Annotated in this window: 55 protein-coding genes (2 of these 55 only partly in view); 32 read left to right on the plus strand and 23 right to left on the minus strand. The window is 67.6% G+C overall.

Annotation, left to right across the window (positions count from 1 at the left end; translation table 11 throughout):
- A protein-coding gene (locus tag L540_RS11010; protein ID WP_043213311.1) for an ABC transporter substrate-binding protein crosses the window boundary here: on the minus strand, positions 1-113 show its beginning. The gene continues 1,459 nt to the left of window position 1, outside the view; only the first 113 of its 1,572 coding nucleotides appear in the window; the start codon lies at positions 111-113; its stop codon lies beyond the left edge, outside the window.
- A 160-nt stretch (positions 114-273) separates the two neighbouring features.
- Entirely contained in the window at positions 274-750 is a 477-nt protein-coding gene (locus tag L540_RS11015) for a MarR family winged helix-turn-helix transcriptional regulator (RefSeq protein WP_043213310.1), read from the minus strand.
- Between the two features lie 356 nt (positions 751-1,106).
- Here L540_RS11015 and L540_RS11020 point away from each other — a divergent pair, with 356 nt between their 5' ends.
- The 14 genes from L540_RS11020 (at position 1,107) to L540_RS11085 (ending at position 18,024) form a co-directional block, all read left to right on the plus strand.
- Positions 1,107-3,290 (plus strand): indolepyruvate ferredoxin oxidoreductase subunit alpha, encoded by a 2,184-nt coding sequence (locus L540_RS11020; protein WP_043213309.1) that lies wholly within the window; start codon positions 1,107-1,109, stop codon positions 3,288-3,290.
- Position 3,291: 1 nt separating this feature from the next.
- The gene (locus L540_RS11025) at positions 3,292-4,800 is read left to right on the plus strand and encodes an indolepyruvate oxidoreductase subunit beta family protein (protein ID WP_231584774.1); all 1,509 of its coding nucleotides are present in this window, start codon (positions 3,292-3,294) and stop codon (positions 4,798-4,800) included.
- Positions 4,801-4,813: 13 nt separating this feature from the next.
- Positions 4,814-5,767 (plus strand): PDR/VanB family oxidoreductase, encoded by a 954-nt coding sequence (locus L540_RS11030; protein WP_043213306.1) that lies wholly within the window; start codon positions 4,814-4,816, stop codon positions 5,765-5,767.
- An 11-nt stretch (positions 5,768-5,778) separates the two neighbouring features.
- Positions 5,779-7,104, plus strand: a complete 1,326-nt coding sequence (locus tag L540_RS11035) for an aromatic ring-hydroxylating dioxygenase subunit alpha (protein ID WP_043213304.1) — start codon at positions 5,779-5,781, stop codon at positions 7,102-7,104.
- Positions 7,101-7,595 carry an aromatic-ring-hydroxylating dioxygenase subunit beta gene (locus tag L540_RS11040; RefSeq protein WP_043213302.1) on the plus strand — a complete coding sequence of 165 codons (495 nt, stop codon included), beginning with the start codon at positions 7,101-7,103 and terminating at the stop codon, positions 7,593-7,595. Before L540_RS11035 ends, L540_RS11040 begins: the two co-directional genes overlap by 4 nt.
- Positions 7,561-9,213: an AMP-binding protein gene (locus L540_RS11045; protein WP_048026282.1), complete on the plus strand. Its 1,653-nt coding sequence runs from the start codon at positions 7,561-7,563 to the stop codon at positions 9,211-9,213. Before L540_RS11040 ends, L540_RS11045 begins: the two co-directional genes overlap by 35 nt.
- On the plus strand, positions 9,210-10,379 hold the full coding sequence (locus L540_RS11050; RefSeq protein ID WP_043213298.1) for a thiolase family protein: 1,170 nt from the start codon (positions 9,210-9,212) through the stop codon (positions 10,377-10,379). The genes L540_RS11045 and L540_RS11050 overlap by 4 nt, the downstream gene beginning before the upstream one ends.
- Positions 10,376-11,617 (plus strand): SDR family NAD(P)-dependent oxidoreductase, encoded by a 1,242-nt coding sequence (locus L540_RS11055; protein ID WP_043213297.1) that lies wholly within the window; start codon positions 10,376-10,378, stop codon positions 11,615-11,617. The genes L540_RS11050 and L540_RS11055 overlap by 4 nt, the downstream gene beginning before the upstream one ends.
- 48 nt (positions 11,618-11,665) lie before the next feature.
- Entirely contained in the window at positions 11,666-12,424 is a 759-nt protein-coding gene (locus tag L540_RS11060) for a cyclase family protein (protein WP_109842502.1), read from the plus strand.
- A gap of 4 nt (positions 12,425-12,428) precedes the next feature.
- Positions 12,429-13,151 carry an SDR family NAD(P)-dependent oxidoreductase gene (locus L540_RS11065; protein WP_043213295.1) on the plus strand — a complete coding sequence of 241 codons (723 nt, stop codon included), beginning with the start codon at positions 12,429-12,431 and terminating at the stop codon, positions 13,149-13,151.
- Positions 13,152-13,246: 95 nt separating this feature from the next.
- Positions 13,247-14,395 (plus strand): ABC transporter substrate-binding protein, encoded by a 1,149-nt coding sequence (locus tag L540_RS11070; RefSeq protein ID WP_043213292.1) that lies wholly within the window; start codon positions 13,247-13,249, stop codon positions 14,393-14,395.
- Between the two features lie 4 nt (positions 14,396-14,399).
- Positions 14,400-15,446 (plus strand): branched-chain amino acid ABC transporter permease, encoded by a 1,047-nt coding sequence (locus L540_RS11075; RefSeq protein WP_043213290.1) that lies wholly within the window; start codon positions 14,400-14,402, stop codon positions 15,444-15,446.
- Entirely contained in the window at positions 15,443-17,242 is a 1,800-nt protein-coding gene (locus L540_RS11080) for a branched-chain amino acid ABC transporter ATP-binding protein/permease (RefSeq protein ID WP_043213289.1), read from the plus strand. The genes L540_RS11075 and L540_RS11080 overlap by 4 nt, the downstream gene beginning before the upstream one ends.
- Complete coding sequence (locus tag L540_RS11085) at positions 17,239-18,024, plus strand: ABC transporter ATP-binding protein (RefSeq protein WP_048026286.1); 786 nt, start codon at positions 17,239-17,241, stop codon at positions 18,022-18,024. Before L540_RS11080 ends, L540_RS11085 begins: the two co-directional genes overlap by 4 nt.
- Here the strand turns inward: L540_RS11085 and L540_RS11090 are convergent.
- The gene (locus L540_RS11090; RefSeq protein WP_043213288.1) at positions 17,966-18,901 is read right to left on the minus strand and encodes a glycosyltransferase family 2 protein; all 936 of its coding nucleotides are present in this window, start codon (positions 18,899-18,901) and stop codon (positions 17,966-17,968) included. The two genes, L540_RS11085 and L540_RS11090, sit on opposite strands and share 59 nt — an antisense overlap.
- 193 nt (positions 18,902-19,094) lie before the next feature.
- Here L540_RS11090 and L540_RS11095 point away from each other — a divergent pair, with 193 nt between their 5' ends.
- Entirely contained in the window at positions 19,095-20,162 is a 1,068-nt protein-coding gene (locus tag L540_RS11095; protein WP_082149604.1) for a LysR family transcriptional regulator, read from the plus strand.
- Positions 20,163-20,175: 13 nt separating this feature from the next.
- On the opposite strand, the gene L540_RS11100 is transcribed toward L540_RS11095, so the two are convergent.
- Positions 20,176-22,083 carry an LTA synthase family protein gene (locus tag L540_RS11100; RefSeq protein ID WP_043213284.1) on the minus strand — a complete coding sequence of 636 codons (1,908 nt, stop codon included), beginning with the start codon at positions 22,081-22,083 and terminating at the stop codon, positions 20,176-20,178.
- A 293-nt stretch (positions 22,084-22,376) separates the two neighbouring features.
- A complete protein-coding gene (locus L540_RS11105; RefSeq protein ID WP_043213282.1) occupies positions 22,377-23,009 on the minus strand; it encodes a LysE family translocator in 633 nt (210 codons plus the stop codon).
- A gap of 76 nt (positions 23,010-23,085) precedes the next feature.
- Here L540_RS11105 and L540_RS11110 point away from each other — a divergent pair, with 76 nt between their 5' ends.
- On the plus strand, positions 23,086-23,475 hold the full coding sequence (locus L540_RS11110; protein ID WP_268902902.1) for a YbaN family protein: 390 nt from the start codon (positions 23,086-23,088) through the stop codon (positions 23,473-23,475).
- A 16-nt stretch (positions 23,476-23,491) separates the two neighbouring features.
- On the opposite strand, the gene L540_RS11115 is transcribed toward L540_RS11110, so the two are convergent.
- From L540_RS11115 to L540_RS11140, 6 genes are read right to left on the minus strand one after another with little or no spacing between them, the layout of a single operon-like run.
- Complete coding sequence (locus L540_RS11115; protein WP_043213732.1) at positions 23,492-24,298, minus strand: HpcH/HpaI aldolase family protein; 807 nt, start codon at positions 24,296-24,298, stop codon at positions 23,492-23,494.
- Between the two features lie 8 nt (positions 24,299-24,306).
- Positions 24,307-24,624 carry an NIPSNAP family protein gene (locus tag L540_RS11120; protein ID WP_043213278.1) on the minus strand — a complete coding sequence of 106 codons (318 nt, stop codon included), beginning with the start codon at positions 24,622-24,624 and terminating at the stop codon, positions 24,307-24,309.
- An 11-nt stretch (positions 24,625-24,635) separates the two neighbouring features.
- On the minus strand, positions 24,636-25,583 hold the full coding sequence (locus L540_RS11125) for a 2-hydroxyacid dehydrogenase (protein ID WP_109842489.1): 948 nt from the start codon (positions 25,581-25,583) through the stop codon (positions 24,636-24,638).
- Positions 25,584-25,595: 12 nt separating this feature from the next.
- Entirely contained in the window at positions 25,596-26,552 is a 957-nt protein-coding gene (locus L540_RS11130; RefSeq protein WP_053073193.1) for a Bug family tripartite tricarboxylate transporter substrate binding protein, read from the minus strand.
- A gap of 52 nt (positions 26,553-26,604) precedes the next feature.
- A complete protein-coding gene (locus L540_RS11135) occupies positions 26,605-27,492 on the minus strand; it encodes an SMP-30/gluconolactonase/LRE family protein (protein ID WP_231584775.1) in 888 nt (295 codons plus the stop codon).
- Positions 27,493-27,513: 21 nt separating this feature from the next.
- Complete coding sequence (locus L540_RS11140; protein ID WP_043213276.1) at positions 27,514-28,245, minus strand: RraA family protein; 732 nt, start codon at positions 28,243-28,245, stop codon at positions 27,514-27,516.
- Between the two features lie 126 nt (positions 28,246-28,371).
- Here L540_RS11140 and L540_RS11145 point away from each other — a divergent pair, with 126 nt between their 5' ends.
- Positions 28,372-29,172: an IclR family transcriptional regulator gene (locus L540_RS11145; RefSeq protein ID WP_043213274.1), complete on the plus strand. Its 801-nt coding sequence runs from the start codon at positions 28,372-28,374 to the stop codon at positions 29,170-29,172.
- Positions 29,173-29,174: 2 nt separating this feature from the next.
- Here L540_RS11145 and L540_RS11150 read toward each other — a convergent pair whose 3' ends face one another.
- Positions 29,175-30,224 carry a serine hydrolase domain-containing protein gene (locus L540_RS11150; RefSeq protein WP_043213273.1) on the minus strand — a complete coding sequence of 350 codons (1,050 nt, stop codon included), beginning with the start codon at positions 30,222-30,224 and terminating at the stop codon, positions 29,175-29,177.
- A gap of 20 nt (positions 30,225-30,244) precedes the next feature.
- Positions 30,245-31,417, minus strand: coding sequence for a pyridoxal-phosphate-dependent aminotransferase family protein (locus L540_RS11155; protein WP_043213271.1), 1,173 nt, complete (start codon positions 31,415-31,417; stop codon positions 30,245-30,247).
- A 219-nt stretch (positions 31,418-31,636) separates the two neighbouring features.
- On the opposite strand from L540_RS11155, the gene L540_RS11160 reads away from it, so the two are divergent.
- The 7 genes from L540_RS11160 to L540_RS11190 all read left to right on the plus strand — a co-directional run bounded on the left by L540_RS11160 (position 31,637) and on the right by L540_RS11190 (position 39,188).
- Entirely contained in the window at positions 31,637-32,341 is a 705-nt protein-coding gene (locus tag L540_RS11160) for a GntR family transcriptional regulator (protein WP_043213269.1), read from the plus strand.
- A gap of 137 nt (positions 32,342-32,478) precedes the next feature.
- The gene (locus L540_RS11165) at positions 32,479-34,020 is read left to right on the plus strand and encodes an ABC transporter substrate-binding protein (protein ID WP_043213266.1); all 1,542 of its coding nucleotides are present in this window, start codon (positions 32,479-32,481) and stop codon (positions 34,018-34,020) included.
- Between the two features lie 24 nt (positions 34,021-34,044).
- Positions 34,045-34,962 carry an ABC transporter permease gene (locus tag L540_RS11170; protein WP_043213264.1) on the plus strand — a complete coding sequence of 306 codons (918 nt, stop codon included), beginning with the start codon at positions 34,045-34,047 and terminating at the stop codon, positions 34,960-34,962.
- 9 nt (positions 34,963-34,971) lie between these two features.
- On the plus strand, positions 34,972-35,868 hold the full coding sequence (locus L540_RS11175) for an ABC transporter permease (protein ID WP_043213262.1): 897 nt from the start codon (positions 34,972-34,974) through the stop codon (positions 35,866-35,868).
- A 1-nt stretch (position 35,869) separates the two neighbouring features.
- Positions 35,870-36,853: an ABC transporter ATP-binding protein gene (locus L540_RS11180; RefSeq protein ID WP_043213259.1), complete on the plus strand. Its 984-nt coding sequence runs from the start codon at positions 35,870-35,872 to the stop codon at positions 36,851-36,853.
- The gene (locus L540_RS11185; protein ID WP_043213257.1) at positions 36,850-37,812 is read left to right on the plus strand and encodes an ABC transporter ATP-binding protein; all 963 of its coding nucleotides are present in this window, start codon (positions 36,850-36,852) and stop codon (positions 37,810-37,812) included. The genes L540_RS11180 and L540_RS11185 overlap by 4 nt, the downstream gene beginning before the upstream one ends.
- Positions 37,809-39,188, plus strand: coding sequence for a M20 family metallopeptidase (locus L540_RS11190; RefSeq protein ID WP_043213255.1), 1,380 nt, complete (start codon positions 37,809-37,811; stop codon positions 39,186-39,188). Before L540_RS11185 ends, L540_RS11190 begins: the two co-directional genes overlap by 4 nt.
- Positions 39,189-39,231: 43 nt before the next feature.
- Here L540_RS11190 and L540_RS11195 read toward each other — a convergent pair whose 3' ends face one another.
- From L540_RS11195 to L540_RS11215, 5 genes are all read right to left on the minus strand, one after another.
- A complete protein-coding gene (locus L540_RS11195) occupies positions 39,232-40,071 on the minus strand; it encodes an IclR family transcriptional regulator (protein ID WP_048026288.1) in 840 nt (279 codons plus the stop codon).
- Between the two features lie 77 nt (positions 40,072-40,148).
- On the minus strand, positions 40,149-40,910 hold the full coding sequence (locus L540_RS11200; RefSeq protein WP_043213254.1) for a maleate cis-trans isomerase family protein: 762 nt from the start codon (positions 40,908-40,910) through the stop codon (positions 40,149-40,151).
- On the minus strand, positions 40,907-41,935 hold the full coding sequence (locus L540_RS11205) for a carbon-nitrogen hydrolase family protein (RefSeq protein WP_043213251.1): 1,029 nt from the start codon (positions 41,933-41,935) through the stop codon (positions 40,907-40,909). The genes L540_RS11200 and L540_RS11205 overlap by 4 nt, the downstream gene beginning before the upstream one ends.
- Before the next feature lie 84 nt (positions 41,936-42,019).
- Positions 42,020-43,642 carry an MFS transporter gene (locus tag L540_RS11210; RefSeq protein ID WP_043213250.1) on the minus strand — a complete coding sequence of 541 codons (1,623 nt, stop codon included), beginning with the start codon at positions 43,640-43,642 and terminating at the stop codon, positions 42,020-42,022.
- 220 nt (positions 43,643-43,862) lie between these two features.
- Positions 43,863-44,675: an IclR family transcriptional regulator gene (locus tag L540_RS11215; RefSeq protein ID WP_048026291.1), complete on the minus strand. Its 813-nt coding sequence runs from the start codon at positions 44,673-44,675 to the stop codon at positions 43,863-43,865.
- Positions 44,676-44,778: 103 nt separating this feature from the next.
- Between L540_RS11215 and L540_RS11220 the strand changes: the two genes are divergently transcribed.
- Genes L540_RS11220 through L540_RS11235 form a run of 4 tightly spaced genes read left to right on the plus strand, consistent with a single transcriptional unit; the run spans position 44,779 to position 48,115 of the window.
- The gene (locus L540_RS11220; RefSeq protein WP_043213247.1) at positions 44,779-45,783 is read left to right on the plus strand and encodes a TRAP transporter substrate-binding protein; all 1,005 of its coding nucleotides are present in this window, start codon (positions 44,779-44,781) and stop codon (positions 45,781-45,783) included.
- Positions 45,784-45,801: 18 nt separating this feature from the next.
- Entirely contained in the window at positions 45,802-46,239 is a 438-nt protein-coding gene (locus tag L540_RS11225; RefSeq protein WP_043213245.1) for a type II 3-dehydroquinate dehydratase, read from the plus strand.
- A gap of 32 nt (positions 46,240-46,271) precedes the next feature.
- Complete coding sequence (locus L540_RS11230; protein WP_414734124.1) at positions 46,272-46,838, plus strand: TRAP transporter small permease; 567 nt, start codon at positions 46,272-46,274, stop codon at positions 46,836-46,838.
- Positions 46,835-48,115, plus strand: a complete 1,281-nt coding sequence (locus L540_RS11235; RefSeq protein ID WP_043213241.1) for a TRAP transporter large permease — start codon at positions 46,835-46,837, stop codon at positions 48,113-48,115. The genes L540_RS11230 and L540_RS11235 overlap by 4 nt, the downstream gene beginning before the upstream one ends.
- 3 nt (positions 48,116-48,118) lie before the next feature.
- Here L540_RS11235 and pcaQ read toward each other — a convergent pair whose 3' ends face one another.
- Entirely contained in the window at positions 48,119-49,045 is a 927-nt protein-coding gene (gene pcaQ, locus L540_RS11240; RefSeq protein ID WP_043213240.1) for a pca operon transcription factor PcaQ, read from the minus strand.
- Between the two features lie 93 nt (positions 49,046-49,138).
- Here pcaQ and pcaH point away from each other — a divergent pair, with 93 nt between their 5' ends.
- Genes pcaH through pcaC form a run of 4 tightly spaced genes read left to right on the plus strand, consistent with a single transcriptional unit; the run spans position 49,139 to position 52,174 of the window.
- Positions 49,139-49,855 (plus strand): protocatechuate 3,4-dioxygenase subunit beta, encoded by a 717-nt coding sequence (gene pcaH / locus L540_RS11245; protein WP_043213238.1) that lies wholly within the window; start codon positions 49,139-49,141, stop codon positions 49,853-49,855.
- A 4-nt stretch (positions 49,856-49,859) separates the two neighbouring features.
- A complete protein-coding gene (pcaG, locus tag L540_RS11250; RefSeq protein ID WP_043213237.1) occupies positions 49,860-50,435 on the plus strand; it encodes a protocatechuate 3,4-dioxygenase subunit alpha in 576 nt (191 codons plus the stop codon).
- 10 nt (positions 50,436-50,445) lie between these two features.
- Positions 50,446-51,801, plus strand: coding sequence for a 3-carboxy-cis,cis-muconate cycloisomerase (locus L540_RS11255; protein ID WP_109842490.1), 1,356 nt, complete (start codon positions 50,446-50,448; stop codon positions 51,799-51,801).
- Positions 51,794-52,174, plus strand: coding sequence for a 4-carboxymuconolactone decarboxylase (gene pcaC, locus L540_RS11260; protein WP_043213234.1), 381 nt, complete (start codon positions 51,794-51,796; stop codon positions 52,172-52,174). Before L540_RS11255 ends, pcaC begins: the two co-directional genes overlap by 8 nt.
- A gap of 25 nt (positions 52,175-52,199) precedes the next feature.
- On the opposite strand, the gene L540_RS11265 is transcribed toward pcaC, so the two are convergent.
- The 4 genes in view from L540_RS11265 to L540_RS11280 are tightly spaced (at most 29 nt apart) and all read right to left on the minus strand, a layout consistent with a single transcriptional unit that may run on beyond the window.
- Positions 52,200-53,264: a phosphotransferase gene (locus L540_RS11265; RefSeq protein WP_043213232.1), complete on the minus strand. Its 1,065-nt coding sequence runs from the start codon at positions 53,262-53,264 to the stop codon at positions 52,200-52,202.
- Positions 53,248-54,453 (minus strand): acyl-CoA dehydrogenase family protein, encoded by a 1,206-nt coding sequence (locus tag L540_RS11270; protein ID WP_043213230.1) that lies wholly within the window; start codon positions 54,451-54,453, stop codon positions 53,248-53,250. The genes L540_RS11265 and L540_RS11270 overlap by 17 nt, the downstream gene beginning before the upstream one ends.
- Before the next feature lie 12 nt (positions 54,454-54,465).
- Positions 54,466-55,209 (minus strand): SDR family NAD(P)-dependent oxidoreductase, encoded by a 744-nt coding sequence (locus L540_RS11275; protein WP_043213227.1) that lies wholly within the window; start codon positions 55,207-55,209, stop codon positions 54,466-54,468.
- 29 nt (positions 55,210-55,238) lie between these two features.
- Positions 55,239-55,944: the 3' portion of a Bug family tripartite tricarboxylate transporter substrate binding protein gene (locus tag L540_RS11280; protein ID WP_043213225.1), read on the minus strand. Its footprint extends 245 nt past the window's final position; only the last 706 of its 951 coding nucleotides appear in the window; its start codon lies beyond the right edge, outside the window; it ends in the stop codon at positions 55,239-55,241.

Consider the following 55,944-nt stretch of genomic DNA (forward strand, 5'->3'; position numbering starts at 1 on the left):
GGATCGAAGGTGAGGATGTCGCCCTGGGCGGCCCAACGGAAGGTCTTGGCGTGGGCGGCGGCGGGCAATGCGACAGCGGAGGCGATAGCCAGCGCGATCAGGGTGCGGCGCATAGGAACTCCTGACATTAGTCTGAATGACGGGCGGATATTGCCGTAGCGCGGAATGCCGCGTCAATTAAGGGTTTGCGCGCATGGCCGCGAGTATCGAGCATTCCGCCAACATTAGGGGACATATAGATATCGGGCAGAGAAATATGGCGCCGCCGCCCGCCTATGCTTCCGTCGGGTCGTCTCCGGCGGCCTGGGTCACCAGGACACGCAGCATGTCCATCAGCTCGGCCGCCCGGGCCTGGCCGAAAGGCTCCAGGACGGCGGCCTGGTGCTCCAGCGCGCGCCGGCAAAAATCGGCCACCAGGCCATGCCCTTTGGCGGTGATGCGCACGCGGGTCTGGCGCCGGTCGGCGCGCACGCCGGCGCGCGCCACCAGGCCCTGGGCCTCCATGCGTTGCACCACCTTGCTCAGGGTCGGCTGCTTGGTCAGCGCCAGGGCCGCCAGCGAACCGATGGTCTCGCCGTCGCTGCCCTCCAGGCTGGCCAACACCCGCCACTCCGTCACGGACAGGCCGGCCGCGCTCACCTGCCGGTGGAACTCGGCCGAGATCCGGTGGCTGGCTTGCGCCAGCAGATAGGCCAGATAGCCATCGACGAAACGCGGCGTGGACGGAGACGCGGGCTGACCATGCTTCATGAACACCTTCCTGTACGTATCTGGCCGCGGCCGCGGCACCCGTATGGTGCCAGCCGCGGGCCGCTGGCACCAGAACGCATCCATCTGCTGTGATGCAGCATGGGGTTAGCCCTTATGCCCGCAGGTTTTCGCACCATGACAAGGCCTGCGAGACGCCCGCCTTGTCCGTGGCAACGAGTATATACATCCTTGTTTTTGAGTGATATTTTTTTGCTTCCATGAAAATTCATCTTTTTTATTGACAGCTAAAAAGTTGACTTCTAAAGTATTTCGCAGGACTTAAAAAAAGCAGGGTGCTCGTGTTGCCACGCAGCATCCGCGGGCGGGTCAAAGACCCGCGCTCAAGGGGTTTCTCGATGGCGGAAAGGTCTTTCAAGAAAGAAGTCCAGCAGTTGCGCATCGGCGCGGGCGAAGAGTTCCGCGGCGAAGGCATACTCGCCGTGACCAAGGCGCTGCTGCAGTCCGGCGTGGGCTATGTGGCCGGCTATCAAGGCTCGCCCATTTCGCACCTCATGGATGTATTGGCCGACGCCAAGGACATCCTCGAGGAACTGGACGTGCACTTCGAGGCCAGCGCCTCGGAGGCCACCGCCGCCGCGACCCTCGCCGCCTCGGTCATGTACCCCATACGCGGCGCCGTCACCTGGAAATCCACCGTGGGCACCAATGTCGCCTCGGACGCCCTGGCCAATCTGGCCTCCGGCGGCGTGACTGGCGGGGCGCTCATCATCGTGGGCGAAGACTACGGCGAAGGCTCCTCCATCATGCAGGAGCGCTCGCATGCCTTCGCCATGAAGTCGCAGATATGGCTGCTCGATCCGCGCCCCAACCTCGAAAGCATGGTCAAGGCGGTGGAAGACGGGTTTGCCCTGTCGGAGGCCAGCAAGACGCCGGTGATGCTGCAATTGCGCATCCGCGGCTGCCATGTCCATGGCCGCTTCATCGCCAGCGATAACCGCCGCCCGGCGTTCACGCTGGCGCAGGCGCTGGAGGCGCCGCGGCGCGACACCAGCCGCATCGTGCTGCCGCCCGCGTCCTTTCTGCACGAACAGGAAAAAATCCGCGACCGCTGGCCCGCCGCCATCGAATTCATCAAGTCCCGCAAGCTCAACGAGCACTTCCCCGGCGAACTCGGCGATGTGGGCATCATCCTGCAGGGCGGCCTGTACAACGGCGTCATCCGCGCCCTGCAATTGCTTGGCCTGGCCGATCATTTCGGCAACAGCCGCATCCCGCTCTACGTGATGAACGTCACCTATCCTGTCATCGAGGACGAGGTGATCGCCTTCTGCCAGGGCAAGCGCGCGGTGCTCATGATGGAAGAAGGCCAGCCCGATTACCTGGAGCAGAACCTGCATGCCATCCTGCGCCGCGCGGGCGTGCAGACCCGGCTGGCGGGCAAGGATGTGCTGCCCATGGCGGGCGAGTACACCACCCAGGTCATGCGCGAAGGCCTGCGCGCTTTTCTCGCGTCGCATCGCCCGGACGCGCTGCCCGCCGAACCGGCGGCGGCCCAGCCCGACATCACTGAAATCAAGCGGCCCAAGCCGCAACCCATCGTCTTTCACAAGACGGCCGCCGACCTGGCGCAGGTCGTGCCGGCCCGCCCGGCCGGCTTCTGCACCGGCTGTCCGGAACGCCCCATCTTCTCGGCCCTGACCCTGGCCCAGGAAAAGCTGGGCCAGCATCATATTTCCTGTGATATCGGCTGCCATCTGTTTTCCATCCTGCCGCCCTTCAACCTGGGCGCGACCACCATGGGCTACGGCCTGGGGGCCTCCAGCGCTGCGGCCTTCAATGTGCCGGCCGCCAAGCGGCCGATCTCCATCATGGGCGACGGCGGCTTCTGGCATAACGGCCTGGCCTCGGGCATCGGCAACGCGGTCTTCAACAAATACGACGGCGTCATCGTCATCGTCGATAACTACTACTCCTCGGCCACGGGCGGCCAGGACATCCTGTCTTCGCGCGCGGACAATCCCGACCGCTCGACCAACAACCCCATCGAGGCCGCCGTGCGCGGCGTGGGCGTACGCTGGCTGCGCGTCATCGACCGCACCTATGACGTGGCCCGGGTGCGCGCGGTGATCGAAGACGCGCTGACCACCGATGAAAAAGGCCCCAAGGTCATCATCGCGCAATCCGAATGCATGCTGAACAAACAGCGCCGGATCAAACCCTTGTTCAACCAGGCGGTCAAGGCCGGCCGGCGCGCCATCAAGGAACGCTTTGGCGTGGACCCCGACGTCTGCACGGGCGACCACGCCTGTATCCGCCTGTCGGGCTGTCCCTCGCTCAGCATCAAGGATAGCGGCGACCCGCTCAAGGAAGACCCGGTCGCGCATGTCGAGAGCAGCTGCGTGGGCTGCGGCAATTGCGGCGAGGTCGCCCATGCCGCCGTGCTCTGCCCTTCGTTCTACCGCGCCGACATCGTCCACAATCCCGGCCGCGCCGAACGCCTGATGGCGCGGCTGCGCGGCGCCGTCATCGGCTATCTGCAACGCCGCCGCGCCACGCGCCTGACCCGCTATGCACTCTGACATGACACATCCCCTGAAGATCGCCATCCTGGCCATGGGCGGCCAGGGCGGCGGCGTATTGGCCGATTGGCTGGTCGACATGGCCGAGCACGCCGGCTGGTGGGCCCAGACCACCTCGGTGCCGGGCGTGGCGCAGCGCACGGGCGCGACGATCTACTACGTGGAGCTGCTGCCGGAGGCGGAAGTCCAGCGCGCCGGCCGCGCGCCGGCCCTGGCCCTCATGCCGACTCCCGGCGACGTGGACCTGGTGGTGGCGGCCGAACTGATGGAAGGCGGCCGCGCCATCCAGCGTGGCCTGGTCACGCCGGAGCGCACCGTGCTGATCAGTTCCTCGCACCGCAGCTACGCGGTCAGCGAAAAATCGGCCCCGGGCAATGGCATCGCCGATCCCAACAAAGTCCTGGCGGCGGGACGCGAGGCGGCCCGGCGTTTTCTATGCTTTGATCTCCAGGCCCTGGCCGACCAGGCCGGCAGCGTCATCAGCGCCAGCCTGTTCGGCGCCATGGCGGGCAGCGGCGTGCTGCCTTTCTCACGCGAGGCCTTCGAGGCCACCATCGGCCGGGCCGGGGTCGGCGTGCAAGCCAGCCTGCGCGCCTTCGGCCTGGGTTTTGACGCGGCCGCGCAAGCGCCGGCCCAGCCCGCCGCCATCGACACCGCCCGCCCCCTGCCCGAGGTGCCGGCACAGGCAGCCCACCCCGAATCTCAGGCCTTGCTGGACCGCGCGCGCCGGGACTTCCCGGCCCCGGCGCTGCCCCTGGTGGTGGCCGGCCTGCGCCGCCTGATCGACTACCAGGATCCGGCATACGCGGCCGAATACCTGGACCGCCTGGACGCGCTGCGCGCCCTGGACGACGCCGCGCGCGGCTGGGCCTTGACGCAGGCCGCCGCCCGCTATGTGGCGCTGGCCATGAGCTATGACGACGTCATCCGCGTGGCCGATCTCAAGACGCGCGGCAGCCGCTTTGGCCGCGTGCGCGGCGAAGTCGGGGCCACCGCCGGCCAACTGGTCCACACCACCGAGTTCATGCATCCCCGCCTGGAGGAAATCTGCGGCACCCTGCCGGCGCGCCTGGGCCGATGGCTGGAGCAGTCGCCCGCCTTCGGCAGCTTCGTGAGCCGCCGCCTGGCGCGTGGCCGCCGCCTGCGCAGCAGCACGCTGGGCGGCTTCCTGGCGCTGTATGGCCTGGCCGGCATGCGCCGCTTCCGCCGCGCCACCCTGCGCCACCGCCATGAGCGGGCCGACCTGGAGCAATGGCTGGACCTGGTGGCCGAGCTGGCGCGCGCCGACTACGCGCTTGCCGTCGAGGCCGTGCTCTGCCGCCGGCTGGTCAAGGGCTATAGCGACACCCATGTCCGCGGCGGCGGCAAATACCGCAGCCTGCTGGCCGCCGCGCGCGCGCTGGCCGGCCGGCCCGATGCCGCCAGCCGCCTGAAGCAGCTGCGCGAAACGGCCCTGGCCGACGCCTCCTGCGCTCCCCTGGAACGACAAATGGCCGAGCTGGCCGCCTGATCCGAAAAGCCCCATGCTGAAACTCATTGTGCGCCAGACGCGCCAGGCTTCTCCGCTGATACGCTCCCTGCGGCTGGCGCCTGCCGAAGGCGCGCCGCTGCCCTCCTTCGGCCCTGGCGCGCATCTGAAGATACACGTGCCCGGCCTGGCCGAGCCGCGCTGCTATTCCTTGATGGGCTTCGCGGCGGCGGACTTCGAGCAGCCCGGCCACTACCAATTGGGCGTGCGCCTGGAAGACAACAGCCAGGGCGGCTCGCGCCATATGCATGCGCTGGCCGAGGGCGATGTCATCGAGGCCGAGCCGCCGCGCAATGACTTCCCCCTGCACGCCGCCGAAGCTGGCGAGGCGCCGGTGGTGCTGATCGCCGGCGGCATCGGCATCACGCCCATCGCGGCCATGGCCGCCACGCTGGCGCATGCCGCGCGCCCCTACCGCCTGCACTACTGCGGCCGCTCGCGCGCTCAACTGGCCTTTCTGGACGAACTGCGCGCCCTGGCGGGCGACGCCCTCGCCGTCCACGCCGATGATGAAAACCCGCTGGACCTGGCCGGCCTGCTGGCCCAGGCCGGGCCGGCCTCGCACGTCTATGTCTGCGGCCCCAAGGGCCTGATCGACGCGGTCATCGCCGCCACCGGCGACTGGCCCGAGGGACGGGTGCATTTCGAGCTTTTCACGCCGGCCGCCGCCCAGGAGGGCGACCAGGCTTTCGAGGTCGAGCTGCGGCAATCCGGCAAGGTGCTGACCGTGCCGGCCGACAAGACCATCCTCGACGTGCTCGAGGCCGCCGGCTGCGATCCCCTCTATGACTGCAAGCGCGGCGAATGCGGGGTCTGCCAGGCCACCGTGCTCGAAGGCCTGCCGGATCACCGCGACTACTACCTGTCCGAAGCCGAAAAGGCCGGCGGCCAGGTCATACAAGTGTGCATCTCGCGCAGCAAGACGCCGCGCCTGGTGCTGGACCTGTAACGAGAGAAGCCATGGCGCGTTACCGAGACAATCCCCAAGCCGTGCGCGCCTTGATGCGCGAGACCGAAGTCCACAAGGACATGTTCATCGATCCGGAGATCTTCGAGCTGGAGATGGAACATCTGTTCGCCAATACCTGGGTCTATGTCGGCCACGACAGCCAGGTGCCCAGGCCGGGCGACTACATCACCACGACGGTGGGCAATCAGCCCGTGGTCATGGTGCGGCATAGCGACCAGAGCGTGCGCGTGCTCTACAACCGCTGCCCTCACAAGGGCACCATGGTGGCCGGTGATGCCTGCGGCAACACCGGCAAGTTCTTCCGCTGCCCCTATCACGCCTGGACCTTCAAGACCGATGGCGCGCTGCTGTCCATACCCTTGAAGAAAGGCTATGACCCGGCCGTGCTGTCGCAGTGCGAGGCCAACCAGGGCATGAAGCCGGTGGCCGCCGTGCGCAACCACCGCGGCTTTGTGTTCTGCCGCCTGAATGAGCAAGGGGAAAGCTTCGAGGACTTCTTCGGCGACGCGCTCACGACCCTGGACAATATGGTCGACCGCTCGCCGGAAGGCCGCCTGGAAGTCGCCGGCGGCGTGTTCCGCTATATGCATCGCTGCAACTGGAAGATGCTGGTCGACAACCAGACCGACACCTGCCACCCCATGGTGGCGCACGAATCCTCGGCCGGCACGGCGGTCAAGGTCTGGGAGCAGGCGCCCGAAGGCACGCCCAAGCCCATGGCGGTGGAATTGTTCGCGCCGTTCATCTCGCCCTATGAGTTCTTCGAGAACATGGGCATCCGCGTCTGGCAGAACGGCCACGGCCATACCGGCGTATCCGACTCCATCCACGCGGCCTATTCCGGCATCCCTGGCTACTGGGACGCCATGGTGGCCGCCTATGGCGAGGATCGCGCCCACGCCATCCTGGGCGATGTGCGCCACAACACGGTCTATTTCCCCAACATCATGGTCAAGGGGCCGATCCAGACGCTGCGCATCTTCAAGCCGCTGGCGGCCGACCGCACCCTGGTCGAATCCTGGACCTTCCGCCTGGTCGGCGCGCCCGACCTGCTGCTGGAGCGCACCCTCATGTACAACCGCCTCATCAATGCGCCCACGTCGGTGGTCGGCCACGACGATCTCGAAATGTATGAACGCGCGCAGCAAGGCCTGGCCTCGCGCGGCCATGACTGGGTCAATGTGGCGCGCCTGTACGCGGACGGCGAAGACGGGCAGCGCAATGTCGTGACCAATGGCACCAATGAATGGCAGATGCGCAATCAGTACCGCGCCTGGGCGCGCTATATGACCGACAGCATGGAGGCACGCCCGTGAGCGCCGATATCCGCCAGGCCCTGTGCGATTTCGTCTATGCCGAGGCGCGCCTGCTCGACGAGGGCCGCTATGAAGAGTGGCTGGAGCTGTTCACCGAGGACGGCCGCTACTGGATGCCGCTGGCTCCCGGCCAGGACGACCCCCGCCTGCATGCTTCGCTGATGTACGAGGACCGCTTGCTGCTGCGCGTGCGCGTCGAACGCCTGGCCGGCCAGCGCACATTTTCGCAGCAGCCCAAGAGCCGCTGCCACCACCTGCTGCAAGCGCCCTATGTCGACCTGGACCACCCCGAGGCCGATGCGGCGGCGGGCCGCCATGTCGTGCGCACGGCTTTTCATTATGTCGAGACCCGCCAGGACGAAAAAACGCTGTACGCGGGCTGGGCCACCCATCATCTGCTGGCCGGCCCCGATGGCCTGCGGCTGCGCCTGAAACGGGTCGACCTGGTCAACAGCGATGCCGCCTTCGGCAACATTCAACTTTTCATGTGAGGACCGCGGCGTGACCGTCCATCAGGCATTCCAGGCGTCGGCCCGCCGTTGGCCCGGCCAACCTTTTCTCTGCGTGTTGCCCGAAACCGCGGCGATCTACGGCATCGACGCGGGCGAACTGCGCTATGAGCAGGCCGCGCAGGCCGTCGACACCCTGCGCGCGGCCTATGCGCGCGCCGGCTACGGCCACGGCCACCGGGCCGGCCTGCTGCTGGAAAACCGGCCCGCCTTCTTCCTGCATTGGTTCGCGCTCAATGCGCTGGGCGTATCGGTCGTGCCCATCAACCCCGACCTGCGCGCCGCCGAGCTGGAATACCTGGCCGGGCATTCCGAGATCGCGCTGGCGGTGGCCTTGCCAGGCCGCCATGCCGATCTGCTGGCCGCGGCCGAGCGCGCCGGGCGCACCCTGCGCGTGATGGGTCCGGACGAAGCGCCGCCTCCCGCCCCGTTCGCGCCGCCGCTGGCCGGCGAACCGGATGAGCACAGCGAATGCGCCCTGCTCTACACCTCCGGCACCACCGGACGGCCCAAGGGCTGCATCCTGCCCAACCGGTATTTCCTGCATGCCGGCAACTGGTATGCCCGCATCGGCGGGATGGCGGCGCTGGCCCCGGGACGCGAACGCATGCTCACGCCCCTGCCCCTGGTCCACATGAACGCCATGGCGTACTCGGCCATGGCCATGATGCTGACCGGCGGCTGCCTGATCGTGCTGGACCGCTTCCATCCCCGTTCCTGGTGGGACAGCGTGCGCGCCTCGCGCGCCACCGTCCTGCATTATCTGGGCGTGATGCCGGCCATGCTGATGAAGGCCGAGGCCGGCCCCGCCGACCTGGATCACGAAGTGCGCTTTGGCTTCGGCGCGGGCGTCGAGCGCGACCTGCACGCGCCCTTCGAGGCGCGCTTCGGCTTTCCGCTGCTGGAAGCCTGGGCCATGACCGAGACAGGGGCTGGCGCGGTCATCATCGCCAACCGCGAGCCGCGCCATATCGGCTCGAACTGCTTCGGCCGCGAAGAATCGGATGTCGAGGTGCGCCTGGTCGGCGACGACGGCCAGCCGGCGGCCGCCGGCCAGCCCGGCGAACTCCAGGTCCGCCACGCCGGGCCCGATCCGCGCTATGGCTTTTTTGCCGGCTATCTCAAGGACGAAGCCGCCACCTCGGCCGCCTGGGAGGGCGGCTGGTTCCACACCGGCGATATTGTGCGCCGCGACGCCGACGGCGCGCTGCGCTTTGTCGATCGCAAGAAAAACGTCATCCGACGCAGCGGCGAGAATATCTCGGCCGTGGAAGTGGAAAGCGTGCTGCTGCACCACCCGGCCGTGAAATCGGCCGCCGTGGCGGCCGTGCCGGACGCGGTGCGCGGCGACGAGGTGCTGGCCTGCATCGTCTCCGAGGCCGCCGGCGAGGACGCCGCGCGCGACATCGTGCAGTGGTGCCTGGAACAGCTGGCCTATTACAAGGCGCCCGGCTATGTCGCCTTTGTCGACAGCCTGCCGCTGACCACCACCAACAAGATCCAGCGCGGCGAGATGAAGACCTGGGCGCCGACCCTGCCGGGCACGCCCCGCTGCTTCGACACCCGCGCCCTGAAAAAACGCCCGGAGAGCCACGCATGAAGCGGCGAGCCTATGACGGCGTGGCCGTGGCGGTGCCGGTCTCGCTGCCCTATGTGCGTTACAGCACGCACGCCGCCCATTATTGGCTTGGACGGGCGCTGGCCGAACTGCTGCGCCGCTCGGGCCTGGCCAAGCACGATATCGACGGCCTGTGCGTCTCCAGCTTCACCCTGGCGCCCGACACCGCCGTGGGCCTGACCCAACACCTGGGCATGCAGCCGCGCTGGCTGGACCACATCCCCATGGGCGGCGCCAGCGGCGTGGTGGCCCTGCGCCGGGCCGCGCGCGCGGTCCAGGCGGGCGATGCCGGCATCGTGGCCTGCCTGGCGGGCGACACCAACCATGTCGACTCCTTCCGCCATACCGTCAGCCAGTTCTCGCGCTTCGCGCAGGATGCCGTCTACCCCTATGGCGCCGGCGGCCCCAATGCCAGCTTCGCGCTGCTCACGCGGCACTATATGCAGACCACCGGCGCCACGCGGGAGGATTTCGGCAAGCTTTGCGTGGCCCAGCGCGACAATGCGCTGCGCTTTCCGCAGGCGCTCATGAAAAAGCCGCTGACCCTGCGGCAGTACCTCGACGCCCGCGTCATCACCGACCCCATCCATCTGTTCGATTGCGTCATGCCTTGCGCGGGCGCCGATGCCTTCCTGGTCATGGACGAGGACCGCGCGCGCCGCCTGCAACTGCCCCACGCCCGCGTGCTTTCCACTATTGAACGCCACAACGCCTGGGCCGATGATGCCATCCAGACGCGCGGCGGCTGGACGCTGGACCTGGACGAGTTCTATGGCCTGGCGGGCCGGGGCCCCGAAGACGTGGACCTGATGCAGGCCTATGACGACTATCCCGTCATCAATATGATGCAGATCGAGAACCTGGGTTTCTGCGCGCCCGGCGCCGCGCCCGAATTCGTGCGCCGCCACGGCTTCACGGTGGACGGCAGCTTCCCCTTCAATACCAACGGCGGCCAGTTGTCGGTGGGCCAGGCCGGCGCGGCCGGCGGCTACCTGGGCCTGGTCGAGGCGCTGCGCCAGCTGACCGGCCAGGCCGGCGCCACCGCGGTGGCCGGGGCGCGCACCGCCCTGGTCAGCGGCTTTGGCATGATCAACTATGACCGCGGCCTGTGCACCGGCGCGGCCCTGCTCGCCCGGAGCGAAGCATGACCGACGCCCTGACGCCGCCGCCGCGCAAGAACCCCATCGCGCGCACCCGCCGCCCGACCCTGCCGCCGGGGGCCCGCAGCCGCGGCGCGCTGGGCCTGACGGCCGCCGCCGCCCTGGGCCGCTTCCGCCTGCAGGCCTGCGCGGCCTGCGGCGCCGTGCAATATCCGCCGCGCGAGGTCTGCGGCAGCTGCCTGCATCACGAGCTGCCCTGGCGCGACACCGACCCGGCCGGCGTGCTGCTGGCCACCACGGTCCTGCATCACAGCAATGACCTCTACTTCCGCGAGCGCCTGCCCTGGCGCGTGGGCACGGTGCGCATGCAGGCCGGCCCCGTGGTGGTGGCCCATCTGCACCAGGATTGCGCCGAAGGCCAGCCGGTGCGCCTGGCGCTCAAACTGGACCGCGCCGGCCAGGCGGTCATGATCGCTCTGCCCGCCAAGGACACCCCCAACATGCAAGATGACAAGACGCTGCGCGAAACCGCCTGCGATCCCAAGTTCCGCCGCGCCCTGGTCACCGATGGCAAGTCGGCCGCCGGCCAAGCCATCGCCCGCGCCCTGCTGGAAGCCGGCTCGCCCCTGGTATTCATCGGCGACCCGCAAGTCTGGCGGCGCGACGCCGCCTTCGACGCGCTGGCCGCCGACCCCCGGGTGCAGACGCTGGAACTCAATGTCAGCGACACCGATTCGGTGGACCGCGCCGCCGCCTCGATCGGCGGCAAGGTCGAGATCCTGGTCAATTGCGCCGATCATGAACGCGAGGGCGGCTTGCTGCACAGCCGCGACGTCAACCTGGCGCGCGATACGCTGGACGTCAACTGCCTGGGCCTGATGCGCCTGGCGCGGGCCTTCGGGCCGGCGCTGTGCGGGCGCGCCGCCGACGGCGTGAACAACGCCAGCGCCTGGGTCAACGTGCTGAGCATCTACGCGCAGATGAATCTGCCCTCGCGCGGCATCTGGGCGGCCTCCAAGGCGGCCGCGCTGTCCATGGCCCAATGCCTGCGCGCCGAGATGCGGCCGGCCGGGGTGCGTGTAATCAATGTCTTCCCCGGGCCGCTGGACCACGAATGGGAGCAGCTGACGCCCCCGCCGCGCGTGGCGCCGGCCGCCCTGGCCTCGGCCATCGTCCGAGCCTTGCGCGATGGCGTGGAGGATGTCTATGTGGGCGACGTCGCCCTGGAATTCCAGGAACGCCTCACCGAAAACCCCAAGGGCCTGGAACGGGAACTGGGCGCCTGAGCCGGCAACAAGGAGATCAAATTGAGCACCGATACGCTGACCCGCTTCATGGCCGACCTGGCCACGGGCGCCCTACGCATCATCGACCTGACCGAGACGCTGACGCCGGAGTTTCCGACCATCGTGCTGCCGCCGGAATTCGGCCAGGCCTGGCCCTTCCGGATCGAGGAGATCTCGCGCTATGACGAGCGCGGCCCGGCCTGGTACTGGAACAACTTTTCCTGCTCCGAGCATACCGGCACGCACTTCGATGCGCCGGCGCACTGGATCAGCGGCCGCGACCAGCCCGACAACACGGTGGACACCATTCCGGTCGAGGCCTTCGTGGCCGGCGCCTGCGTCATCGATTGTTCGGCCGAATCGCGCGATAACGCGGATTTCCTGCTGACCATCGACCATGTCCTGGCCTGGGAAGAACGCCATGGCCGCATCTCGGCCGGCCACTGGGTGCTGATGCGCACCGACTGGTCCAAGCGCGGCAAACCCACCGACTACCTCAACCTGCGCGAAGACGGCGCGCACTCGCCCGGTCCCGATGCCGAGGTCGTGCCCTGGCTGATCCGCGAGCGCGACGTGCATGGTTTTGGCACCGAATCGGTCGGCACCGACGCCGGCCAGGCCCAGCACCTGGATCCCCCCTACCCCTGCCATTACTACATGCATGGCAATAATCGCTATGGCCTGCAATGCCTGACCAATCTCGATCAGCTGCCGCCCACGGGCGCCGTCATCTTTTCGGCACCCCTGAAGATACGCAATGGCTCGGGCAGCCCCTTGCGCGTGCTCGCCATGGCTCCGGGACGCTGACGCCATGACGCCCATCGCCATTGTCACCGGCGGCAGCGCCGGCATCGGCGCCGAGATCTGCCGCGACATGCTGGCCGCCGGCTACGAAGTGATTTCGCTGGCGCGCCGCGCCGGGACGCTGACGCATCCGCGCCTGTCGCATGTGCAGGTCGACCTGCTGGACGAGGCCGCCACCCGGCAGGCCGCCCAGGAAATCGCCGCCCGCCACGCGGTAAGCCATGTGATCCACAATGCCGGCGTGATCTGGCCCAACCTGCTGCCCGATGTCCGCTCCGAGGAGCTGCACGGGCTGACCCAGATCCACCTGGGCGCGGCCCTGGCCCTGGTGCAGGCGGTCCTGCCCGGGATGCAGGCCCGCCGCCACGGCCGCATCGTGCTGATGTCTTCGCGCGGCGCCCTGGGCCTGCCCACCCGCACCGCCTACTCGGCCACCAAGGCCGGCATGATAGGCATGGCCCGCACCTGGGCCCTGGAGCTGGCCCCGCATGGCATCACGGTCAACGTCGTGGCGCCCGGCCCCATCAAGACGGATATGTTCCATGATGTCATCGAACCCGGCAGCGAGCGGGAAAAACAGATCGCCAACGGCATCCCGGTCAAGCGGCTGGGACAGGCCGACGATGTCTCGCGCGCCGTCATGTTTTTCTGCGACCCCGCCAATAGCTTCATCACCGGCCAGACTCTGTATGTCTGCGGCGGCGCGAGCGTAAGCTCCATCACCATCTGAAGCAGGCAAGGCCCTTATCACCCCAGCACGGCGGCCAGCGCGAGCGCCGAATTTTCACAGCATTACCGTCTCCCGCCCTATACGGAGGAATTGCCATGTTGTCGAACAAACTCTCTCTCGCGGCCGCGGCGCTCGCCACGCTGCTCGCCATGCCGGCCCTGGCCCAGGTCAAGGTCGGCGTGGTCACCTCCTCGACCGGGCCGACGGCCTTGGTCGGCATCCCCCAGAAGAACTCCATCCCGCTGCTGCCCAAGGAGATCGGCGGCCTGAGCGTGGAATACATCTCGCTGGACGACGCCAGCGACACCACCGCATCGGTCACGGCCTTCAAGCGCCTGATCACGGAACAGAAAGTGGACGCGCTCATCGGCCCCTCGGGCTCGCCCAATGCCATGGGCGTGCTGCAGTTCGCCGCCGAGGCCGGGGTGCCCATGCTGGCGCCGGTCGGCACGGCCGCCGTGGTGCTGCCCATGAACGACCAGAAGAAATGGGTGTTCAAGACCACGCAGAACGATGACATCATCGCCCGCGCCCTGGTCGACCACATGGCCAAGAGCGGCATCAAGACCGTGGGCTTCATCGGCCTGAACGATCCCTATGGCGAGAACTGGTACAAGGTCTTCTCGGCCATGGCCGCCGAAAAAGGCATCAAGATCACGGCCAACGAGCGCTATGTGCGCTTTGACACCTCGGTCACCGGCCAGGCGCTGAAGATCCTGGCGGCCAAGCCGGAAGCCGTGCTGATCGCCGCCCCGGGCGCGGCCAGCGTGCTGCCGCAGGCCACGCTCTTCGACCAGGGCTACAAGGGCAAGTTCTACCAGACGCACGGCGCGGCCCTGCCCGACTTCCTGAAACTGGGCGGCAAAAAGGTCGAGGGCACCATCCTGGCCGCCAGCCTGATGCTGGTGCTGCCCGAAATCGCGGACAGCAATCCGTCCAAGAAAGTCGCCAGCGACTATATCGCCGCCTACGAAAAGCTCAACGGCTCCAAGCCCGCCACTTTCGGCGCCAATGTGTTTGACGCCGGATTGCTGCTGCAACAGGCCATCCCTGAAGCCGCCAAGGCGGGCAAGCCGGGCACGCCGGAGTTCCGCTCGGCGCTGCGCGACGCGCTGGAACGCACCAAGGAGCTGGTCGGCACCCAGGGCGTCTACAACATGAGCCCGGCCGACCACAGCGGCTTTGACGAGCGCGGCCGCGAACTCATCACCGTCAAGGACGGCACCTGGACGCTGGTGAAGTAAACGCATGAACGCACAGATCGCCCTGATCCTCGGGCAGGATGGCATCACCAACGGCGCGATCTACGCGCTGCTGGCCCTGGCCATCCTGCTGGTCTTCGCCGTCACGCGGGTGCTTTTCATTCCTCAAGGCGAGTTCGTGGCCTTCGGCGCCCTGACGATGGCCGCCATCCAGGACGGCAAGCCCGTCGCCCTGGTATGGCTGGTCGTGGCCTTCGCCCTGATCGAAGCCGCGGTCGATCTGCGCGCGCAATACCGGCGCCGGGGCCGCCTGTTCTGGCAGTGGCGGCTGGCCGCCAAGGCGGTCTATCCGCTGGCCGTGGCGGCGCTGTTCTATACCCTGCCGCTGGCGGCCCTGCCGGCCGGCGCGCAGGCGCTGTTGACGCTGGCCCTGCTCGTGCCGCTGGGCCCGCAGCTCTACCGTCTGTTCTACCAGCCCATCGCCTCGGCGTCGACGCTGGTGCTGCTCATCGTCTCCATCGCGGTGCACCTGGCCCTGGTCGGCCTGGGACTGCTGGCTTTCGGCGCCGAGGGCGCGCGCACCCGGCCCTTCATCGACGCCAGCTTCGCGCTGGGGCCGGTCAATATCAACGGCCAGGCGATCTGGGTGGTGGCCGCCTCCGCCGTGCTGATCGTGGCGCTGTATCTGTTCTTCGAGCGCAGCATGTACGGCAAGGCCTTGCGGGCGGCGGCCTTCAACCGCCTCGGCGCCCGCTTGATGGGGATCTCGCCGGTGTTCGCGGGCAAGATCACCTTCTTTGTCGCCGCCCTGATCGGCACGGTATCGGGCATCCTGATCGCTCCCATCACCACGCTGTACTTCGATTCAGGCTTCCTGGTCAGCCTCAAGGGCTTCGTCGGCGCCATCATCGGCGGCCTGGTGAGCTACCCGCTGGCCGCCGCCGGCGCGCTGCTGGTCGGCCTGATCGAAGCCTTCTCCGCCTTCTGGGCCAGCGCCTACAAAGAAATCATCGTCTTCACCCTGATCATCCCGGTGCTGCTATGGCGCTCGCTCAAGAGCCACACGGTCGAAGAAGAGGAGGACGAGGCATGACGCCGCGCCATCTCCTCATCGCCTTCCTGGCGCTGCTGGCCATCGGGCCGCTGGTGCTGCCTCCCTTCTACATCACGCTGCTGAACTATATCGGCCTGTATGCCCTGGTCGCGCTGGGTCTGGTGCTGCTGACCGGCGTGGGCGGGCTCACCAGCTTCGGCCAGGCCGCCTTCGTCGGGCTGGGCGCCTATACGACAGCCATCCTGACCACGCGCGCCGACGTGCTGCCGGCCTGGCTGGCCTGGCTGGGCAGCTCGCCCTGGCTGACGCTGCCCGCCGGGCTGGCCCTCACCCTGGTGGTGGCCTATCTGCTGGGCGCGCTGACCCTCAGGCTCTCGGGGCACTTCCTGCCGCTGGGCACCATTGCCTGGGGCCTGAGCCTGTACTTTGTCTTCGGCTCGGTGGAGGGGCTGGGCGGTCATAGCGGCATCACGGAGGTGCCGCCGATCTCGCTGTTCGGCAAGGCGCTGACCCAGGGCGACACCATCTACTACCTGATATGGTGCTTCACCCTGCTGGGCTTGTGGTCGACCCGCAACCTGCTGGACTCGCGCGAAGGGCGCGCCATCCGCGCGCTCAAGGGCGGTCGCGTGATGGCCGAATCCATGGGCGTGGACACGGCCCGCTCGCGCATGGTGATTTTCGTCATCGCGGCGCTGCAGGCCTGCGCCTCGGGCTGGCTTTATGCGCATATGCAGCGCTTCGTCAATCCGCATCCCTTCGGGCTGCAGATGGGCATCGAATACCTCTTCATGACGGTGATCGGCGGCGCGGGGCAGGTCTGGGGCGCGCTGGTGGGCGCAGGGGTCTTCACCGTGCTCAAGCAATGGCTGCAGGACCTGCTGCCCCGGCTGCTGGACCAGACCGGCAATTTCGAGGTCATCGTGTTCGGCTTCGGCATGGTGCTGTTGCTGCACCGCTGGCGCGGCGGAATCTGGCCGGCGCTGGCGCGGCGGGTGCCGCTGCGCAAGACCGAGCGCCAGATCGACCCGCGCGCCGAAGCCCTGCCGCGCCGGTCCATGCCGCCGCGCGGCGAGGTGGTGCTCAAGGCCACTGGCATCACGCGCAAATTCGGCGGCCTGGTCGCCAACAACAACATGGACCTGGAGATCCGCGCCGGAGAGATTCTCGCCCTCATCGGTCCGAACGGGGCGGGCAAGAGCACCATGTTCAACCAGATTTCCGGCGTGGACACGCCCACCTCGGGCAGCGTGGTGTTCCGGGGCCGCGAGGTGGCCGGCGCCGGCGCGCGGGCCATCGCCCGGCTGGGCCTGTCGCGCACCTTCCAGCATGTGCGCCTGCAAAAACGCATGAGCGCGCTGGAGAACGTGGCCATCGGCGCGCACTTGCGCGGCCATGCCGGCGTGCTGCGCTCGGCCTGGCGCCTGGACCGCGCCGAAGAGGCCCGTCTGCTGGCCGAGGCCGCCCGCCAGCTTGACCGGGTGGGGCTGGGCGCGCACGGCTGGGATGAGGCCGGCTCGCTCGCCCTGGGCCAGCAGCGCATCCTGGAGATCGCCCGCGCCCTGGCCGCCGACCCTTGCCTGCTGCTGCTGGACGAACCGGCCGCCGGCCTGCGCTACCAGGAAAAGCGGGTGCTTGCCGACCTGCTCGAACGCCTGCGCGCCGAGGGCATGGCCATCCTGCTGGTGGAGCACGACATGGAATTCGTAATGGGCCTGGTGGACCGGGTCGTGGTCATGGACTTCGGCCAGAAGATCGCCGAAGGCCTGCCGGCCGAGGTGCAGCAGCACCCGGCCGTGCTGGAAGCCTATCTGGGCGGGGTGGACGAAGCATGAGCCAGATGCTGCTGGAAGTCGACGGGCTGCGCGTGGCCTACGACAAGATCGAGGCCGTATGCGGCGTGGACCTCGCCGTCGGCCAAGGACAGATCGTGACCGTGATCGGGCCCAATGGCGCGGGCAAGACCACCCTGCTGTCGGCCATCATGGGGGTCCTGCCTTCCCAGGGCGGCATCCGCTTTGCCGGCCAGCCCTGCGTGCACGCCGAAGTCGAGGAAATGGTCGCCGCCGGCCTGAACCTCGTGCCCGAGAAGCGCGAGCTTTTCGCCGAGATGAGCGTCGAGGACAACCTGATGCTTGGCGCCTTTCATCGCTACCGGCTGGGCCTGCGCGACCATGGCCAGACCATGGACGAAGTGTATGAACTCTTCCCCAGGCTGCGCGAACGCCGCGCCCAGCTGGCCGGCACGCTGTCGGGCGGCGAGCGCCAGATGCTGGCGGTGGGCCGCGCCCTGATGGCCAAGCCCAGACTGCTGATGCTCGACGAGCCCAGCCTGGGCCTGGCGCCGCGCATCGTGCGCGAAGTCTTCCGCATCGTGTCGGAACTGCGCCGCCGGGGCGTGTCCATCCTGCTTATCGAGCAGAACGCGCGCGCCGCGCTGCAGGTGGCCGACTATGCCTATGTCCTGGAAATGGGCCGCGTGACGGTCCAGGGGCCGGCCGCCGAGATTGCGCGGGACCCGCGCGTCATCGAGGTCTACCTGGGCCTGGGCCAGGCCGCTACAACAGGCCGCGGCGCCGGTCCCGCAGATACAGCAGATAGCCCAGCGGCCACATGAGCCAGGTCAGCAGGCGGCCCAGGGGCTGGGTCAGGCGGTGGCTGCCGACCGCCGTTTCCCGGCCCGAATGGGCCAGCAGCAGCCGGAAACGTGTGTAACGCGCCGCCGCCATCAAGAAACCCTTGGGCCGGAAGCGGAACATCCCCGTGTGATGCTGCAGCATGTCCCAGGCCAGCAGGTACAGGCCCTGGGCATTGCCGCGCAGCGATACCGCGCTCTGGCTCAAGCCATCGGACGAATCATGGTAGATGCGGACCACGCGGTTGATGAAGCGGCTGCGGTAGCCCCGCCGCGCGATCTCCCACCACACCAAGCTTTCGGGCACGAAACCCGGCACGTCTTCCGGGAACGGGAAGCGCCTGAGCACATCGCCGCGCATGCAGCCGAATTTCTCGCCCCGGACTTTTTCGCGGAAATACATGTCCACGGCATTGCTGTCGAAGACGTCCGCGGGGAAACGGTCGCCCACGATGCTGCCGTCGGGACGCGCGCATAGGCCGGTCACGGCGACAAAGCCGTCGCGCTCGGCCTCGGGAATGCCGCGCCAGGCCTCGTCGAGTATCGCCAGGGCGTCCGGGGTCATTTCGTCGTCGCTGTCCAGGGCCACGATGAGTTCGCCGCGCGCCTCGCGCACGCCGCGATTGAAAGCGGTTTTCTTGTGCTGGTTTTTCTGCCAGACGTAGCGGATGGGAAAGGCGGCGCGCGCCTGCCATTCGCCGATGATCTGGTGGGTGTTGTCGGTCGAGCCGTCGTCGACGACCAGCCATTCGAAATCGCGGAAGGTCTGCCCCGCCAGGGACTGGTAAACACGATGCAGCGTGGCCGCCCTGTTATAGGTCGGCGTGAGCACCGTAAATCGGTAATTAGGTTTATTCATGCGTTCTGGCCTGTCGCCAAACTATGCCGCGCTCCGCCTGCAATAGTCATCAACGCCGCAGTTTAGGAGAGAAAAACCCTAAATTCGTGCCAAAAAACCCATAATTGAAATCGAATATATCAGCGTGCAACGGCTGCGCGCGGCCTCCGCGGGGTACACTTTGCCGTCGCGGACCTCTGCAAGCGCCCACTCCATGGAACCGAACACCGTCCAGCTCAACGACATCGCCCTGTTCGTCGAGGTCGCCAAGCGCAAGAGCTTCAGCCTGGCGGCCAGGGCCCTGCACATGCCGACCTCGACCCTGTCGCGGCGCATCGGCCAGCTGGAGCGCGCCATCGGGCTGCGCCTGATCAACCGCAATACCCGGCGGCTGGAGCTCACCGACGCGGGCTCTATCTATCTGCGCCGCTGCCAGGGCCTGATCGACGAAGCCCGCCTGGCGCAGGAGCAGCTGCTGTCGCTGTCCAGCAAACCCAAGGGGCGCTTGAGCATCTCCATGCCCTACAGTCTCGCGATCTGGCTGCTGCCGACCTCGCTGCGCGCCTTCATGGACGCCTATCCCGACCTGGAATGCGAGTTCGACCTCAACATGAAATCGACCGCTGATTCGCAGGGCGAGCCCTTCGACATCATGCTGCGCTTCGGACGCCTGGGCAGCGATTTCCATGACGACAACGCCGCCGTGGTCGATGAGATCATCCGGCTGGAGAATTATCTCTACGCCTCGGACGAATATCTGGCCCAGCATGGCGAGCCGCGCACGCCGGCCGACCTGGTCGATCACCAGTGCCTGCGCACCGCCATCGACGAAGCGCATTCTTTCTGGATCCTCACCAACGGCAAGCACACCGAGCGGGTCGAGATCAGCGGCCATCTCGCCGGCAACAACATCAGCGTCATGGGCACGCTGTCCGGCCTAGGCCTGGGCATCGCCCGCCTGCCCTTCTGCCAGGCGCTCGACCCCATCATCGAGCGGCATTCGCTCAGGCGCGTGCTGCCGAACTGGCAGGTGCAGCCGATCTCGATCTACGGGCATTTCCCGCAGCAGATCCTGCCGGCCAAGACCCGCGCCTTCATGGATTTCATCCGGCCGCAGCTGGGCCCCGCCGGCAGCCTGCCGCCGGCCAGCCCGCCGACCGCGGCCGATGATGAAAGCGACGCGGCCGACGCCGACATGCTGCTGGCCGAAGGCCTGCAAGCCGCGCTGCCGGCGCCGAAACGCCGCGGCCGCCCGCCCGCGCCGGATTCTTCGGCGCACTGAAACAACGGCGCGTTCAGCGCTTTTTGCGCAGATGCGGCAGGGTGTAGGCCTGGTCGCGGTAGACCCGCTGCGGCCACAAGGCATGGGCCAGGGTCTTGCGGACCGCCTCCGGGTCCGGCGGGGTGATGGGCTGGTAGTCGTCGCCGCCCTGGTAGAGATACTGGGAGCCGGCCTTGCCGGGCTCCAAGATGGTCAGGGTGCGTTCCTGCAGCAGGCCGTAGACATCGCCATACTGCATCAAGGCGCGGCCGCCGGCGCGCTCGTCGGTGAGGTCAAAGCCGATCATGGGATGCTCGCCCTCGATGCCCAGCAATGACAGCAGCGTCACCGGGAAGTCGATCTGGCTGACCACGCGCTCATCGAGGCGCGGACGCACCGGGCCGCCCAGGATGAGGGCCGGGATATGGAAATGGCGCAGCGGGATGCGCTGCTTGCCGCCCACGCGCACGTCGTGGTCGGCCGTCACCAGGAATACCGTGTCGTCCCAATAGGCGGATTGGCGCGCGCGGTCGAAGAACTGCCCGATGGCCCAATCGGCGTAGCGCACCGTATTGCCCACCGTGGCCGGATCGCCCACGGGCGTGATGCGGCCTTGCGGATACTCCCAGGGCGAATGGTTGCTGACGCTGAAGGCCAGGATGAAGCAGGGTTCATCGCCCGCCTGGTCGAGCACGGCATGGACGCGGTTGAACATGTCCTCGTCGCTGGCGCCCCAGGTGCCGACAAAGGCCGGCTTGTCGAAGGTTTTCAGGTCGTAGAGCTCGGTAAAGCCATTGCCCAGGAAGAAGGCCTTCATGTTGTCGAAATGGGCCTCGCCGCCATAGACGAAGCAATTGCGGTAGCCCTGCGTGCCCAGCAGCTGCGCCAGGGTGAAGAAGCGCGATTGCGCCCCCGGCAGCCGCAATGCCGCCTGCGACAGCGAGGGCGGGAAGCCGGCCGACAGCGCTTCCAGGCCGCGGACCGATCGGGTGCCCGTGGCATAGGCCTGCCGGAAGGTCCAGGCCAGCGGCGCCAGGCGGTCCAGCTCGGGCGTGCAGCCGCTGCCGCCCAGATGGCCGACGAATTGCGCGCCCAGGCTTTCTTCGACGATGAGCACGAGATGGCGTTTTTTCTTGGGGCGCTCGGGCGGCTGATGCCTGTGCAGCGTGGGGATGGCGGGATCCGAGGGCGTGTCCGCGATGCACGAGGCCTCGCGCACCAGCGCCTGGATCTGCGCGTCGTCCATGTCGCCATAGGCGCGGCTGGCGGAGGCTTCGTTCTTGAGCGAATACACCGAGAACATCACGTTGTAGAGCGAGTTCAGGGCCAGCGCGTTGACCAGGCCGTCGCCGCAGAAGGCGACCGTCGAGGGATTGATGGGGCGATGCTTGAGCGTGCCGCGTATGGCCAGCACGCAGGCCGCGATGCCGGCCAGCGTGAGGATGGGACGCAGCCACCATGCGATGGCCGGCTCGGGAAAGAGCCAGGCCTGGCCCAGCAGCCGCCAGCCCAGGGCCACCATGGCCAGCAGGGCCGCCACCCCCAGGAACAGCGCCAGCCGGTACTCCTTGAAGAGCATCGAGAAGACTTCCCTGGGGTATTTCAGATAGATGACGTAGAGCTGGTTGGGGCGGGTGTCGTATTCGATGACGTATTGCGGCGTGGAGAACTCCAGCAGGCAGATGACCGACCACGCGAAGACCAGCCAGACCCCGTTGACGGCGATGGCGCCCGGCCAGCCGCCCAGCCAGGGCGCCAGGGCCAGCGGCAGGGCCACCATGATGCCGATGAGATGGGCATCGATGCGCAGGCCGCCCACCAGGATGCGCAGCGGATGCCCCGCCTCGGCCACGCGCTTGCGCTGCCACAACATCAGGGCGAGACGGCACACCGTCAGGAAAACCAAGGTCGAGACGATGAAGACCAATATCTGTGAATACATGACCTACCTGAACCCCGGAACGCGGGCTTGCGCAAAACACAAGACCATAGAGGAAAAGCCGTCAAATTTTCATGAGCGGCGGACAATCAGCTAGGCGGCAAGCCCCCTGCGGGGCGCTCTTGCGATCCCCGGGCATGGATCTGTCGCCGATATTCAATAGCGGGCGATTGTTCCATGGGCATGCGGGCCGGGCAAGCGGCATATCCACGCCGTCCGGGAGGTGGCCATGGCCTCGGGACCAGACGCCGGACGTGCCGTCCAGGAGAAAAGACCGCTCAAGGTCGAGCCCGGCATCAGGGCGCGATGCGCTTGAGCGCCAGCAGGCCCGCGCCAAAGGAAACGAAAATGCCGCCCATGACGCGATCCACCCAGCGCACCACGCGCGGCCGGGTCAAGGCGGCGCGCGCCTGGCGCGCCATCAGCGCATAGGCATGCAGCGAACACAGCGACATCAGCATGAAGATCCCGGTGAGCACCAGAAATTGCGGCATGAGCGGTTCGCCGGCCGACACGAACTGGGGAAACAGCGCCGCGAAGAACAGGATGGGCTTGGGATTGGTCAGCGCCAGGCCGACGGCCTCGCGGAAATACGAAGCGTTGGCGCGGCGCGGCAGCGGACCGCTGTCGGCGATCACCAGGGACGCGCGGCCGCGCAGCTGCTTGAACCCCAGATAGAACAAGTAGCAGGCGCCGAGCACCTTGACCGCCAGGAACAGCGCGGCCGAGGTGCGCAGCAGCACGCCCAGGCCCAGCATGGAAGCGGCCGACAGGCAGAACAGCCCGGCCGCATTGCCCAGGGCGCCGAAGAAGACCCCGCGCATGCCGCCGCCCAGCGCATTGCGGATCGCCAGCACCGTGGCCGGGCCAGGACTGACAACCGATACGGCGGCAATGGCGCAATAGGCCAATAGGACTTGGGTCTGCATGAGGCGCTCCGGGGGTTCCGCGCCAGATCTTAGCCCAGACTGCTCTACACTCGGCGCGGAGATAGGGAGCACGAGTTTGTCTGGATCACCCGCCGCTGGATGGAAGCGCTATGCCTGGGCCTGCCTTGGATGGGTCATGGTGGCGCTGGGCTTTATCGGCGCCTTCTTGCCCGTGATGCCCACGACCATCTTCCTGATCCTGGCAGCCGGCTGCTTCGCGCGCTCCTCGCCCAGTCTGGAAGCCTGGCTATTGCATCATCCGAGATTCGGCACGCCGCTGCGGCAGTGGCGCGAGCAAGGCGCCATCAGCCGCAAGGGCAAGGCCTATGCCGCCGCGGGCATGGCGGCCGGCTATGCCCTCTTTCTGTGGGGCGCCCGGCCCGGCTGGCCGCTGGCCTGCGGCGTGGCCGCCGGCATGGCCGCCTGCGCGGCCTGGGTGCTGAGCCGTCCGGCGCCCCGGGACTGAGCGCGCGGCGGCGGCGCTAGACTGCGCCGGCCGTCTCCCTGGCCATGCGCGCCTGCTGCGCCGCTCCCGCCGCCAAAAAGGCCAGATCCGTTCCGGTAGACAGGAAACGCACGCCCATCCCCACCAACCGGCGCATCAGCGCCGGGCGCTGGGCCAGGCCGCCCGCCCCCACCGTCTTGCCATGCCGGCGCGCGGCGGCCAGCGCCTGGGCAAAGGCGGCCGCTACGGCCTCATCATCTTCCGGGCCCCAGCCCAGTTCCGCGCCAAGATCGCCCGCGCCGACGAACAGCATGTCCACGCCGTCCACGCCGGCCAGCGCCTCGGCCTGGGCCAGGCCCGCGGCGCTTTCGACCATGACGGCGACAAAGAGCGAACGGTTCAGGGCCGCGCAGGCCTGGCCGGCCGGAAAGGCGCGATAGTGCAGCAGCGGCTGGCCGGCGCCCATCGAACGCCGTCCCCGCGGCGGATAGCAGGCCGCGGCCACGGCCCGGCGGGCGGAGGCCGCATCCTCCAGATGCGGCAGGATCAGGCCCATGGCGCCGCCATCCAGCACGCGCCCGATCAAGGCCGCGTCGGCGGCCGGCAGGCGCACCAGCGGCACCACGCCAGCCTCGCGCGCCGCGTGGCAGACCAGAGCCGCGGTTTCCAGCGACAGGACACTGTGCTCCAGATCCACATACAACGTATCGAAACCGGCGGCGGCCGCGATGCGGCCGATTTCGTGGCTGCGCATGATACGCACGCTCATCGAGACCGCCACGCCGCCCGCCGCCAGGAGCGCCTTGAGCGGATTGCGGGTCAGGCGGTCCAGATCCTGCGTCATGCCGGCCATCATAGGTAAATGGGGCAGAACGGGGCCGGCGTCAGGATCTTGACCTCCTGCGCCACGAAAGTGCCCCGGTTGCCGAGCTTGAAAGTCTGCCACGCCGGGTCGGCGTCCATGGCCTGGCGCCGGGCCTCGCGGTCCGCCAGGCTGTCATAGACCCAGATATGCACGACCTGGTTGAGGGGCCCGATCTCGCTGACAAAAAAACCCAGCAGCCGGCCCAGGTGCTTGCGCTGCAGCGGCAGCGCATCGCGTTCGTAGCGCGCCAGATAATCCTCCATGCGGCCATGGGCGACGGTATAGGTGCGTTGTTCGAAAATCATCCGGACTGGCCTCAAACCGGCGGCGTGACGACGCGCCCGGTCTCGAAGAAAGATTGCAGATTGCGCATCACCAAGGCCTCCATGGCCGCGCGCGTTTCGCGCGTGGACGCGGCGATATGCGGCAGCAGCACGACGCGCTCGCTGGCGATCAGGGCTTGCGGCACCTGGGGCTCCTGCGCGTAAACGTCCAGCCCGACGCCCGCGATCGCGCCCTCCTGCAAGGCCTGGACCAGGGCCGGCTCGTCGACAACGCTGCCGCGCGCGATATTGATGAGAAAGCCGTCCGGACCCAGGGCCCGCAACACCGGCCCATCCACCAGATGGCGCGTGGTTTCGCCGCCCTGGCAGGCGACCACCAGGAAATCCGAATCGCGCGCCAGCGCGCGCAGATCGGGCTCGAAACCATAGGGCGCGCCGGCGCGCGGCTTGCGGCCGTGATAGCGCACGGACATGTCAAAACCCTCGGCGCGGCGCGCGATCGCCATGCCGATGCGGCCCAGGCCCAGAATGCCCAGGCGCTTGCCGCTGACGCGGGCGCCCAAACCGAAGGCGCCCGACAGCCAGCGGCCCTCGCGCACATGGCGGTCGGCGGCCACGATGCGCCGGGCCACCGACAGCATCAACGCCAGCGCCGTATCGGCAACGCAGGCATTGAGCACATCGGGCGTGGTGCTCACCGCCACGCCGTGACGGCGGGCGGCGGCCAGGTCGATGCCGTCATGGCCCACACCGAAACAGGCCGCCACACCGCCGGCCACGGCTTGCATGACGTCCGCCGCACAGCCATGACGCGACATGGTGACCGCCCCCGCATAGCGGCCGGCGTTGGCGCGCAGAAACGCCGCCCGGTCGGGCTCCTGCCAATAAGGGTGCAAGACATAGCGCTCGCGCAACAACTGCTCCAGCCCGGGCGGCAGAGGCCCGATCTGCAAAAGCACCCTCCGAATGCCTATCGTCATGGCGTCCGCGCCTTATTCAGTGCGGATGCCGGCGGCCTTGAGCCACGGCACCCAGCGGTCGAAATCGCTTGCCAGCCTGGCCTGGAAAGCCGCCGTGTCCTGCGGATGGCTGAAACCGGCGTCGGCCAGCCGGGCCTGCACATCGGGCAGCCTGACGGTCTGGGCCAGGGCCCGCGCCAGAGCCTGCTTGCGCTCGGGCGCCATGCCGCGCGGCACCATCACGCCATACCAATTGCTCATCTGCAGCTCGGGCATGCCGGCCTCTTGCGCGGTGGGAATGTCGGGCAAAAGCGGCGAGCGCCTGGTATCGAAGATCACCAGTCCCTTGATGCGGCCTTCCTGGATATAGGGCTTGAGCACCGGCACATCGGCATTGACCAGGTCCACATTGCCGGCGATGAGGTCCATCAGCGCGGGCGCCGCGCCCCGGTAGGGAATATGCACCAGAGGGACATGGGCCGTGCGCGCGAATAATTCCGCGCCCACATGCATGGTGCCTCCCACCCCGGTCGAGCCATAGTTGAGCTTGTGCGCCCCCTTGGCCTTGGCGACCAGGTCCTGCAACGAATTCACGCCCAGGCCGGGACGCACCGCCAGCATGGTCTGAACCTCGCCCAGCAGATAGACCGGCTCCAGGTCCTTGCGTGGGTCATACGGCAGCCTGGGCGTGGTCCCGGCGCTCAACACCAGGCTGGAGGTCGTCAACAACAGGGTCGCGCCATCGGGCGCGGCCTTGGCGGCATAGGCGGTGCCCACGGTGCCGCCCGCCCCGCCCCGATTCTCCACCACGGCGGTCTTGCCCAAGGCCTTGCCCAGCCCGGGCGCCACGATGCGCGCGATCTGGTCGGCCGGGCCGCCGGGCGCAAAGGGCACGATGATCTTGACCACATCGGCGGCCAGGGCGGGCGCGGCGCAGGCGGCCACGGCCAGGCCCGCGCATAGCGCGGCTTGCTTGAAGGTCAGTCGCACGGCTTGTCTCCTCGGGCTCGCCGGCCCGCTATTGCTCTGTTGACGCCCGTTATCAGCCGCCGAAACGCGGTTCGGGCAGGCCGCGCACTCCCACATCCAGGGCCAGCAAAGCGCCGGCCAGCGGCTCGGCGGCCTGCTGTTCGGGCGTAAAACGCTGCGAATGGCTGGTGATGTAGAGGGTGTCGAGCCGCTCGCCGCCGAAGGCCGGGCAGGTCGGATTGGTGACAGGCAGCTGGATGACGCGGTCCACCCGGCCATCGGGCGCCAGGCGCACCAACTGGCCGGTGGCCACCATGCAGTTCCATACAAAACCCTCGGCGTCCACGGTGGCGCCGTCAGGGCGGCCTTGCTGCTGCGTCCAATCCTTGAACACGCGCCGGTTGGAGATCTCGCCCGCGTCGATGTCGTAATCGAACACCCAGATCATCTGCTTGTGCGTGTCAGCGAAATACATATTGCGGTCGTCCGGGCTGAAGCTGATCGCATTGGGCAGCACGAAGCCGTCCAGCCTGGCAGTGCAGCGCCCATCCGGGTCCACGCGATAGAGCGTGCCCAACGGCTCGCGCCGGGTGTCGTGCATGCTGCCCACCCAGAAGCGGCCGCGCCGATCGCACTTGCCGTCATTCAGGCGCATGCCAGGCGCGCCCTGCAAAGGATCGGCGATGCGCCGCGCGGGCTGGCCGCCGGCCGGATCGAAGATATGCAAGCCGGTTGGCGCGGCCAGCAGAAAGCCGCCCTGCTCGCGCAAGGCGATGGAGCCGGTGATGAGCTCGGGATGCAGGCGCTGCGCGGCGTGGCGGCCGGTGGCCGGGTCATACCATTGCAGCGCCGGGCGGCGCACGTCGATCCACCACAGGCGCTGGGTGCGCGCGCACCACAAGGGGACTTCGCCGAGGATATCGGCCGTCTGCGCGGCCACCCGAACGGGGCTTTCCATCATGCTGCACTCCCTGGTTTCAAATCATTTGTATTTGGCGACGGCCAGCGCGGCCAGGCTGATGCCGGCGGCAATATCGGCTTTCTGCCGCTTGTCGCCGGCGTCGATCTTCTCGGCCTGCTCCAAGACCGGCCCCGCCTGCGCGAAAGGCACGAAGACCACGCCGGCCTCATCGGCCACCACGAGATCGCCGGCATCCACCGCCACGCCGGCGATCCGTACCCGACCGTTGATCTCCACGGTCTGCAACCGCCATTTGCCGGTGATCGGCGTCACGCCGCGCGACCAGATCGGAAAATCCCGCTCGCGGCTGCTGTCCGGATCGCGGAAAGATCCATCGATGACCGCGCCCGCGCAGCCGGCGCGATGGGCCACGGCCGCCGACTGGCCGCCCATGTTGGACACGCCGGCCAGCCCCTCGATCACCACCACATCGCCCGGCCCGGCCTGGTTGTAGGCCTCGTGTTCACCCATCAGCCCGCGGCCGCCGGCCGCGGCCGCGCCGGGATCATCGGCGCGCTCGACATTGCGCACGGTCACGGCCTGGCCGACCATGCGGCGCGGCCCCAGCGTGGGAGCCAACACCGACGCGGGGATCGCGCCGCGCAGCCCCAGCGCATCCATGGCGTCGGATACCGCGCCGCTAAGATCCTGCAGCGCGGCATAACGCGCGAGCCATTCAGGCGCCAGCCTGGGCAGGTCGGCGCGGCGTATCGCTTCGGGCGGCACGCGCCCGGTCAGGGGTTTTGGAGTCATTTCCGCTCAGGACAGATGGGCTGTCGCGGAAATTAACTCGCCATTTCAGAAACAGCATAGATTCCAAATCCTGGGATTTTTTCTTTTTTGCCACAGGACGGCATTCCTGCGCGCTATGCTGATGCGGTGAAACACGCTCCCGCTCCTGTCCAGGACAGCGGCACCAGCCTGGGCCGCGCCTTCGCCGTGCTCGATCTGTTCACCCTGGCCCACCCCATCGTGACGGTCGAATACGTCACCCAAGCGCTGGCATACACGCGCTCGACCGCCTACCGCTATCTGCGCGAGTTGGCCGGCGCCGGCCTGATCACCCAGGCCGCGCCCGGCGTCTACAGCCTGGGGCCGCGCATCATCGAACTGGAGCGCTTGATGGCCCTGACCGACCCGCTCTATCGGGCCGGCCTGAACGTGCTGCCGCAGGAGCGGCAAAGCAACACCGCGCTGCTGCTGCACAACCTCTACGAAGACAAGGTCCTGTGCATTCTGAAGGCCGGCCCCGACGCGCTCGAATGCAGCGGACAGCGCATCACCATCCGGCGCGCGCGCGGCCTGCCCTTTCCCTTGTTCCAGGGCGCGGCTTCTCTGGCCATGCTGCCATGGCTATCGGCGCACCGGATACGCCAGACCTATCTGCAAAATCCCAAACCCATCGCGCGCGCCGGCCTGGGCGAAAACTGGGAGCAGTTCCGGCGCAGCATGGTCGCCGTGCGCCGCACCGGCTACGCCACCAGCCACGGCACTATCACGCCCTTGATCAGCGGCGTGGCCGTGCCCATCCTCGCGCCCAGCGGCCGCCTGCTGGGCAGCCTGGCCCGCACGCTGCCCACCGAGGCCCTGGACGAAGCCGCCGAAGCCCGCCACGCCGAGGTCCTGCAGGGCCTGGCCCGGCGCATCGCCGAAGGCTGCGTCCAGGCCTCGGCGCGCTGAGGTCAGCCCGCGTCCACGGCCTGGAGGATCTTGCCGAACAGCTCGTTGGCATGGGCCGAATCGAGCCAGCGCACAATCACCACCATGCGCCGCTCGGGCTCGACCCAGGTGAAGGAACTGCCCGCGCCGACGCCGAAGAAGCTGGATTCCGGCAGGCTGGGGAACATCTTGCGCTGGTGGTTCAGCCAGATCAGGTAGCCATAGTAGGGCGCGATATCGACCGGCTGGCGCATGGCCTGTATCCATTCGCGAGAAAGCACCTGGCGGCCCTGGGCCCGGCCTTCTTCCAGCAGCATCTGCCCGATCAAGGCCTGGTCGCGCGCGCTGACGGACATGCCGCCGCCCCAGTGCGAGCCGCCCGGCACGGAGGGCATGCGCTTGCCGTCGATCTCGACCCAGGCGTTGTCGTAGCCCACCCACTGCCAGTCTTCGCTCGCGCCGATGGGGCGCATCACCGCTTCGCGGAAGACCTCGGGCAAGGGCTGGCGGAACAGGTGCAGCAAGGCATAGGAGAGCTGGTTGATGCGCACATCGTTGTATTCCCAGTAGGTGCCGGGGCGCTGCAAGGGCCGCGCATCGCCCTTCTTGCCATTGGGCGGCACGCCGAAGGTCACGGCGCGATAGCGGTCGACCTGGTCCGGAACGCCGAAGCGCTCGCCCTCCCATTCGCTGGTCTGCTGCAGCAGCTGGCGCCAGGTGATCTCGGCGTTCTGGCCGGCGTCGAAGCCGATGCCCGGCACGCGCTTGCGCACGGGTTCTTCGACATCGGGCAGCAGGCCCCGGTCATGCGCCACGCCCGCCAGGATGGCGAGATAGAGCTTGGCCACGCTGAAAGTCAGGTCGGCGCGCTCCGGTTCGCCCCATTCGATCAGGGTCTTGCCGTCCACGCGCACGACGCCGCTGTTGGGGCCGCGATCATGCACCGGTCCCAACAAACGGTTATAGGGCGCGGGGTCCTGCTGGTGTACGCCCCAATTGCCCTTGACGCTGCGGTCCCAGGTGGATTCGTGGTCGCGGGCGAACTGTATCGCCTCCTGCATCAGTGCATTCATGTGATGTCCTCGGAAAAAAATCAGATACGGGCCAGGCGCTGCATGACGGCGGCCATGCCGCCCTCGCGATGCGGCACGCCCAGCAGCGACAGCCCCATCTCCACGCCGGCCAGGGTGCCGCACAGCGTCAAATCGTTGAAATGGCCCAGGTGGCCGATGCGGAAGACCTTGTCCGCCAGCTTGCCCAGGCCCTGGCCCAGCGACATGTCGAAGCGTTCCAGCACCACGGCGCGCAGGCGATCGGCGCTATAGCCCTCGGGCATCATCACCGTGGTCAGCACCGGGCTATGGCCGTTGGCCTCCTGGCACAGGATCTCCAGGCCCCAGGCGCGCACCGCCGCGCGCGTGGCTTCGGCATGGCGCTGGTGGCGCGCGAACACGGCCGGCAGGCCCTCGGCCTTGAGCATGGCGATGGCCTCGTGCAGGCCGTAGAGCAGATTGGTGGCCGGGGTGTAGGGGAAATAGCCCTTCTCGTTGACCGCCAGCATGTCGCGCCAGTCCCAGTAGGCGCGCGGCAGTCGAGCCTGCTCGGCGCGCGCCAACGCGCGCGCGCTGATGGCATTGAAAGACAGCCCGGGCGGCAGCATCAGGCCTTTCTGCGATCCGGACACGCTGACGTCCACGCGCCACTCTTCGTGGCGGTAATCGATGGAGCCCAGCGAAGAAATCGTGTCGACCATCAGCAGCGCGCCATGGCCGGCGCGGTCGATGGCCGCGCGCACGGCGGGGATGTCGCTGGTCACGCCGGTGGACGTCTCGTTGTGCACCACGCAAACCGCGGCGATCCCCGGGTCGGCGCGCAAGGCCGCCTCGATGCGGGCCGGGTCCACGCCATGGCGCCAATCGCCCTCCAGGAACTGCACCTCCAGGCCCAGGCGCGCGGCCAGCCGGCGCCACAGCGTGGCGAAATGCCCGGTCTCGGCCATGAGCACCCGGTCGCCCGGCGACAGCGTATTGACCAAGGCGGCTTCCCAGGCGCCCGTGCCCGAGGCGGGATAGATGATGACCGGCCCCGATGTCTGGAAGATGTCCTGCATCCCGGCCAGCACCGCCCGGCCCAGCTCGCCGAATTCCGGGCCGCGGTGATCGATGGTGGGATGGTCGATGGCGCGCAAGACCCGGTCTGGGACATTGCTCGGGCCAGGAATCTGCAGAAAGTGGCGGCCGGAAGGATGGCGGTTCAGGACGAGCATGCGTGGCCTCGGTCAGAGAGTGGTATACCAAAAAGCACGACATGGACAGCAGGACGACAGACGGCCTGCCGCGCAAGGCGGCCGATCTTCTGTCGAAAAACCTCCGCGCAAACTCTACGCTATGTTTTTTACGGCGTGATCTAGGGTATCCACGCATGCAGCAATGCCGCCCCGCGGGTCTATAGTGGCCGCTATTCACAGCCAGATTTTGGTATACCAATGAGCAGTGAAGCCTACACGGAAGACAGCGGCGAGCTTCTGGCCAGCTCCGAGCGCGGCGGCGGCACGCTGCCCGCGGCGGTGGCCGCGTCCTTGCGCGAACGCATCATCCAGGGCCTGCTCGCCCCCGGCGCCCGCCTGAGCGAGCGCTATCTCTGCGAGCTGACGGGCGTCTCGCGCACCCCCTTGCGCGAGGCCCTGCGCCTGCTGGCCGCCGAGGGGCTGGTGCATCTGCAGCCCAACCGGGGCGCGCAGGTGGTGGCGCTTTCCGAGCAGGACATGCGCGAGGCTTTCGAAGTGATAGGCGGCCTGGAGGCCATGGCCAGCCGGCTCGCCTGCGAACGCGCCAGCCAGGCGGAAATCGCCGAGATCCAGGCCCTGACCTACGAAATGATGGCCAGCCACGCGCGGCGCGACCTGCCCAGCTACTACCGCCTGAACCACGCCATCCACGAAAAAATGAGCCATGCGGCGCACAACCGCCTGCTCAACCAGGTGTACGAGGCGCAGAACGCGCGCATCCAGCACTTGCGCTTTGCCTCGAACGAAGACCGCGCCAAATGGGACCAGGCCATGGCCGAGCATGTCGCCATGGCCGAGGCCCTGGCCGCGCGCGACGCCGACCGCCTGGCCGCCATCATGCGCCAGCATCTGCAGCGCAAATGCGATGCGGTGCTGCGCGCCCTGTGGCCGCCGCCGGCCTAGCGCCGCCCGGTCATACAGGACTGGCTCGTCAAGAGGCCAGCCACGGAGAAGACAGATAGTAAGCAGTGCGCAGCACCCGGCAGCATCTTGTCCAACCACCACGGCCATGCAATGGCCGGCACAAGGGGAATCCGATCATGGCTTTTTCGCTTGCCTTACTCTCCGCCGGGCGATCCGGCCTGCGCCTGGGCGCCTGCGCGCTCGCGCTGGGCCTGGCGTTCAATGCCCACGCGGCCAAGAAGGACGACACCCTGCGCATGGCGTATGACCAGGCGCCCGAGAGCGTGGACCCTTACTACAACAATGTGCGCATCGGCGTGATCATCGCCGCCAACGTCTGGGACACGCTGCTCTACCGCGATCCCATGACCAATGAGTACAAGGGCCAGCTGGCCAAGAGCTGGAAGCAGGTCGATGACAAAACCCTGGAGTTCGAGCTGCGCCAGGGCGTGAAGTTTCATAATGGCGAGGAGTTCGACGCCGACTCGGTCGTCTACACGCTCAACTTCGTGGCCGATCCCAAGAACAAGGCCGTCACACAGCAGAACGTGGCCTGGATCGACAAGGTCGAGAAGATAGACAAATACCATGTTCGCCTGACCACCAAGGAGCCCTTCCCCGGCGCCAAGGAGTATCTGTCCACCACGGTCGCCATCCATCCGGCCAAGTACTACCAGGAAGTCGGACCCAAGGGCATGAACGCCAAGCCGGTGGGCTCGGGCCCCTACAAGGTGGCGGACTACCAGCCCGGCAAGTCCATCACGCTGGAGCGCAATACCGATTACTTCAAGGACTCGCCCAAGGCCCAGCCCAAGATAGGCAAGGTGGTCATCCGCTTCATCCCCGACCGCCAGACGCAGATGGCCGAAGTCATCTCCGGCGGCGAAGACCTCATCATGAGCGTGCCCAAGGACCAGGCCGACCAGCTGCGCACGGTGCCCACGCTGCAGGTGGTCAACGGCGAAACCATGCGCATCGTCTTCATGCAGATGAACATCCTGGAGAACTCGCCCGCGCCCCAGCTCAAGGATGAGCGCGTGCGCCGCGCCATCATCCACGCCATCGACCGCCAGGCCATCCTCAAGAACATCGTGGGCGAAGGCGGCGCCATCCTGAACGCCATCTGCACGCCGTCGCAGGTCGGCTGCACCCAGGACGTGCCCACCTATAAATACGACCCCGCCCAGGCCAAGAAGCTGCTGGCCGAGGCAGGCTATCCCAATGGTTTTGACATCGACATCCTGGCCTATCGCGAGCGCAACCAGACCGAGGCCATCATCAACTACCTACAGGCCGTGGGCATACGCGCCAAGCTCAACTTCCTGCAGTACGCCGCCATGCGCGACATGATACGCGCGGGCAAGGCCTCCATCACCCACCAGACCTGGGCCTCCAACCTGGTCAATGACGTCTCGGCCTCCACGCCGGTGTACTTCGGCTTCGGCAACGACGACATCACGCGCGACGCCAAGGTCAAGGCGCTGCTGGACAAGGGCGACCACACCATCGAGGCCGCGCCGCGCGCGGCGGCCTACAAAGAGGCCTTGTCCATGATCGCCGAGAAGGCCTACGCCGTGCCGCTCTGGACGCTGCCGGTCTATTACGTCGCCAACAAGGATCTGGCCTTCAAGCCCTATCCGGACGAGCTCACCCGCTTCTGGGACATGAGCTGGAAGTAGGCGGCAAAGACATAAGGGGAAAACATGTTGGGATTCGCGCTCAGACGCCTGGGGCTGGCCTTGCTGGTGGCCCTGACCGTATCGGTGCTGGCGTTTCTGCTGCTGCATCTGTCGGGCGACCCGGCGCTGGCCCTGGCCGGCGAAGGGGCGCGCCAGGCGGATATCGACGCGGTGCGCCGCGCCTACGGCCTGGACCGGCCCATGCTGGTGCAGTATGCCGACTGGCTCTGGCATATCCTGCAGGGCGACTTCGGCACCTCGGTATATTTCAAGACCGAGGTGGGACCGCTGATCTGGTCCAAGCTGAAGACCACGCTGCTGCTGGGCCTGGGATCGCTGGCGGTCGCCTTGCTGATCTCCATCCCGCTGGGCGTGCTGGCCGCTCTCTACAAGGGCAGCCTCATCGACCGGCTGTGCCTGGCGGTGGCGGTGCTGGGCCAGGCGCTGCCCAACTTTTTCTTCGCCCTCGTCCTCATCATGCTGTTCTCGATCACGCTGCGCGTGCTGCCCGTCTCGGGCAGCGGCAGCTGGGAGCACTTCGTGATGCCCTCCATCGCGCTGGGCTATTACGTGGCGCCGGCCTTCATGCGGCTGATACGCGCCGGCATGATCGAAGTCCTGGGCGCCGACTACATCCGCACCGCGCGCGCCAAAGGGCTGCCCGCCGGCAAGGTGGTCTTCAAGCATGCGCTACGCAACGCCATTGTTCCGGTGGTGGCCCTGGCCGCCGTGCAGCTGGGCTATCTGCTGGGCGGATCGGTCGTGGTTGAAACCATTTTCGCGCTCGACGGCCTGGGCTACCTGGCCTACCAGAGCATCACCTTCAAGGATTTTCCAGTGATGCAGCTCATCGTGCTCCTGCTGTCGGTGCTCTATGTGCTGCTGACCCTGGCGGCCGACCTGGCCAATGCCTGGCTGGACCCGCGCATCCGCGTCACTTGAGGAAAACGCATGCAGACACCCGCGATTCCCTCCCCCGCGCCCGCCCTGCCCAAAAGCAGCCGAGGCTGGCTGCGCCACTTGCGCCGCAACAAGGCCCTGTCCGTCGGCGGCGGCCTCTTGCTGTTCATCGTGCTCGTGGCCGTGTTCGCGCCCTGGCTGGCGCCGCACGACCCCTACTTCCAGGACCTGGCCTATCGCACCGCTGTGCCGGTCTGGTACGAAAAAGGCAGCTGGCTGCATCCCCTGGGCACCGACCAGCTGGGCCGCGACTATCTCTCGCGCCTGATCTACGGCGCGCGCATCTCGCTATTGATCGGCGCCAGCGTGGCCCTGATTTCCGGCCTCATCGGCACCGCCATGGGCATGGCCGCCGGCTACTTCGGCGGCAAGGTCGACATGGTGGTCTCCTTCCTGATCACCACGCGCCTGTCCCTGCCCGTCATCCTGGTGGCGCTGGCGACCGTCGCCCTGGTGGGCGGCTCGCTCTGGGTGGTCATCCTGGTGCTGGGCCTGCTGAAATGGGACCGCTTCGCCGTGGTCATGCGCAGCGCCACCCAACAGGTGCGCTCGCTGGAGTACGTCGCGGCCGCCCAGGCCGCCGGCGCCTCGACCTGGCGCATCATCCGCGGCGAGGTGCTGCCCAATGTCGTGCCCCAGCTGATCGTGATCGCCACGCTAGAGGCCGCCAGCGCCATCCTGCTCGAAGCCGCGCTGTCCTTCCTGGGCCTGGGCGTGCAGCCGCCCCTGCCGTCCTGGGGGCTGATGATCTCCGAAGCCAAGGCCTATATGTTCTTCTCCTTCTGGCTCATCGCCATCCCGGGCAGCGCGCTGGCCGTGCTGATCTTCGCCATCAACCTGGCCGGCGACGGCCTGCACCAGTTGCTCACCCCGCAGGAAAGGAGCTGACATGGCCGACTATGCTCTCGATGTGCAAGGCCTGTGCGTGGACATCGACACCCCGGCCGGCGCCTTGCACGCCGTGCGCGACGTGTCTTTCCAGGTCAAGCCGGGCGAGACCCTGTGCCTGGTGGGAGAATCGGGTTGCGGCAAGTCCATGACCTCCCTGGCCGTCATGGGCCTGCTGCCGCGCGCGGCCCGGCGCAGCGTGCGGCGGCTGGCCCTCATGGACGAGGACATCGGCCAGGCCGGCCGGCGGCGCGTGAACGCGCTGCGCGGCGCGCGCATGGCCATGGTCTTCCAGGAGCCCATGACGGCGCTCAACCCGGCCTACACCATAGGCTCGCAGCTGACCGAACACTATCTGTACCACCGCCGGGCCAGCTCGGCCCAGGCGCGCGAACGCGCCGCCGAACTGCTGCACAAGGTGGGCATCGCCTCGGCCGGCGAACGGCTGGCCCAATATCCCCACCAGCTCTCCGGCGGCCTGCGCCAGCGCGTCATGATCGCCATGGCACTGATGTGCGGGCCCGAAGTGCTGATCGCCGACGAGCCCAGCACCGCGCTGGACGTCACCATCCAGGCGCAGATCCTGCGGCTGCTGGCCGATCTGCAGGCCGAGCTGGGCATCGCCATGGTGCTGATCACCCATGATCTCGGCGTGGTGGCGCGCATTGCCCACCAGGTGGCGGTGATGTATGCCGGCCAGATCGTCGAACAAGGCCGCGCGGCCGATCTGTTCGCCGCGCCGCGCCATCCCTACACCCGGGGGCTGCTGGGCTGTATTCCCGTGCCCGGCCGCAGCGTGCCGGGCTCGCAGCTGGGCACCATCCCCGGCGTGGTGCCGGCCCTGGTGGGCGAACTGGCCGGCTGCGCCTTCGCCGACCGCTGCCGCCATGCCGGCGCGGACTGCCGCGGCGCCATTCCCGTCCATGCCAACCCCGCAGGCCAGTCCTGGCGCTGCGTCCATACCGACTTCGAGGTGGCAGCATGAGCACGCCCCTGCTTCGCGCCAGCCAGGTGAGCCGGCGCTTTGACATCAGCGCCGGCATGTTCCGCGCGCGCCGCACCCTGCACGCCGTCAACGGCGTGGACCTCCAGGTCGAACGCGGCTCGGTGCTGGGAATCGTGGGCGAATCGGGCTGCGGCAAGTCCACGCTGGCCCGCCTGCTGCTGGGACTGACCTCGCCCAGCGGCGGCAGCATCGAACTGGACGGCCAGGACATCCGCGGCATGGACCGCCGCGCCATGGCGCGGCGCGTGCAGCCGGTTTTCCAGGACCCCTATTCCTCGCTCAACCCCCGCCGCAGCATCGCCTCCATCGTCTCGCTGCCGCTGGAAGTGCACGGCATCGACAACCCCCGCCAGCACAAAGCCATCGAAATGCTGGAGCGCGTCGGCCTGCCCCCGCGCCTGGCGCAGAACACGCCAGGCCAGCTGTCGGGCGGACAGCGCCAGCGCGTGGCCATCGCGCGCGCCTTGGTCATGAAGCCGGACCTGGTCATCTGCGACGAGCCGACCTCGGCGCTGGACGTCTCCGTCCAGGCGCAGATCATGAATCTGCTGATGGCCCTGCGGCGCGACTTCAACCTGACCTATGTCTTCATCAGCCACAACCTGGCCGTGGTCGAACACATCGCCACCCACGTAGCGGTGATGTATCTCGGGCGGGTGGTCGAGTCCGCGCCCACGGCCGAACTCTATGCCCGCCCGCGCCATCCTTATACCCAGGCGCTGCTGGCCTCGGTGCTCACGCCCGAACCCGGCCTGGGCATCCCCGACATGGGGCTGGGCCTGTCCTTTCCCGACCCGCTCAACCCGCCGGCCGGCTGTCCCTTCCATCCCCGCTGCCAGCACGCCACGGCCGAGTGCGCCCGCAGCCGCCCCGAGCTGCGCGCCCATGAGGGCGCGCGCGTGGCCTGCCATCTCTATTCCGGAGCCCAGAACTCATGAGTCGCGAACAGGCTTTGCAACACGCCGGACAGTGCTTTGATTCCGGCGAATTCCAGCAGCTTCTGGCCCGCCGCATCGCCATCCCCACCGAAAGCCAGAACCCCGAACGCGCCGGCGAACTGGCGCGCTATCTGGACGACGAAATGGCGCCGGCCTTCCAGGCCATGGGCTTCGACTGCCAGCTGCTCACTCATCCCAAGGCGCGCGCGCCCTTTCTCTTTGCCCAGCGCATCGAGGATCCGGCCCGGCCCACCGTGCTCGGCTATGGCCACGGCGACGTGATCCGAGGCCTGGAGCCGGAGTGGCAGGCGGGCCTGTCGCCCTGGACGCTCACCCCGCGCGACGGCCGCTGGTATGGCCGCGGCATCGCCGACAACAAAGGCCAGCACAGCGTCAACATGGAAGCCATGCGCGCCGTGCTGGACACGCGCGGCAAGCTGGGTTTCAACGCCAAATACCTGATCGAAATGGGCGAAGAAACCGGCTCGCCGGGCCTGCGCGAACTCTGCGAAACCCATCGCGAGCGCCTGGCCGCCGACCTGCTGATCGCCTCGGACGGCCCCCGGCTGGCCCCGGCGCGCCCCACCGTCTTTCTCGGCGCGCGCGGCAGCCTGAACTTCGACCTGAGCATCGAGGCGCGCGCCGGCGGCCACCATTCCGGCAACTGGGGCGGCCTGATCTCCAACCCCGGCATCCAGCTCGCCCACGCCATCGCCAGCCTGGTCTCGGCCACCGGCCAGATCCGCATCCCCGAATGGGTGCCGGCCAGCCTGCCGGACTCGGTGCGGCGCGCCCTGGCCGATTGCGAAGTCGATGGCGGCGCCGATGGCCCGCGGATCGAACCCTGGTGGGGCGAACCCGGCCTGAGCCCGGCCGAGCGGGTCTTCGGCTGGTGTTCCTTCGAGGTGCTGGCCTACAAGACCGGCAACCCCGAGACCCCGGTCAACGCCATCCCGCCGCGCGCCTGGGCGCGCTGCCAGCTGCGTTTCGTGGTCGGCGTGGACGCCGATGAACTCCTGCCCGCGCTGCGGCGACACCTGGACCGCCAGGGCTTTCCGATGGTGCAGATCGCCACCACGCGCGAGACGATGTTCAAGGCCACGCGCATCGATCCGGACGACGAATGGGTGCGCTTCGCCGTGGACTCGCTGGCGCGCACCAGCGGCAAGAAGACGGCCGTGCTGCCCAATCTGGGCGGCTCGCTGCCCAACGACATCTTCACCGATGTGCTGGGCCTGAAAACCATCTGGGTGCCGCACTCCTACCCGGGCTGCTCGCAGCATGCGCCCAACGAGCACCTGCCGCCCGAATTGCTGCGCGAAGGCCTGCTGGGCATGACGGGCCTGTACTGGGATCTGGGCGCGGCCGCTACCTGAAGCGGCCGGTGGCGCGCTTCAGGCGCGCGCCGGCAAGGCGGGGTCAGCCGTAGACCCCGGCCGTCTGCGAGATTTCGGCGGCGTGCGCCTTGAGCAGCGCCAGCGTCTGGGCCTCGGAGGCCTCGTGCAGCAGATGGTTGGGCCCCATCACCGTCAGGCCCGCGATGATGGCGCCCGACAGATCAAAAATGGGCGCCGACAAGGAAGTAAAGTTGGGCAGCAGGGTGTTGCGGCAGCGGCTATAGCCTTGCTCGCGAATGCGGGCGGCCATCTCGCGGAAGGCCTCGGCATTGCGCGGCACGCCGGCGTCCTGGGGCTCGGCCACCAGGCTTTGCATGGACAGTTCTTCCTGCAGCAGCGCGGCCGTCACGCTCTCGGGCAGATGGGCCGCGAAGTTGCGGCCCAGCGCCGAGGACAAAAGCGGCAGCACGCTGCCCACGCGCAGCTCCAGCAGCGGCTGGCCGCGCCGGCCTTCGATGCGATTGACGATGGTCGGCCCTTTGTTGCCCCAGACTCCCAGAAAAACGGTATGCCCCGATTGCGCGCTGATGTCTATCATGGCCGGCCGGGCCAGCTTGTAGACGTCGAACTGCTCCAGCGCGGCCACGCCCAGCTTCAGCGCATAGCTGCCCAGGCCGTAATGGCCGGTATCGGCATCCTGCTGCACCACCCCCACCCGCTGGAAACTCACCAGGTAGTAATGGGCATTGGCCACGGTCAGGCCGGTCTCTTCGGCCACGCGGCTCAGCGGCAGCGGGCTGCCGGCCCGCACCATGGTGTCCAGAATGGAAAATCCGATTTCCACCGACTGGATCCCGCGTTGCCTGGCCTTGGGCTTGGCGTCGGCGGGCTGCGCGGCGTCGGTCGTGGGTCGTTTGGGCATTGCTCGGCGTCTTGGAGTGGTCTTGTGCAGGGGCTAATTTACTATCAAACCGCCCCTGCGCAGGCCCGCGGCGCGCCTCAGTAGCGGCCCGACAGCAGCGAGCCGTAGCCGGGCACGCGGGTGGACAGGCCGAGCTTCTTGAGCATCTGATAGGTGGTCGCCACCGACGAAGACACCACCGGCAGGCCGACGCGGTCCTCGATGGGCTGGATGGAGTCCAGCGACGGCATCTGCACGCAAGCCGAAGCCACCACGGCATCCACGCCCGAGGTCTTGAGTTTCTTGGTGATCTCGATGGGCGCGCGCGGATCCTGCAGGCCGACTTCCAGGTTGTCGGGAATCTCCAGCGAAATGCTGTCCACGACCTCGATGCCTTCGTTCTCGATGTAGTCGATGACCAGCTGCGTCAAGGGCTTCATGTAGGGCGCCAGCAGCGACACCTTCTTGGCGCCCAGCGCGTGCAGGCTGTCGACCAGGGCGCCGGCGCTGGTGACCACCGGCGCCGCGCCGCCGTTCTCGGCCGTGCGGCGGCCCAGCCGCTCCTCGGAGACACGGTGATAGCCCAGGCCCATGCTCATGATGGCCACCAGGCAGGCATAGCCCAGGACATCGACCCGGGCGTCGGACAGCTCAAGCGCGCAGCGGTCGCTGTCCGCGTCCATCGCCGCCAGTTCTTCCTTGGTCACTTTCTTCATCCGCATGCGGCTGGAATGGAAGGTGAAGCGTTCGGCCTCGATGGCCTCGCGCGCCCGCAGGATGGCGGGGATCTCGGTCTCCATCGTCGTGTTCGACGACGGCACGATCTGGCCGATACGATAGCGCCGGGGCGTGGCGTTCATGCTTGCATCTCCTGACTGGTTTCGGTCATGTTCAGGTCTCGGTTGAGGTCTTCCTGCGACCCGTTGTCATCGAACTGGGCCGGCTGCAGAAAGCGCCGGTTCACGCGCAGGTCGAAGACGTCGAAACGGTTGTAGTGGCCAACGATGTCGTGCATCTGCCGGGGCTGTATGCAGCGCGCGAGATCGAGTTCGGCGTAGGCAATGCCCTCGTCGTCGATGAGGGGTTCGCCAATGACCCGGCCATCCGGGCCGATGAATCCCGAGAACGCGCTGTTGCGGCGGCTGAGCAGGGCGCGGGCATTGGGGAAATCGGGTTCCAGCGCGCCGATGATCTCCTCGGATACCGTCGAGCAGGACACGACGGTAAACAGCTTGCCCTCGAAGCTGTGCGCGGCCGCGCGCAGCTTGATCGCCTCGGCCATATCGTAGTCGGGCGGCGCCACGGGCAGCGAAATATAGTTGGCCACATGTACCAGCTCGCCCTGGGACAACAAGGCGAAGCGCGCCAGCGTGTTGGTGTTCTCGCCGCAGGCTAGCGCCCCCAGCGGGCCGACCGAAGTCTGGTGCACGCGCAGCGCCGAGGCATCGCCCGGCGTCCAGGTCAGCTTCTCGGCCCAGGTCGGCACCAGTTTGCGATGACGGCCGAGAATGCGGCCTTCGTCGCTGATGGTGACCACCGTGTTGTAGATGGTGCCCACGCCATGGCGGCTGCGCTCGTTCACGCCGATCACGACATTGATCTTGTGGCGCGCCGCCGCGGCGGCGATCTTGGCGATCTCGGGGCCGGGGATCTCGATGGCCGAACGCGCCAGTTTCTCGAACCAGGGGCTGCCTTCGACAGGATTGCCGATCCAGCTCCAATAGGGATAGGCCGAGACGAAAACCTCGGGGAAGGCCACCAGGCGCGCGCCGTTGCCGGCGGCTTCGGCGATCAAGCCGATGGTCTTGTCGACGGTGGCGTCGGTGTTCAGGAACACGGGCGCGGTCTGTACCGCGGCGGCCTTGAAACAAGGAAGGTCAAGCATGGCAGCTCTGCTTCTAAAGAAAAAATAAAAGAAAAAAACCCGGCGGCGCCGGGCCGCGCGGCGGGCGCGAACCCGCCGCGCGTGTCAGTGCCGGATGTCTTCGTCGATGGCCACGGCCCGCGTGTTGGGCAGCAGGATGCAACCCAGGATGCCGACCACGGCGGTCACCGCGACCGGATACATCAGGCCGCCGAATACATTGCCGCTGGCCTGGGCCAGATAGGTGGCGGTAAAGGGCACGATGCCGCCGAAGATGCCGGCCCCGATGTGATACGGGAAGGACAGCGCCGTATAGCGGATGCGCGGCGGGAAGAGTTCCACCAGATAGGAGGCCACCGGGCCGTAGACCATGGCCACGACCGCGGTCATCAGGACCAGGATGGCGACGATGGCCAGGCGGTTGACGCGCGCCGGGTCGGCGGCCTTGGGATAGCCCGCCTCGGCCAGGGCCTTGTCATAGGCCGCCGCATCAAAGCCCGGCACCGTCGCGCCGCCCACCGACATGGCGATGGCCTGGCCCGGCAAGGCCGGCACGTATTCGAAATTGATGCCGCGCGACACGAGGAATTTCTTGGCCTGGACGCAGGCTTTTTTATGGTCGGCGTGCGAGCTGACAAGCGCGGCCTGCAGGCCAAAGTCGCAGGCGCCGTCCTGGGTGTCGGCATGGATGCGCACCGGCGTGCTGCGCACGGCCTCGGCCAGCGCCGGATTGCCGGCCTGCAGCAGGGCCGAAAACATGGGGTTGTAGCCCACGGCCGCCGCGAACAGGCCCGCCATCATCAGCCATTTGCGGCCGATGCGGTCGGACAGCCAGCCAAAGAAGATAAAGGCGGGCGCACCGATGGCGAAGCCAGTGATCAAGAGCAGATTGACCTGCTGCTGGCTCATCTGCACAGCCTGCTGCAGGAAGATCATCACGTAGAACTGGCCCGTGAAATAGGTCGCGCCCTGCCCGGCGGTCACTCCCACCAGCGCGATCAGCACCAGGCGCAGATTGGCCCATTGCCCGAAGGTTTCCTTGACCGGATTACGCGACAGGCGGTTCTGCTGCTTCATGCGGGCGAAGACGGGCGACTCGTGCAGCTTGGCGCGCACATAGACCGAGACGACCAGCATCACGATGGACAGCAGGAAGGGCACGCGCCAGCCCCACTGGCGGAAGTCATCCGCGCCCATGCTGGCCTGGGTGGCGACGATGACCAGCAGCGACAGGATGAGGCCGGCCGAAGACGTGATCTGGATCCAGCCGGTCAGCAGGCCGCGGCGCTTGGGCTCGCAATGCTCGGCGACATAGATCACCGCGCCGCCATACTCGCCGCCCACGGCCAGGCCCTGGACGACGCGCAGCGTCAGCAGCAGGATCCACGACAGATGGCCGGCGCTTTCATAGCTGGGCAGGCAGCCGATCAGGACGGTCGAGCCGCCCATCATGACCACGGTGACCAGAAAGGTGTACTTGCGGCCCAGGCGGTCGCCGAGATAGCCGAACAGCACCGCCCCCAGCGGCCGGATGATGAAACCCACCGCCAGCGCGCCCAGCGCCGCCAACAGGGAGACGGTGGGATTGTCCTGCGGAAACAGCACCTGGCTCATGAAGACGGCCAACGCGCCATAGATGAAAAAGTCGTACCACTCGAACAACGTCCCGACCGTGGACGCCACGACCACCTGGCGCTCTTCCTTGCGGCTGAGCGTCGAAGACGGCATGGCGGCGCCGGCCGCGGTATTTAACGTACCCATCACGTAACCCCGATGATTTGCATTTTGGTCTTATCAAAAGACATGTACATTATCAAATCAATTGCCGGACGTAAAAAATCGGGGAAAACCATTAGTCATGGTCGTCCCCGAGAGTTGGGCGTCTGATGTGATGGCGCCAAGGGTCGCGGTGGATGACTCCGCGATCAGCCGCGGCGCCAGGCCGCTCTCAGGCCGCCTGGTCGTTGCGGCCCTGCATGGGGAAGCGCTTGCGGAACATGGGCGAAGCCAGGCTGGCCAGGGCCAGCTCCTCGGCCGCGGCCAGCAGCTCCGGGCCCAGCGCCAGCATGCGCGCCTCGGTCAAACGCATGGCCGGCCCGGCGATGCTCAGCACGCCGATGGCCGGCTCCGGCTGGCGCTGCACCGGCGCGGCCATGGCCGTCATGCCCGGCGCGAAGACCTCGTTGATCATGGCGTAGCCGCGCTGGCGGCCGGCATGCAGGATATCGATCAGCTGGGCGATGGTGGTGGGCGCATTGGGCCCGTAGTCCTCGGGCGCGCCAAAGCCCTGGCGCGCGACCAGATCCAGCGCCTGTTCGTCCGTCATGGTCAGCATCCAGGCATGGCCGGAGGCGCTGCAGGATAGGCGCGCCTCGGCGCCGATGTCCGGGTCATAGCGCAGGCCGTGGCGCGCGCCCTGCACCTTGGCGACCCAGGTCAGCCGCCCATCGTCGACGATGGCCAGGCGCACCAGCTCGCCCGAAATCTCGGCCAGCCGCTCGATCAGCGGTTGCGCGATATCGACGATGCCGGTGGCCGCGAGATAGCTCAGGCCGATGGACGCCACGCGCGCGGTCAAGGCATAGGCGCCGTGCTCGCGCACCTGGCGCACATAGCCGCAGCGGCAAAGCTCGGTGACCACGCGGTGCGCCGCGCTTTGGGGCAGATCCAGGCGCTCGGCGATGGCGCCCAGGGGTTCGCCCTCCGGTTTGTCGGAAAGGTATTCCATCACGGCGAGGGCGCGTTCAAGGACTCCAGCCATGTTGTTCCTGGTCGGTTGAGGTGGGATGGATGATAACCCTAACTGGAATTTCATTCCAGGTGGAATTACATTCCACTCCACAACACCAACAGGAGAGAGACAAATGAACTACCGCATGATGGCGCTGGCCCTGGCCGCCGCGCTGGGTCTGGCCGGCGGCGCGTCCGCGCAGCAGATCCAGGAGCGCACCATACGCTTCGGACACCTCAACAACACCGATCACCCCGTCAGCGCGGGGGTGCGGAAGTTCACCGAACTGGTGGCGGCCAAAAGCGGCGGCAAGCTCAAGGTCAAGGAATTCCCCGCTTCGCAGCTGGGCAATGAAATGCAGCAGCAATCCGCCCTGCAGGGCGGCGTCCAGGAAATGACCGCCCCGGCGACCACCTCGCTGGTGGGCATCGTCAAGGAGTTCGGGCTGGTGGACCTGCCCTTCTCGGTCACCGACTTCGGCCAAGCCGACGCCCTGCTCGACGGCCCGCTGGGCACGGCCCTGATCAACAAGCTGCCCGAGAAAGGCCTGGTCGCGCTGGGCTTCTGGGACCTGGGTTTCCGCAATGTCACCAACTCCAAGCATCCCATCCGCAAGCCCGAGGACCTGGCCGGCCTGAAGATCCGCGTGATCCCCAATCCGGTCTTCCTGGAGACCTTCAAGGAATTCAAGGCCAATCCCGTGCCCATGCCCTTTGCCGAGCTCTATGGCGCGCTGGAGTCGCGCGCGGTGGACGGCCAGGAGAATCCCTATTCGGTGATCCTGTCGAACAAGTTCTACGAAGTGCAGAAGTACGTGAGCTCGACCAACCACGTCTACGCCGCCAATATCGTGCTGGTGAGCAAGAAATTCTGGGACAAGCTCTCGCCCGACGAGCAACGCATCCTCTCGGAATCCGCCATCGAGGCCCGCGCCTACCAGCGCCAGGCCAGCCGGGCCGCCGCGCAGAAGGCGGTGGCCGAACTGCAGGCCAAGGGTATCGCCTTCAATACCATCGAGCCGGCCGAGAAGGCGCGCATGCAGCAGATCGTCAAACCCGTCGTGGCCAAGCTGACCAGCGACTACGATCCCGCCATCCTCAAGCTGTACAACGACGAACTCGCCCGCATCCGCAAGTAAACCGGCTGGCCGACAACCATGAAAATCCTCGTATTGCATGGCCCGAACCTGAACCTGTTCGGCCGCCGCGAACCGCATATCTACGGCAGCACCACGCTGGCCGAGATCAACCAGCGCCTGGCGGCGCTGGCCGCCGAACTCGGCGTCGAACTGGACACCCTGCAGTCCAACCATGAGGGCGACCTGATCGACTTCCTGCACCGCAATATCGACCAGGCGCAGGGCGCGCTGGTCAATCCGGCCGGGCTGACCCAGCATGGCGTGCCGCTGCATGACGCCATCAAGGCCATGCCCTTCCCGACGCTGGAAGTGCATATGTCGAACATCGCGGCGCGCGAGTCCTGGCGAGCGCATTCCATTATTTCGCCCGCGGTCAGGGGAACGATACAGGGCTTGGGCCCGGTGTCCTACCTGATGGCCCTCAGAGGATTGGTCGAGCTGCTTCGGGCGGCCTGAGCCCCACACACAAGGACAAGGCAATGCAGACCGTGGACCGATGCATCGATTCCGTCTGCCGCATGCTGAACTTCGCCATCGCCGCCCTGCTGGCGGTGATGGTGATACTCGTCTTCGGCAATGTGGTGGCGCGCTACGGCTTTAACTCCGGGATCACCATCTCGGAAGAACTCTCGCGCTGGATGTTCATCTGGATGACCTTTCTGGGCGCCGTGGTCGCGCTGCGCGAGCGCGGCCATCTCGGCATGGACATGCTGGTCTCCAGGCTGTCGCGCACGGGCAAAACGTGCTGCCTCGCCCTGGGGCAGCTGCTGATGCTTTACATCGTCGGCCTGATATTCAAAGGCAGTTGGGAGCAGGCCGTCATCAATGCCGATGTCAAGGCGCCGGTCAGCGGCGCGCCCATGGCCATCGTGTATGCCTCGGGAGTCGTGTTCGCGGTCCTGTCCGGGCTGATTCTGCTGGTCGATCTGTACCGGACCCTCACCGGCAGGCTGCGGGAAAGCGACCTCATCATGATCCAGGAATCCGAAGACGCCGGGCAGCTCAAGCAGCTGCTGCAGGAACATGGGCAGGCCAGCGAAGGAGGCAAGCCATGACCATTTCCGTCTTTGTCTTCTCGCTGCTGGGCGTCATGGCGCTCGGCGTGCCGATCGCCTTCGCCCTGCTGGCCAGCGGCGTGGCGCTGATGTGGCATCTGGACGTCTTCGACGCCCAGATCCTGGCGCAAAACGTCATCGGCGGCGCCGACAGCTTCCCCTTGCTGGCCGTGCCGTTTTTCATGCTGGCCGGCGAAATCATGAACGAGGGCGGACTGTCGCGGCGCATCGTCAATCTCGCCCTGGCCCTGGTCGGCCATGTGCGCGGCGGCCTGGGCTATGTCGCCATCATGGCCGGCTGCCTGCTGTCGGCGCTGTCCGGATCGGCGGTCGCCGATGCGGCGGCCTTGACCGCGCTGGTGCTGCCCATGATGGTGGCCGCGGGCCACAAGAAGGAAACCGCCGGCGGCCTGATCGCGGCCACCGGCGTCATCGCCCCCGTGATCCCGCCCAGCATAGGCCTGGTGATCTTCGGCGTCGCGGCCAATGTCTCGATCTCCAAGCTATTCATGGCGGCCATCGTCCCAGGCCTGCTCATCGGCGGCGCGCTGTGGCTGACCTGGTATTGGCTGGCGCGCAACGAGAAGGTCGCCCCGCCGCCGCGCCGCCCGCGCGCCGAGGTGCTGCGCGCCCTGCGCGAGTCGCTCTGGGCCCTGATGCTGCCGGTCATCATCCTGGTCGGCCTGCGCATGGGGGTCTTCACGCCGACCGAGGCGGCCGTGGTCGCGGCGGTCTATGCCTTCCTGATCTCGACGCTGGTGTACCGGGAGCTGCCGCCCAGCCGGCTCTACGGCCTGTTCGTGTCGGCGGCCAAGACCAGCGCCATCGTGATGTTCCTCATCGCCGCGGCCATGGTCGCGGCCTGGCTGATCACGGTGGCCGACCTGCCGTCCAAGGTCGTGGACATGCTGGCGCCCTTCATGGAGAACAAGATCCTGCTCATGGCCGCGATCATGGTGCTGGTCATGATCGTGGGCACGGCGCTGGACATGACGCCCACCATCCTCATCCTGACGCCCGTGCTCATGCCCATCGTGCGCGCCGCCGGCATCGATCCGGTCTACTTCGGGGTGCTCTTCATCATCAACAATTCCATCGGCCTGATCACGCCGCCCGTGGGCGTGGTGCTCAATGTGGTGGCCGGCGTGGGCAAGATGAAGATGGACGAGGTCACGCGGGGCGTGATTCCCTTCATGGCCGCGGAGTTCGCCATCATGTTCATGATGGTGCTCTTCCCGCCGCTGGTGACGGTGCCGGCGCGCTGGTTCGGCGGCTAGGCCTCAGCCGCGCGCCAGCCGCAGGCGCTCGCGCTCCAGGCCGCTGGCGCGCACGGCCTCGAACAGGCGGCCGGCCGCCGCGCCCAGCGCCACATCCGTACGCCGCAGCAGCCCCACCGGCTCGTCGGTGCCCGGGCCGGCGAAGGGCAGCGCCACCACGCGGCGCTGCGCCAGCAAGTCCTCGACCAGGCTGAAGGGCACGAACCAGACCGCGTCATTGCCCAGCGTCAGCGCGAGATTGAGCGACACAGACAGGCTTTCCACCCGGCCCGGCTGGGCCATGACGCCCCAGCTGGCGATCAGGCTGTCGGCCGACTGCCGGATCAGGGTGCCGGCCGGCGGCATCAGCAGAGGATGGCCGGCCAGGGCCTGGGGCCCGGCCAGCGCCGGATGGCCGGGCCGCACCACCACGGTCAGCGGCTCGCGGAACAGATGCTCGAACACCATGCCCGCCATGGCCTTGGGCTCGGCCATGCGGCCGATGACGAAATCCAGCTCTGCGGCCTTGAGCGCGTCCAGCAGCTCGCTGTTGCGCCCCGTGCTCACGGCCAGCGTGGCCGTGGGCCATTCCTGGGCGAACACGCGCAGGGCCGGCGGCAACAGCACGCTGGCCACCGTGGGCAAGGCGCCGACGCGCACGACCGTGGGCGGATTGGCGTTCAGGCCGCCCAGGTCGGCCAGGCCTTCATGCAGGCTGCCCAGGCAGCCGCGCGCATAGGGCGCAAAGCGCCGCCCGGCGGCCGTGAGCGCCGCGCCCTGGCGGCCGCGCTCGAACAACTCGCTGCCCACCACCTCCTCCAGCTCCGACAGCGTCTTGGAGACAGCCGGCTGGGTGATGGACAGCGACTCCGCGGCGCGCTGCAGGCTGCCCAGCTGGGCAACCGCCAGAAAACACTCGATATGCCGCAACTTGACTCGACGCTTATCCATAACTTTTTCGGCGATTTAATGGCCATTAATGTCACTTATCATAACCAGAATGCGCAGGTAGAGTGGGCCACTACACGCTACGGAGACAACCTCATGGACCACCCCGAACCTGGCCCCATCCTGCTTGCCGACCGTGATTGGCCGCAGCACCCGCCTTATAAGTACCCCGACTACAAATCGTCCATCCTGCGCAGCCCGACCCGCGCGCTGATGCCGGCGCCCGCGGCCCTGAAAGACCTGCGCGCGCCGGTCTACGGCGCGGACGCGCTGGGCGCGCATGACCATGACCTCACCGTCAATGCCGCAAAGAACGGCGCGCCGCTGGGCGAGCGCATCATCGTGACAGGGCGCGTGCTGGATGAATCGGGGCGTCCGCTGCCCCATACCCTCGTCGAGATCTGGCAAGCCAATGCGGCCGGCCGCTATGTGCACAAAGGCGACCAGCACGACGCGCCGCTGGACCCGAATTTCCTGGGCGCGGGCCGCTGCCTGACTGACAAAGACGGGCGCTATCATTTCCTCACCATCAAGCCGGGCGCCTATCCCTGGGGCAACCACAGCAATGCCTGGCGCCCCAACCACATCCATTTCTCGCTCTTCGGGCAGTACTTCGGCTCGCGCCTGGTGACGCAGATGTATTTCCCGGGCGATCCGCTGCTGGCGCTGGACCCGATCTTCCAGGGCACGCCGGCGTATGCCCGCGACCGCCTGGTGTCGCGCTTCGCCCTGGAGCACACGCGCGAGGGCTATGCCCTGGCCTATGAGTTCGACATCGTCCTGCGCGGCGCCCGCCAGACCCCCATGGAGTAAGCGCATGAGCTCACTGAAACAAACGCCTTCGCAGACCGTCGGCCCCTATTTCGCCTACGGCCTGTGCCCGCAACAGTACGACTTCGACTTCAAGAGCCTGTTCACCGAAACGCTGGCCGACCCTTCGGCGCCGGGCCAGCACATCATCGTGATGGGCAATGTCTATGACGGCAGCGGCGCGCCGGTCGTCGACGCCATGCTGGAATTCCTGCAGCCCGACGCCGATGGCCGCTATGCCACCGAAGCCGGCGGCGACTTCCGGGGCTTTGCGCGCGTGGGCACGGGCACCGATCCGGCCCAGCGCTTCGTGCTGCGCACCGTCAAGCCCGGAGCGCCCGGCCCGGGCCGGGCGCCGGCCATCGACGTCATCGTCCATATGCGCGGCATGCTGCTGCATGCCTACACCCGCATCTATTTCGATGACGAAGAAACAGCCAACCAGGGCGACGCCATCCTGGCCGCCGTCGAACCGCAACGGCGCCGGACGCTGATCGCGCGGCGCCAGCCCGGCAGCGCCCCCGTCTATCTCTTCGACATCCATCTGCAAGGGCCGGCCGAGACCGTCTTCTTCGATCTCTGAGGACGTAAGCATGAACGACCTCACCGACAGATTGCGCGGCGCGCCCGCCATGCTGGCCATCTGGGACGGCGCGGCGACGCTGCGCGCCATGCTGCGCGTGGAGGCGGGCCTGGCGCGCGCCTGCGCGGCGCAGGGCGTCATCCCGGCCAGCGCCGTGCCCGCCATCGAACGGGCTTGCCAGACGGCCGCGCTGGACGCCGAAGCCCTCAAGGAAGCAGCGGCCCTGGCCGGCAATCTGGCCATTCCCCTGGTCAAGCAGCTGACCGCCGCCGTCGCCCGCGAAGACGCCGAAGCCGCGCGCTACGTCCATTGGGGCGCGACCAGCCAGGACATCATCGACAGCGCCACGCTGCTGCAGCTGCGCGCCGCCTTCGAGCAGATCGACGCGGGCCTGCAGACGCTGGCCTCGGCCCTGGCCCGGCAGGCACGCCTGCATCGCGACACCGTCATGGCCGGCCGCAGCTGGATGCAACAGGCCCTGCCGGTCACGCTGGGCCTGAAGCTGGCCCAGGCGCTGGACGCCGTCGAACGCCATCGCCAGCGCCTGGCCGAGACACGCGCCCGTGTGCTGCGCCTGCAGTTCGGCGGCGCGGCCGGCACGCTGGCCAGCCTGGGCGCGCAGGCGCCGGCCGTGGCGGCCGCCCTGGCCGACGACCTGGGGCTGCCCCTGCCCGCCCTGCCCTGGCATACCCAGCGCGACCGCGTCGCCGAGGCCGGCGCCCTCATGGGACTGATCATCGGCACCCTGGGCAAACTCGCGCGCGATATCGCGCTGCAAGCCCAGACCGAGGTGGGCGAGCTGCGCGAGCCAGCCGCGCCCGGCAAGGGCGGCTCCTCGACCATGCCGCACAAGCGCAATCCGGTCGGCTGCGCCGCCATCCTGAGCGCGGCCCTACGCGCGCCGCAACTGGTGGCCACGCTGCTGTCGGCCATGGTGCAAGAGCATGAACGCGCCCTGGGCGGCTGGCAGGCCGAGTGGGATACCCTGCCCGAACTCGCCATCCTGGCCTCGGGCTGCCTGTCCAATGCCGCCCAGATCATCGCCGGCCTGGAGGTCGATGCGGCGCGCATGCGGCGAAACCTGGAGTCCGGCGGCGGCCAGATGATGGCCGAGGCCGTCATGCTGGCCCTGGGCGCGCAGGCCGGCAGGCTGCAGGCCCATGGCTGGGTCGAGGAGGCCGTCCAGCAGGCCGAGGCGCGAGGGCTGCCCCTGCTGGACGTGCTGGCGGCCGATGCCCGCATCGCCCGGTATCTTTCGCGTCCGCGCCTGGCCGAGCTGCTTTCCCCCGATCACTACACCGGCCAGTCGCAGGCTTACGTGGACGCCGTGCTGGCCTCATCATCAAACGGAAAAACACATGGATGAGAAACAACGCTATGAGCAAGGCCTGTCCGTGCGGCGCGAGGTGCTGGGCAACGCCCATGTGGACCGCTCCCTGGAAAAACGCAGCGAGCTGACCACCGAGTTCCAGGATCTCATCACCCGCTATGCCTGGGGCGAAATCTGGACCCGGCCCGGTCTGCCCCGCCACACGCGCAGCCTGATCACCATCGGCCTGATGGTGGCGCTCAACCGGCAGGAGGAACTGGCGCTGCACCTGCGCGCGGCCAAGAACAACGGCGTGTCCCAGGACGAGATCAAGGAAGTGCTGATGCAGACCGCCATCTACTGCGGCGTGCCGGCCGCCAACGCCGCCTTCCACCTGGCGCAGACCATCTTCGACGACGCGGCGGAATAAGCCGCGCGCCGGCCATGGCGCCTGTCTATTCTGCCGCCGCGCGCCCGACGCGCCGCGCCTGCGCCCAGGCCAGGTCCGCCACGCGCCCATAGCGCTCGCCCATGGCGACCGCGTCGGCGCTGGCCGCGGTGCCGCGCAGGGCGCGGCCGCGGATGCCATGCAGGATGGCCGCGAAACGGAACATATTGAAAGCGATGTAGAAATCGAGATCGGCAATGGCCGCGCGCCCGGTGCGCTCGCAATAGGCGCGCACATAATCGGCCTCGGCGGGCATGCCCTCGGCCGCGCGGCCGGCGATGCCGCCCAGGATATCCGGCGGCATGCGGTACATCATGGCGTGATAGGCGAAGTCGGCCAACGGATTGCCCAGGGTGGAAAGCTCCCAGTCGAGCACGGCGATCACGCGCGGCTCGGTGGGATGGAAAATCATGTTGTCGACGCGGAAATCGCCGTGGATGATGGTCACCTCTTCCGTCGCGGGCAGATGCCGGGGCAGCCATTCGATCAGGCGGTCCATGGCGGGATGGCGGCCGGCGCGCTCATCATCGAGATACTGGCGCGACCAGCGCGCCACCTGCCGCGCCACGTAGGGCTCGCGCTTGCCGTAATCGTCCAGCCCGGCCTGCTCGGGCGCAATGCCATGCAGGGCCGCCAACGTGGCGTTCATGGCGTCCGCGTAGGCGCCCCGCTCCGCGGCGGCCTGGTCCGGAAAGCCGGCGTCCCAGAAGATACGGCCTTGGACCATCTCCATGACGAAAAACCAGCTGCCGATCACCGTCTCATCGGTGCACAGGCCATACACGCGCGGCACTGGAAAGCCCGCCTGGCCCAGCGCCGCCATGACGCGCGCCTCCCGCTCCACGGCGTGGGCGCCCTTGATCTGCACGCCAGGCGGCTTGCGGCGCAGCACATAGCTGCGCGCGGGCGTTCGCAGGCAATAGGTCGGATTGGATTGCCCGCCCTTGAACTGCTCGATGGTCAGCGGGCCGGCATAATCCGGCACATGCCCCTTCATCCAGCGCTCGACCGCCTCGGTGTCGATACGGTGCGCCTCGCGCACCGGCATCGTGCCGTCAAAGGTGCTGGCCATGGCGCGCCTCCCCGGCCTCGTGCTTGATCTTCTTGGCCAGCGACCACTTGTGGACTTCGGTCGGGCCATCATAGATGCGGAAGGCCCTCACCTCGCGAAACACCTGCTCGACGATGCTGTCGCGCAGCACGCCGGATCCGCCCATCACCTGCACGCAACGGTCCGCCACCCGGAACAGGGCATCGGAAACGGCAACCTTGGCCATGGAGCTTTCGGCCGTGCCCAGCGAGCCGCCGTCGAGCACATCGGCGCACCAGTCGATCATGAGCGCCGCCTGCTGCAGGTCGATGAGATTGTCGGCCAACATAAAACCCACCCCCTCATGATCGATCAGCGGCTTGCCGAAGGCGCGCCGCTTGACCGCATAGGCGGTGGCGATCTCGTTGGCTCGCGCGGCCGAGCCCAGCCAGCGCATGCAATGCGACAGGCGCGCCGGCGACAGCCGGACCTGGGCGTAATGAAAGCCCTTGTGCGGCTCGCCCAGTATCTGGCTGGCGGGCACCCGCAGGTTCTCGATCAGCACATGGGCGTGGCCGCCCGGCATGGAACTGTCCAGGGTGTCCAGCACGCGCGCGATGCGTATGGCCGGATGCGGCAGATCCACCAGGAACATGGTGGCCTGCACCTTGTTGTCCGGCGTGGTGCCCGAGCGCGCCATGATGATGCCCGCGGCCGCGTCCTGCGCGCCCGTGATGAACATTTTCTGGCCGTTGATGACCCAATCCTCTCCGTCCGGCACCGCCTGAGTCAGCAGCATGGAAGGATCGGAGCCCGCGCCGCCCAATTCGGCCGGCTCGGTCATGAAAAACGCCGACCGCGCCTGGCCGCGCAGCAGCTTGTCCAGAAAGCGCTCGCGCTGCGCCGGCGTGGCGATCTTGCCCAGCAAATACATATTGCCTTCGTCCGGCGCCATGGTGTTGACGGCCACCGGCCCCAAGGGCGACAGGCCCGAGCGTTTGAGCACGGCGGCTGTCTCGCGCTGTGTCAGGTGCTGGCCGTCGGCGAGAATGTGCGGCGTGAGCACGCCGGCCTCGCGGGCCAGCGCGCGCAATTCGCGCACGAGCGCTTCGGACGGGCCGTGAGCGCCATTGCGCGGATCGCGCTCAAAGGGCACGACCTTCTCGCGCACAAAGGCCTCGACGCGCTCGGCGATGAGGCGGCTGCGCTCCGTAGGGGCTTGCGTGAACATGGCTGACTTCCTTCAGAGTGTGTTGACCAGATGGCCGCCGTCGACCGCCAGCACCGAGCCGGTCATGTAGCGCGAGGCATCCGAAGCCAGCAGCAGCAGCGGCCCATCCAGGTCGCCCAGCTGGCCCAGCCGCCGCTGAGGGATACGCCGGATCAGGGCCTGGCCGCCCTCGCTTTGCCAAAAGCCCTGGTTCAGCGGAGTATCGATATAGCCCGGAGCCAGGGCGTTGACCCGGATGCCGTGGCGGGCCCATTCCAGCGCCAGCGTCTTGGTGAGCTGGATCGCGCCGGCCTTGGACACGGCATAGGAAACCACCCCGCTAGCCTGCCTGAGCCCCAAGACGGAAGCGATATTGATGATGCTGCCGCCGCCGCGCTCGCGCATGCCGCCGGCCAGCGCCTGGGCCACGAGGAACATGCCCTTCAGATTGGTGTCCATCACGCAATCCCAATCCGCTTCGGCATGGGCTATCGCCGGGCTTTCCCTGACCAGCCCGGCGTTGTTGACCAGGATGTCGATCGGACCGGCGCGGCCGGCCGCTTCCTGACAGGAGGCGCCGTCGGTCACGTCCAGTTCCAGGCATTGCGCCGCGGACCCCAGGCGCTCGGCCAGCGCCTGCAACAGCGGCAGGCGGCGCGCCGCGATGACGACCTCGGCCCCGTGCGCCAGGAGGACCGCGGCGAAATGCGCGCCCAGGCCGCTGGACGCCCCCGTGACCAGGGCCCGCTTGCCCCGCAGATCCGCTTGCAATGCCATACCCTCTCCCGGTGATGTGCCGCAATCGTTCACGGCTTGGACAGCACGGGCGCGCCGGCCTGCTCCAGCCGGGCGCGCATGGTGGCGTAGCCCTCGCGCAGCATCTTGTCGTAATCCTGACCCGATGCCCAGACCGGATCGATGCCCATTTTGTTCAAGCCCTCGCGCAGCGCGGGATCCTGCATGGCCTCCTGCAGCGCGGTCTCCAGCCTGGCACGCACCGCCGGCGGCGTGCCGCGCGGCACGGCGATCCCCATCCAGGAATCGATGGCGACATCCACGCCCTGCTCTGTCATGGTCGGCATATCGGGCAGGTTGTCCCAGCGCGCCGGGCTGACCGAGGCCAGCAGACGCAGTCGGCCGCCCTCGACCTGGGGCAGGATTTCCGACGGCGTCTGGATGACGGCCTGCACCTGGCCGCCAACCAAGGCCGAGACCGATTCCGTACCCGACTTGTATAACACCTGCTCGAATTTCGCGCCGTATTTCTTACCCATGTCGAAAAAGGCCAGGTTGTTGGGCGCGCCGGGCGTAGCAAAGAACAGGGGTTTATCGCGCGCCGCGGCAAGAAAGTCCTGCACATTGCGGTAAGGCGAGTCGGTCTGCACGGCCAGGCCATAGCGGAAGCGCCCGAAACCGCCGATGAAGCTGAAATCATCGGCCGTATAGGGGGTGCGGACCATGTGCGGCGTGATGGCCACCGCCGAGAACGTCACCACGCCCAGGGTGTAGCCG

Origin of the sequence: Bordetella pseudohinzii (assembly GCF_000657795.2) — a bacterium.
In the GTDB taxonomy this organism is placed as follows: domain Bacteria; phylum Pseudomonadota; class Gammaproteobacteria; order Burkholderiales; family Burkholderiaceae_B; genus Bordetella; species Bordetella pseudohinzii.

Bases quoted from the DNA above. Each gene is read 5' to 3' on its own strand.
- L540_RS11015 (WP_043213310.1), bottom strand. From the start codon at position 750: ATGAAGCATGGTCAGCCCGCGTCTCCGTCCACGCCGCGTTTCGTCGAT.
- L540_RS11020 (WP_043213309.1), top strand. From the start codon at position 1,107: ATGGCGGAAAGGTCTTTCAAGAAAGAAGTCCAGCAGTTGCGCATCGGC.
- L540_RS11025 (WP_231584774.1), top strand. From the start codon at position 3,292: ATGACACATCCCCTGAAGATCGCCATCCTGGCCATGGGCGGCCAGGGC.
- L540_RS11030 (WP_043213306.1), top strand. From the start codon at position 4,814: ATGCTGAAACTCATTGTGCGCCAGACGCGCCAGGCTTCTCCGCTGATA.
- L540_RS11035 (WP_043213304.1), top strand. From the start codon at position 5,779: ATGGCGCGTTACCGAGACAATCCCCAAGCCGTGCGCGCCTTGATGCGC.
- L540_RS11045 (WP_048026282.1), top strand. From the start codon at position 7,561: ATGCCGCCTTCGGCAACATTCAACTTTTCATGTGAGGACCGCGGCGTG.
- L540_RS11050 (WP_043213298.1), top strand. From the start codon at position 9,210: ATGAAGCGGCGAGCCTATGACGGCGTGGCCGTGGCGGTGCCGGTCTCG.
- L540_RS11055 (WP_043213297.1), top strand. From the start codon at position 10,376: ATGACCGACGCCCTGACGCCGCCGCCGCGCAAGAACCCCATCGCGCGC.
- L540_RS11060 (WP_109842502.1), top strand. From the start codon at position 11,666: ATGGCCGACCTGGCCACGGGCGCCCTACGCATCATCGACCTGACCGAG.
- L540_RS11065 (WP_043213295.1), top strand. From the start codon at position 12,429: ATGACGCCCATCGCCATTGTCACCGGCGGCAGCGCCGGCATCGGCGCC.
- L540_RS11070 (WP_043213292.1), top strand. From the start codon at position 13,247: ATGTTGTCGAACAAACTCTCTCTCGCGGCCGCGGCGCTCGCCACGCTG.
- L540_RS11075 (WP_043213290.1), top strand. From the start codon at position 14,400: ATGAACGCACAGATCGCCCTGATCCTCGGGCAGGATGGCATCACCAAC.
- L540_RS11080 (WP_043213289.1), top strand. From the start codon at position 15,443: ATGACGCCGCGCCATCTCCTCATCGCCTTCCTGGCGCTGCTGGCCATC.
- L540_RS11085 (WP_048026286.1), top strand. From the start codon at position 17,239: ATGAGCCAGATGCTGCTGGAAGTCGACGGGCTGCGCGTGGCCTACGAC.
- L540_RS11090 (WP_043213288.1), bottom strand. From the start codon at position 18,901: ATGAATAAACCTAATTACCGATTTACGGTGCTCACGCCGACCTATAAC.
- L540_RS11095 (WP_082149604.1), top strand. From the start codon at position 19,095: ATGGAACCGAACACCGTCCAGCTCAACGACATCGCCCTGTTCGTCGAG.
- L540_RS11100 (WP_043213284.1), bottom strand. From the start codon at position 22,083: ATGTATTCACAGATATTGGTCTTCATCGTCTCGACCTTGGTTTTCCTG.
- L540_RS11105 (WP_043213282.1), bottom strand. From the start codon at position 23,009: ATGCAGACCCAAGTCCTATTGGCCTATTGCGCCATTGCCGCCGTATCG.
- L540_RS11115 (WP_043213732.1), bottom strand. From the start codon at position 24,298: ATGACGCAGGATCTGGACCGCCTGACCCGCAATCCGCTCAAGGCGCTC.
- L540_RS11120 (WP_043213278.1), bottom strand. From the start codon at position 24,624: ATGATTTTCGAACAACGCACCTATACCGTCGCCCATGGCCGCATGGAG.
- L540_RS11125 (WP_109842489.1), bottom strand. From the start codon at position 25,583: ATGACGATAGGCATTCGGAGGGTGCTTTTGCAGATCGGGCCTCTGCCG.
- L540_RS11135 (WP_231584775.1), bottom strand. From the start codon at position 27,492: ATGATGGAAAGCCCCGTTCGGGTGGCCGCGCAGACGGCCGATATCCTC.
- L540_RS11140 (WP_043213276.1), bottom strand. From the start codon at position 28,245: ATGACTCCAAAACCCCTGACCGGGCGCGTGCCGCCCGAAGCGATACGC.
- L540_RS11150 (WP_043213273.1), bottom strand. From the start codon at position 30,224: ATGAATGCACTGATGCAGGAGGCGATACAGTTCGCCCGCGACCACGAA.
- L540_RS11155 (WP_043213271.1), bottom strand. From the start codon at position 31,417: ATGCTCGTCCTGAACCGCCATCCTTCCGGCCGCCACTTTCTGCAGATT.
- L540_RS11160 (WP_043213269.1), top strand. From the start codon at position 31,637: ATGAGCAGTGAAGCCTACACGGAAGACAGCGGCGAGCTTCTGGCCAGC.
- L540_RS11165 (WP_043213266.1), top strand. From the start codon at position 32,479: ATGGCTTTTTCGCTTGCCTTACTCTCCGCCGGGCGATCCGGCCTGCGC.
- L540_RS11170 (WP_043213264.1), top strand. From the start codon at position 34,045: ATGTTGGGATTCGCGCTCAGACGCCTGGGGCTGGCCTTGCTGGTGGCC.
- L540_RS11175 (WP_043213262.1), top strand. From the start codon at position 34,972: ATGCAGACACCCGCGATTCCCTCCCCCGCGCCCGCCCTGCCCAAAAGC.
- L540_RS11180 (WP_043213259.1), top strand. From the start codon at position 35,870: ATGGCCGACTATGCTCTCGATGTGCAAGGCCTGTGCGTGGACATCGAC.
- L540_RS11185 (WP_043213257.1), top strand. From the start codon at position 36,850: ATGAGCACGCCCCTGCTTCGCGCCAGCCAGGTGAGCCGGCGCTTTGAC.
- L540_RS11190 (WP_043213255.1), top strand. From the start codon at position 37,809: ATGAGTCGCGAACAGGCTTTGCAACACGCCGGACAGTGCTTTGATTCC.
- L540_RS11195 (WP_048026288.1), bottom strand. From the start codon at position 40,071: ATGCCCAAACGACCCACGACCGACGCCGCGCAGCCCGCCGACGCCAAG.
- L540_RS11200 (WP_043213254.1), bottom strand. From the start codon at position 40,910: ATGAACGCCACGCCCCGGCGCTATCGTATCGGCCAGATCGTGCCGTCG.
- L540_RS11205 (WP_043213251.1), bottom strand. From the start codon at position 41,935: ATGCTTGACCTTCCTTGTTTCAAGGCCGCCGCGGTACAGACCGCGCCC.
- L540_RS11210 (WP_043213250.1), bottom strand. From the start codon at position 43,642: ATGCCGTCTTCGACGCTCAGCCGCAAGGAAGAGCGCCAGGTGGTCGTG.
- L540_RS11215 (WP_048026291.1), bottom strand. From the start codon at position 44,675: ATGGCTGGAGTCCTTGAACGCGCCCTCGCCGTGATGGAATACCTTTCC.
- L540_RS11220 (WP_043213247.1), top strand. From the start codon at position 44,779: ATGAACTACCGCATGATGGCGCTGGCCCTGGCCGCCGCGCTGGGTCTG.
- L540_RS11225 (WP_043213245.1), top strand. From the start codon at position 45,802: ATGAAAATCCTCGTATTGCATGGCCCGAACCTGAACCTGTTCGGCCGC.
- L540_RS11235 (WP_043213241.1), top strand. From the start codon at position 46,835: ATGACCATTTCCGTCTTTGTCTTCTCGCTGCTGGGCGTCATGGCGCTC.
- pcaQ (WP_043213240.1), bottom strand. From the start codon at position 49,045: ATGGATAAGCGTCGAGTCAAGTTGCGGCATATCGAGTGTTTTCTGGCG.
- pcaH (WP_043213238.1), top strand. From the start codon at position 49,139: ATGGACCACCCCGAACCTGGCCCCATCCTGCTTGCCGACCGTGATTGG.
- pcaG (WP_043213237.1), top strand. From the start codon at position 49,860: ATGAGCTCACTGAAACAAACGCCTTCGCAGACCGTCGGCCCCTATTTC.
- L540_RS11255 (WP_109842490.1), top strand. From the start codon at position 50,446: ATGAACGACCTCACCGACAGATTGCGCGGCGCGCCCGCCATGCTGGCC.
- pcaC (WP_043213234.1), top strand. From the start codon at position 51,794: ATGGATGAGAAACAACGCTATGAGCAAGGCCTGTCCGTGCGGCGCGAG.
- L540_RS11265 (WP_043213232.1), bottom strand. From the start codon at position 53,264: ATGGCCAGCACCTTTGACGGCACGATGCCGGTGCGCGAGGCGCACCGT.
- L540_RS11270 (WP_043213230.1), bottom strand. From the start codon at position 54,453: ATGTTCACGCAAGCCCCTACGGAGCGCAGCCGCCTCATCGCCGAGCGC.
- L540_RS11275 (WP_043213227.1), bottom strand. From the start codon at position 55,209: ATGGCATTGCAAGCGGATCTGCGGGGCAAGCGGGCCCTGGTCACGGGG.